Source organism: Pantoea phytostimulans, assembly GCF_046118715.1.
In the GTDB taxonomy this organism is placed as follows: Bacteria; Pseudomonadota; Gammaproteobacteria; order Enterobacterales; family Enterobacteriaceae; genus Pantoea; species Pantoea phytostimulans.
This window is the reverse complement of the sequence record NZ_CP173698.1, coordinates 57348-115018: the sequence shown is the minus strand read 5'-3', so window position 1 is coordinate 115018 and position 57671 is coordinate 57348. Positions and strand designations below refer to the sequence as shown.

The 57671-nt window shown below is 52.2% G+C and carries 56 protein-coding genes and 1 pseudogene (2 of these 57 cut by a window edge); 23 read left to right on the top strand and 34 right to left on the bottom strand.

Annotated elements, in window-relative coordinates; translation table 11 throughout:
* Window positions 1-156 carry the 3' portion of a heme o synthase gene (gene cyoE, locus ACF2G4_RS00560; RefSeq protein WP_215847446.1) on the top strand. Its footprint begins 732 nt before the window's first position, so 156 of the gene's 888 nt are visible here — the last part of the coding sequence; its start codon lies beyond the left edge, outside the window; the stop codon is at window positions 154-156.
* Window positions 157-287: 131 nt separating this feature from the next.
* Window positions 288-1652, top strand: a complete 1365-nt coding sequence (locus tag ACF2G4_RS00555; RefSeq protein WP_409075311.1) for an MFS transporter — start codon at window positions 288-290, stop codon at window positions 1650-1652.
* Between the two features lie 165 nt (window positions 1653-1817).
* On the opposite strand, the gene ACF2G4_RS00550 is transcribed toward ACF2G4_RS00555, so the two are convergent.
* Window positions 1818-2309, bottom strand: coding sequence for a YajQ family cyclic di-GMP-binding protein (locus ACF2G4_RS00550; protein WP_215847448.1), 492 nt, complete (start codon window positions 2307-2309; stop codon window positions 1818-1820).
* Window positions 2310-2444: 135 nt separating this feature from the next.
* Between ACF2G4_RS00550 and panE the strand changes: the two genes are divergently transcribed.
* Together panE and yajL are read left to right on the top strand one after the other, a co-directional pair.
* Entirely contained in the window at window positions 2445-3365 is a 921-nt protein-coding gene (gene panE / locus ACF2G4_RS00545) for a 2-dehydropantoate 2-reductase (RefSeq protein ID WP_243078412.1), read from the top strand.
* A complete protein-coding gene (yajL, locus tag ACF2G4_RS00540; RefSeq protein ID WP_215847449.1) occupies window positions 3319-3921 on the top strand; it encodes a protein deglycase YajL in 603 nt (200 codons plus the stop codon). The genes panE and yajL overlap by 47 nt, the downstream gene beginning before the upstream one ends.
* A gap of 33 nt (window positions 3922-3954) precedes the next feature.
* Here the strand turns inward: yajL and thiI are convergent, their stop codons facing one another.
* Complete coding sequence (gene thiI / locus ACF2G4_RS00535) at window positions 3955-5403, bottom strand: tRNA uracil 4-sulfurtransferase ThiI (RefSeq protein ID WP_243078413.1); 1449 nt, start codon at window positions 5401-5403, stop codon at window positions 3955-3957.
* 236 nt (window positions 5404-5639) lie between these two features.
* Between thiI and xseB the strand changes: the two genes are divergently transcribed.
* From xseB to ACF2G4_RS00515, 4 genes are all read left to right on the top strand, one after another.
* A complete protein-coding gene (xseB, locus tag ACF2G4_RS00530) occupies window positions 5640-5882 on the top strand; it encodes an exodeoxyribonuclease VII small subunit (protein ID WP_215847450.1) in 243 nt (80 codons plus the stop codon).
* Window positions 5882-6781, top strand: coding sequence for a (2E,6E)-farnesyl diphosphate synthase (ispA, locus tag ACF2G4_RS00525; RefSeq protein WP_215847451.1), 900 nt, complete (start codon window positions 5882-5884; stop codon window positions 6779-6781). Before xseB ends, ispA begins: the two co-directional genes overlap by 1 nt.
* Window positions 6782-6800: 19 nt before the next feature.
* On the top strand, window positions 6801-8666 hold the full coding sequence (dxs, locus tag ACF2G4_RS00520; RefSeq protein ID WP_243078415.1) for a 1-deoxy-D-xylulose-5-phosphate synthase: 1866 nt from the start codon (window positions 6801-6803) through the stop codon (window positions 8664-8666).
* Window positions 8667-8759: 93 nt separating this feature from the next.
* Complete coding sequence (locus ACF2G4_RS00515; RefSeq protein WP_409075310.1) at window positions 8760-9734, top strand: aldo/keto reductase; 975 nt, start codon at window positions 8760-8762, stop codon at window positions 9732-9734.
* 77 nt (window positions 9735-9811) lie between these two features.
* Here ACF2G4_RS00515 and pgpA read toward each other — a convergent pair whose 3' ends face one another.
* The 6 genes from pgpA to nrdR all read right to left on the bottom strand — a co-directional run bounded on the left by pgpA (window position 9812) and on the right by nrdR (window position 13889).
* Window positions 9812-10312 (bottom strand): phosphatidylglycerophosphatase A, encoded by a 501-nt coding sequence (gene pgpA, locus ACF2G4_RS00510; RefSeq protein WP_215847453.1) that lies wholly within the window; start codon window positions 10310-10312, stop codon window positions 9812-9814.
* Window positions 10299-11276 carry a thiamine-phosphate kinase gene (gene thiL / locus ACF2G4_RS00505; protein WP_215847454.1) on the bottom strand — a complete coding sequence of 326 codons (978 nt, stop codon included), beginning with the start codon at window positions 11274-11276 and terminating at the stop codon, window positions 10299-10301. The genes pgpA and thiL overlap by 14 nt, the downstream gene beginning before the upstream one ends.
* A 55-nt stretch (window positions 11277-11331) precedes the next feature.
* Window positions 11332-11751, bottom strand: a complete 420-nt coding sequence (nusB, locus tag ACF2G4_RS00500; protein ID WP_215847455.1) for a transcription antitermination factor NusB — start codon at window positions 11749-11751, stop codon at window positions 11332-11334.
* Between the two features lie 19 nt (window positions 11752-11770).
* Window positions 11771-12241, bottom strand: coding sequence for a 6,7-dimethyl-8-ribityllumazine synthase (gene ribE / locus ACF2G4_RS00495; protein WP_215847456.1), 471 nt, complete (start codon window positions 12239-12241; stop codon window positions 11771-11773).
* A 91-nt stretch (window positions 12242-12332) separates the two neighbouring features.
* Entirely contained in the window at window positions 12333-13436 is a 1104-nt protein-coding gene (ribD, locus tag ACF2G4_RS00490; RefSeq protein WP_409075309.1) for a bifunctional diaminohydroxyphosphoribosylaminopyrimidine deaminase/5-amino-6-(5-phosphoribosylamino)uracil reductase RibD, read from the bottom strand.
* Window positions 13437-13439: 3 nt separating this feature from the next.
* On the bottom strand, window positions 13440-13889 hold the full coding sequence (nrdR, locus tag ACF2G4_RS00485) for a transcriptional regulator NrdR (RefSeq protein ID WP_215848327.1): 450 nt from the start codon (window positions 13887-13889) through the stop codon (window positions 13440-13442).
* 186 nt (window positions 13890-14075) lie between these two features.
* On the opposite strand from nrdR, the gene lysM reads away from it, so the two are divergent.
* Window positions 14076-14519 carry a peptidoglycan-binding protein LysM gene (gene lysM, locus ACF2G4_RS00480; RefSeq protein WP_215847458.1) on the top strand — a complete coding sequence of 148 codons (444 nt, stop codon included), beginning with the start codon at window positions 14076-14078 and terminating at the stop codon, window positions 14517-14519.
* Between the two features lie 16 nt (window positions 14520-14535).
* Window positions 14536-15105 carry a DUF3251 domain-containing protein gene (locus ACF2G4_RS00475; protein ID WP_243078418.1) on the top strand — a complete coding sequence of 190 codons (570 nt, stop codon included), beginning with the start codon at window positions 14536-14538 and terminating at the stop codon, window positions 15103-15105.
* A gap of 54 nt (window positions 15106-15159) precedes the next feature.
* Here the strand turns inward: ACF2G4_RS00475 and secF are convergent, their stop codons facing one another.
* The 5 genes from secF to queA form a co-directional block, all read right to left on the bottom strand.
* Window positions 15160-16128, bottom strand: a complete 969-nt coding sequence (gene secF, locus ACF2G4_RS00470) for a protein translocase subunit SecF (protein ID WP_215847459.1) — start codon at window positions 16126-16128, stop codon at window positions 15160-15162.
* Between the two features lie 10 nt (window positions 16129-16138).
* Window positions 16139-17986 carry a protein translocase subunit SecD gene (gene secD, locus ACF2G4_RS00465; protein WP_215847460.1) on the bottom strand — a complete coding sequence of 616 codons (1848 nt, stop codon included), beginning with the start codon at window positions 17984-17986 and terminating at the stop codon, window positions 16139-16141.
* Window positions 17987-18011: 25 nt separating this feature from the next.
* Complete coding sequence (gene yajC, locus ACF2G4_RS00460) at window positions 18012-18344, bottom strand: preprotein translocase subunit YajC (protein WP_215847461.1); 333 nt, start codon at window positions 18342-18344, stop codon at window positions 18012-18014.
* Entirely contained in the window at window positions 18344-19492 is a 1149-nt protein-coding gene (gene tgt, locus ACF2G4_RS00455) for a tRNA guanosine(34) transglycosylase Tgt (protein ID WP_215847462.1), read from the bottom strand. The genes yajC and tgt overlap by 1 nt, the downstream gene beginning before the upstream one ends.
* A 168-nt stretch (window positions 19493-19660) precedes the next feature.
* The gene (gene queA / locus ACF2G4_RS00450; protein WP_215847463.1) at window positions 19661-20731 is read right to left on the bottom strand and encodes a tRNA preQ1(34) S-adenosylmethionine ribosyltransferase-isomerase QueA; all 1071 of its coding nucleotides are present in this window, start codon (window positions 20729-20731) and stop codon (window positions 19661-19663) included.
* Window positions 20732-20835: 104 nt separating this feature from the next.
* Between queA and ACF2G4_RS00445 the strand changes: the two genes are divergently transcribed.
* The 4 genes and pseudogenes from ACF2G4_RS00445 to ACF2G4_RS00430 form a co-directional block, all read left to right on the top strand.
* A complete protein-coding gene (locus ACF2G4_RS00445) occupies window positions 20836-21417 on the top strand; it encodes an ACP phosphodiesterase (RefSeq protein WP_409075308.1) in 582 nt (193 codons plus the stop codon).
* Window positions 21418-21502: 85 nt separating this feature from the next.
* A complete protein-coding gene (locus ACF2G4_RS00440; protein ID WP_409075307.1) occupies window positions 21503-22753 on the top strand; it encodes a mechanosensitive ion channel family protein in 1251 nt (416 codons plus the stop codon).
* A gap of 186 nt (window positions 22754-22939) precedes the next feature.
* Window positions 22940-23752, top strand: coding sequence for an inositol monophosphatase (locus ACF2G4_RS00435; protein ID WP_215847466.1), 813 nt, complete (start codon window positions 22940-22942; stop codon window positions 23750-23752).
* A 28-nt stretch (window positions 23753-23780) separates the two neighbouring features.
* Window positions 23781-24134: pseudogene (locus ACF2G4_RS00430) on the top strand (histidine-type phosphatase); the annotation flags it as partial.
* 754 nt (window positions 24135-24888) lie between these two features.
* Here the strand turns inward: ACF2G4_RS00430 and proY are convergent.
* From proY to phoB, 6 genes are all read right to left on the bottom strand, one after another.
* Window positions 24889-26241, bottom strand: coding sequence for a proline-specific permease ProY (gene proY / locus ACF2G4_RS00425; protein WP_243078421.1), 1353 nt, complete (start codon window positions 26239-26241; stop codon window positions 24889-24891).
* 69 nt (window positions 26242-26310) lie between these two features.
* Window positions 26311-27630 carry a branched-chain amino acid transport system II carrier protein gene (brnQ, locus tag ACF2G4_RS00420; RefSeq protein WP_215847469.1) on the bottom strand — a complete coding sequence of 440 codons (1320 nt, stop codon included), beginning with the start codon at window positions 27628-27630 and terminating at the stop codon, window positions 26311-26313.
* Between the two features lie 391 nt (window positions 27631-28021).
* The gene (locus ACF2G4_RS00415) at window positions 28022-29125 is read right to left on the bottom strand and encodes a cobalamin-independent methionine synthase II family protein (protein WP_215847470.1); all 1104 of its coding nucleotides are present in this window, start codon (window positions 29123-29125) and stop codon (window positions 28022-28024) included.
* 173 nt (window positions 29126-29298) lie between these two features.
* Complete coding sequence (locus ACF2G4_RS00410) at window positions 29299-30225, bottom strand: PstS family phosphate ABC transporter substrate-binding protein (RefSeq protein WP_409075306.1); 927 nt, start codon at window positions 30223-30225, stop codon at window positions 29299-29301.
* An 18-nt stretch (window positions 30226-30243) separates the two neighbouring features.
* On the bottom strand, window positions 30244-31557 hold the full coding sequence (gene phoR, locus ACF2G4_RS00405) for a phosphate regulon sensor histidine kinase PhoR (protein ID WP_215847471.1): 1314 nt from the start codon (window positions 31555-31557) through the stop codon (window positions 30244-30246).
* A 14-nt stretch (window positions 31558-31571) separates the two neighbouring features.
* On the bottom strand, window positions 31572-32261 hold the full coding sequence (phoB, locus tag ACF2G4_RS00400) for a phosphate response regulator transcription factor PhoB (protein WP_215847472.1): 690 nt from the start codon (window positions 32259-32261) through the stop codon (window positions 31572-31574).
* Between the two features lie 335 nt (window positions 32262-32596).
* Between phoB and sbcD the strand changes: the two genes are divergently transcribed.
* The 3 genes from sbcD to ACF2G4_RS00385 are packed head-to-tail and all read left to right on the top strand — an operon-like array spanning window position 32597 to window position 37813.
* Window positions 32597-33790: an exonuclease subunit SbcD gene (gene sbcD, locus ACF2G4_RS00395; RefSeq protein ID WP_409075305.1), complete on the top strand. Its 1194-nt coding sequence runs from the start codon at window positions 32597-32599 to the stop codon at window positions 33788-33790.
* Window positions 33787-37461: an AAA family ATPase gene (locus ACF2G4_RS00390; protein WP_409075304.1), complete on the top strand. Its 3675-nt coding sequence runs from the start codon at window positions 33787-33789 to the stop codon at window positions 37459-37461. The genes sbcD and ACF2G4_RS00390 overlap by 4 nt, the downstream gene beginning before the upstream one ends.
* A gap of 10 nt (window positions 37462-37471) precedes the next feature.
* On the top strand, window positions 37472-37813 hold the full coding sequence (locus ACF2G4_RS00385) for a cell envelope integrity TolA C-terminal domain-containing protein (RefSeq protein ID WP_243078425.1): 342 nt from the start codon (window positions 37472-37474) through the stop codon (window positions 37811-37813).
* On the opposite strand, the gene ACF2G4_RS00380 is transcribed toward ACF2G4_RS00385, so the two are convergent.
* Entirely contained in the window at window positions 37806-38873 is a 1068-nt protein-coding gene (locus ACF2G4_RS00380) for an AraC family transcriptional regulator (protein WP_409075303.1), read from the bottom strand. The genes ACF2G4_RS00385 and ACF2G4_RS00380 overlap by 8 nt on opposite strands.
* 155 nt (window positions 38874-39028) lie before the next feature.
* Window positions 39029-40033 (bottom strand): phosphotransferase enzyme family protein, encoded by a 1005-nt coding sequence (locus ACF2G4_RS00375; protein WP_409075302.1) that lies wholly within the window; start codon window positions 40031-40033, stop codon window positions 39029-39031.
* A 258-nt stretch (window positions 40034-40291) separates the two neighbouring features.
* On the opposite strand from ACF2G4_RS00375, the gene eat reads away from it, so the two are divergent.
* Both eat and ACF2G4_RS00365 read left to right on the top strand, forming a co-directional pair.
* On the top strand, window positions 40292-41656 hold the full coding sequence (gene eat, locus ACF2G4_RS00370) for an ethanolamine permease (RefSeq protein ID WP_215847476.1): 1365 nt from the start codon (window positions 40292-40294) through the stop codon (window positions 41654-41656).
* Window positions 41657-41809: 153 nt separating this feature from the next.
* Complete coding sequence (locus ACF2G4_RS00365; protein WP_409075301.1) at window positions 41810-42526, top strand: GntR family transcriptional regulator; 717 nt, start codon at window positions 41810-41812, stop codon at window positions 42524-42526.
* 2 nt (window positions 42527-42528) lie between these two features.
* Here ACF2G4_RS00365 and ACF2G4_RS00360 read toward each other — a convergent pair whose 3' ends face one another.
* A complete protein-coding gene (locus tag ACF2G4_RS00360; RefSeq protein ID WP_409075300.1) occupies window positions 42529-43728 on the bottom strand; it encodes an enolase C-terminal domain-like protein in 1200 nt (399 codons plus the stop codon).
* Window positions 43729-44011: 283 nt separating this feature from the next.
* Here ACF2G4_RS00360 and ACF2G4_RS00355 point away from each other — a divergent pair, with 283 nt between their 5' ends.
* The gene (locus tag ACF2G4_RS00355) at window positions 44012-45406 is read left to right on the top strand and encodes a PTS transporter subunit EIIC (protein ID WP_409075299.1); all 1395 of its coding nucleotides are present in this window, start codon (window positions 44012-44014) and stop codon (window positions 45404-45406) included.
* A gap of 230 nt (window positions 45407-45636) precedes the next feature.
* Here ACF2G4_RS00355 and mak read toward each other — a convergent pair whose 3' ends face one another.
* Window positions 45637-46548 (bottom strand): fructokinase, encoded by a 912-nt coding sequence (gene mak / locus ACF2G4_RS00350; protein WP_409075298.1) that lies wholly within the window; start codon window positions 46546-46548, stop codon window positions 45637-45639.
* Window positions 46549-46694: 146 nt separating this feature from the next.
* Between mak and rdgC the strand changes: the two genes are divergently transcribed.
* The gene (rdgC, locus tag ACF2G4_RS00345) at window positions 46695-47606 is read left to right on the top strand and encodes a recombination-associated protein RdgC (protein WP_243078432.1); all 912 of its coding nucleotides are present in this window, start codon (window positions 46695-46697) and stop codon (window positions 47604-47606) included.
* A gap of 30 nt (window positions 47607-47636) precedes the next feature.
* Here the strand turns inward: rdgC and ppnP are convergent, their stop codons facing one another.
* The 7 genes from ppnP to aroL form a co-directional block, all read right to left on the bottom strand.
* On the bottom strand, window positions 47637-47927 hold the full coding sequence (gene ppnP, locus ACF2G4_RS00340) for a pyrimidine/purine nucleoside phosphorylase (RefSeq protein WP_009091800.1): 291 nt from the start codon (window positions 47925-47927) through the stop codon (window positions 47637-47639).
* 106 nt (window positions 47928-48033) lie between these two features.
* Window positions 48034-48711: an AroM family protein gene (locus tag ACF2G4_RS00335; protein ID WP_409075297.1), complete on the bottom strand. Its 678-nt coding sequence runs from the start codon at window positions 48709-48711 to the stop codon at window positions 48034-48036.
* A 1-nt stretch (window position 48712) separates the two neighbouring features.
* The gene (locus tag ACF2G4_RS00330) at window positions 48713-49645 is read right to left on the bottom strand and encodes a DUF1177 domain-containing protein (protein WP_409075296.1); all 933 of its coding nucleotides are present in this window, start codon (window positions 49643-49645) and stop codon (window positions 48713-48715) included.
* Between the two features lie 14 nt (window positions 49646-49659).
* Window positions 49660-51219 (bottom strand): OPT/YSL family transporter, encoded by a 1560-nt coding sequence (locus tag ACF2G4_RS00325; protein ID WP_409075295.1) that lies wholly within the window; start codon window positions 51217-51219, stop codon window positions 49660-49662.
* A gap of 197 nt (window positions 51220-51416) precedes the next feature.
* Window positions 51417-52169: an IclR family transcriptional regulator gene (locus tag ACF2G4_RS00320; protein WP_243078434.1), complete on the bottom strand. Its 753-nt coding sequence runs from the start codon at window positions 52167-52169 to the stop codon at window positions 51417-51419.
* Window positions 52170-52444: 275 nt separating this feature from the next.
* Window positions 52445-52636: a YaiA family protein gene (locus ACF2G4_RS00315; RefSeq protein ID WP_215847483.1), complete on the bottom strand. Its 192-nt coding sequence runs from the start codon at window positions 52634-52636 to the stop codon at window positions 52445-52447.
* Window positions 52637-52752: 116 nt separating this feature from the next.
* Window positions 52753-53277 (bottom strand): shikimate kinase AroL, encoded by a 525-nt coding sequence (gene aroL / locus ACF2G4_RS00310; RefSeq protein WP_215847484.1) that lies wholly within the window; start codon window positions 53275-53277, stop codon window positions 52753-52755.
* 285 nt (window positions 53278-53562) lie between these two features.
* Here aroL and ACF2G4_RS00305 point away from each other — a divergent pair, with 285 nt between their 5' ends.
* Window positions 53563-54231, top strand: coding sequence for a DUF2076 domain-containing protein (locus ACF2G4_RS00305; RefSeq protein ID WP_243078435.1), 669 nt, complete (start codon window positions 53563-53565; stop codon window positions 54229-54231).
* Between the two features lie 2 nt (window positions 54232-54233).
* Here the strand turns inward: ACF2G4_RS00305 and ACF2G4_RS00300 are convergent, their stop codons facing one another.
* Genes ACF2G4_RS00300 through ACF2G4_RS00290 form a run of 3 tightly spaced genes read right to left on the bottom strand, consistent with a single transcriptional unit; the run spans window position 54234 to window position 55655 of the window.
* Entirely contained in the window at window positions 54234-54683 is a 450-nt protein-coding gene (locus tag ACF2G4_RS00300) for a YaiI/YqxD family protein (protein ID WP_215847485.1), read from the bottom strand.
* 9 nt (window positions 54684-54692) lie between these two features.
* Window positions 54693-55136 (bottom strand): DUF421 domain-containing protein, encoded by a 444-nt coding sequence (locus ACF2G4_RS00295; RefSeq protein WP_409075294.1) that lies wholly within the window; start codon window positions 55134-55136, stop codon window positions 54693-54695.
* A gap of 9 nt (window positions 55137-55145) precedes the next feature.
* On the bottom strand, window positions 55146-55655 hold the full coding sequence (locus ACF2G4_RS00290) for a hypothetical protein (RefSeq protein WP_215847486.1): 510 nt from the start codon (window positions 55653-55655) through the stop codon (window positions 55146-55148).
* Between the two features lie 91 nt (window positions 55656-55746).
* On the opposite strand from ACF2G4_RS00290, the gene proC reads away from it, so the two are divergent.
* A complete protein-coding gene (proC, locus tag ACF2G4_RS00285; protein WP_215847487.1) occupies window positions 55747-56559 on the top strand; it encodes a pyrroline-5-carboxylate reductase in 813 nt (270 codons plus the stop codon).
* 235 nt (window positions 56560-56794) lie between these two features.
* On the opposite strand, the gene ACF2G4_RS00280 is transcribed toward proC, so the two are convergent.
* Window positions 56795-57671, bottom strand: the 3' portion of a protein-coding gene (locus ACF2G4_RS00280; protein WP_332625434.1) for an FAD-dependent oxidoreductase. 650 nt of this gene lie beyond the right edge of the window; 877 of the gene's 1527 nt are visible here — the last part of the coding sequence; its start codon lies off the right edge, out of view; it ends in the stop codon at window positions 56795-56797.

The following is a 57671-nucleotide window of genomic DNA, read 5'->3' as shown; positions in this document are numbered from 1 at the left end:
GGCATGGCGTTATCAGGTTACAAAACCTCAAACGATCGCGTTTGGGCACGTAAACTGTTCGTCTTCTCTATCGTTGCCATCACCGCGCTGAGCGTGATGATGTCGGTTGATTCAATGGGACCGGCGTCAAAAGACCTGCTGACTTACGTGTGGTAATCAGCACCGCAACAGTATGACAAGGGCGCGATTTCGCGCCCTTTCTTTTTGTTACCCTTACTTAAAAACTATTGTTTTACCCGCCCTGCCCCGCTCCTTAGAATGATTGCAGCACATTAACAGAGGTTGGAATGAACGATAATAAAATGACTCCAGTGGAGCTGCGCGCCACATGGGGCCTTGGCACTGTCTTTTCCTTGCGTATGCTGGGAATGTTTATGGTCCTGCCGGTACTAACAACGTATGGCATGGCATTACAGGGCGCGAGTGAAACGCTAATTGGCTTGGCGATTGGTATCTATGGTCTGGCTCAGGCTATTTTTCAAATTCCCTTCGGTTTGCTTTCTGATCGTATTGGACGTAAGCCGTTAATCGTTGGCGGTCTGTTGCTGTTTGTTTTAGGCAGCGTTATCGCAGCTTGCAGTGATTCCATTTGGGGCATCATTTTAGGTCGCGCTTTACAAGGTTCCGGTGCGATTGCTGCTGCGGTAATGGCGCTGTTGTCCGACCTAACGCGGGAGCAGAATCGCACGAAGGCTATGGCGTTTATCGGCATTAGCTTCGGCGTTACCTTTGCCATTGCGATGGTGCTAGGTCCCATCATTACTCACGCTTTGGGGCTGCACGCCCTGTTCTGGATGATTGCTATCCTCGCGTCACTTGGCATTGCCATTACGTTACTCGTGGTGCCTTCTACTACCCATCATGTGTTGAATCGCGAATCGGGCATGGTGAAAGGCAGCTTCAGCAAAGTCATGGCTAACTCGCGCCTGCTGAAATTGAATTTTGGCATTTTTTGCCTGCATGTTTTGTTGATGTCGAGTTTTGTCGCGTTACCCGGGCAATTTGAGCAAGCAGGTTTCCCGGCGGCAGAGCATTGGAAAGTCTATCTGATCACCATGCTTATTGCCTTTGCAGGCGTTATTCCGTTCATCATTTATGCGGAAGTTAAACGCCGCATGAAGCGCGTTTTTGTGGGTTGCGTCGGTATGATTGTGGTGGCTGAAATCGTGCTATGGGGCGCAGAAGGCCACTTCTGGACCCTGGTCATTGGTGTGCAGCTTTTCTTCTTTGCCTTTAACCTGATGGAAGCGATTTTGCCTTCTTTGGTAAGCAAAGAATCGCCCGCAGGTTACAAAGGCACCGCCATGGGACTTTACTCCACCAGCCAGTTCCTCGGTGTCGCCATTGGCGGCAGCATGGGCGGTTGGGTGTTTGGGCATTTTGATGCGCAGACGGTGTTTTTAGTGACCGCCATGCTGGCTACCGTTTGGCTGTTTGTTAGCATGACGATGCAGGAGCCGCCTTATGTCAGCAGCCTACGAATCGTCTTGAGCGATGCCGTGTTAGCCGCACCGAATCTGGAAAAGCGCCTCAAAGCACAGCCTGGCGTTTCCTCCGTATTTATCGTGCCTGAAGAGAAAAGCGCCTACATCAAGATTGACAGCAAAGTCACCAGTCGAGTTGAGCTTGAAGCGCTCATCGCCAGCAATTAATGCAAAACCCGGCTTTCGCCGGGTTTGTCTTTTACCGCGACAATACCCGCTTAAGTTGTGTATACACTCAAAGAGATACGGATATTGACTCGCGACTCCATTACGATAATTACCTTACCGTTTGCAGCATGTTAAAAAAGTCACGCTGCGCACGCAATCAGATGATTAATCGCGGAAGTTTTTAAACTGGAACGGCTGCCCCAGATTACCACCACGGACTACTGCCATTGCCCCCTGTAAATCATCACGTGACTTACCGGTGACACGCAGCGCTTCACCTTGAATCTGCGTTTGCACCTTCAGCTTGCTGTCTTTGATCAGCTTCACCAATTTTTTCGCTACGTCAGATTCAATGCCTTTTTTCATTTTGGCATCCAGACTCCAGCTTTTTCCGCTGTGCTCAATCTCTTCAGGAACTTCTAACGCTGCTCCCTCAATGCCGCGCTTAAGCATTTTCTCGCGCAAAATGTCTACCAACTGCTTGACCTGAAAATCAGATTCACTGAGCACTTTGATGGTTTCATTCTTTTCGTTGAGCTCATAGCTGGCGCTCACGTTGCGGAAATCGAAGCGAGTAGACAATTCACGGTTGGCATTATCTACCGCATTGCGAACTTCCTGCATGTCGACTTCTGAAACGATATCGAAAGATGGCATCTCTTCTTCTCCTGACACTAAAGTGGCATGCATAATACCCGTCTAAGGGCGCTAAATAAAATCACGCGACACACAAAGCTATACTTATGTGTGTCAGTAAATAATAAAACGATAAGCCCGCCAGCGGGAGGCAGTATGAAAATTACCGTGTTAGGGTGCGGCGCAATAGGTCAGATTTGGCTCTCCGCGCTTGCACGCCAGGGACACGACGTTCAAGGTTGGCTTCGTGTGCCGCAGCCTTATTGCTCGGCAAATGTCGTCGATCCTCAAGGCAACGTTTCCAACAAAACCTTTATCGCCAACGATCCGCTGTTTCTGGCTGAGAGCCAGTTATTGCTGGTCACGCTCAAGGCAACGCAGGTCTCACCGGCCGTAAAAAATCTCGAAAGCGTGCTGCCAGACGATTGCCCTATTCTATTGTTACATAACGGGATGGGCACGCTGGAAGAGCTAAAAGGAATGACGCAACCGCTGTTGCGCGGCATCACGACTCACGCTGCGATGCGTGATGGCACGGTGATTAAACACGTCGCCAACGGCATAACGCATATCGGCCCGGGTAATCGCAAAAGTGCGCTTTACAGCAACATTGCCGATACCCTGCACCACGCATTACCGGATGTGGCCTGGCATGACAACATCCGCGCCGCCTGTTGGCGCAAGCTGGCGGTTAACTGCATCATTAATCCGCTTACCGTGGAATATGATTGCCAAAACGGTGCGCTGCGTGCGCACGCTGCACAGATCGAAATCTTAAGTGAAGAGATCAGTTGGGTGATGGAGCGCGAAGGTCAAAGCATCCCCAGTGATAATTTAAAAGAGATTGTGTTCGATGTGATTGAAAGCACCGCAGCCAACACGTCCTCCATGTTACAGGATGTGCGTGCCCAGCGGCTGACAGAGATCGATTACATCACCGGATTCCTGCTGCGCCGTGCTCGCGCGCATGGTCTGGCGCTGCCGGAAAATACCCGTTTGTTTGAACTGATTAAACGCAAGGAGTTACATTATGACCGCGAACGCATCGGTGCTGGTTTGCCTGGCACATGGCAGTGAAGAGACCGAAGCGGTCACCACCATCGATTTACTGGTGCGCGGCGGCTTGAAAGTCATCACTGCCAGCGTAGAAAGCGATGGCGCGCTTGAGATTGTTTGTTCGCGTGGCGTGCGTCTGTTAGCGGATGCGCCTTTAGTGGAAGTGGCAGACAACGACTATGCGGCAATTGTGTTGCCCGGCGGTCTCAAAGGTGCTGAAACCTTCCGCGACAGCCCGTTGTTAGTGGAAACCGTGCGCCAGTTTCATCTTTCCGAGCGTATTGTTGCAGCGATTTGTGCAGCAGCTGGCACAGTTTTAGTTCCACATGATCTCTTTCCAGTGGGCAATATGACCGGTTTTCCTGGCCTTAAATCCACCATCCCAGAAGAAAAGTGGATGGAGCGCCGCGTAGTATGGGATCCACGCGTTAACCTACTGACGAGCCAAGGGCCAGGCACGGCAATGGATTTTGCGTTGAAGCTGATTGATTTGTTGGTAGGAAAAGAGAAAGCGCGTGAAGTCGCTTCGCAGCTGGTATTAGCGGCTGGAATCTACAACTATCAGGAATTTGAATGATTAAAAAGGCGGCATCGCTGCCGCCTTGTTCGCTTAAGGTCGATAAACCTTTACGTTTTTAAAACCTTGCTCATGCAGATAAAGCGCCTGCAATCGACTCATCACACCGCGATCGCAATACAACAGCCAGGTTTTATTCTGATCAAGATTGCCAAACTGCGTGCTGAGCTTGTAGAACGGCATCGACTTCACTTCCGTTGCCGAAAGCTGTAGCGGTTTGTCTTCCTGTTCATCAATGGCGCGGATATCCAACACGATATCGTTAGTGCCTAATGACGCCACAGTTTCCACTTCCACCACCTCTTCTTCCGTTTGCTCCGCAATCTCGCGGATATCAACGTTAGTGGCTTCTTCAATCACCTGGTTCAGAATGTCGAAATTGAAATTGCGCTCTTCTGCTTCAATTTTCGATTTCACTGCTTTAACCGTTGGACTTTTGGAAATCACGCCGCAATATTCTGGCATGGTGCTGGCGAAATCTTCCGTACCGATTTCACGCGCAATTTTGATGATGTGCTCTTTGTCGTGCGAAATCAGCGGACGCAAAATCAAAGTATCTGAAGCGTTGTCAATCAAACGCAGGTTAGTCAGCGTCTGGCTGGAAACTTGTCCCAGCGCTTCTCCGGTCACCAACGCCTGAACGCCGTAGCGTTCAGCAATCTGCGAGGCGGCGCGAACCATCATGCGCTTCAGCACCACGCCCATTTGGCCGTCATCCACTTTTTCCAGAATTTCGCCGACAACGGGTTCAAAGTTGATTGCGACGAAACGCACGCGGTGCGAGCGACCGAAGCGGCTCCACAAGTAATAAGCCACCTGACGAACGCCAATTTCATGCGCTGCGCCGCCAAGGTTAAAGAAGCAATAATGTACGCGACTGCCGCGACGCATCAGCATGTAGCTGGAAACGCCAGAGTCGAAGCCGCCAGAGATCAGTGACAGCACATCTTCTTGCGTGCCGACCGGGAAACCACCCAAACCTTCGTAACGCGCAGTGACCAATGTCAGGCGATTCTCTTCAACTTCAAGATTTACCGTCACTTCAGGCTTGTTGAGCTGCACTTTTGCAGTCTCAATGTGCTGGTTCAGACCGCCACCAACATAACGCTCGACGTCTTGCGAACTGAAACTGTGCTTGCCGCGACGCTTCACGCGCACGCAGAAAGTTTTGTTTTCCAGGCTATCGCGATACTGCACCAGCGTCTGTTCGAAAATATTGTGGATGTCGGTATATTCACGGTCTTCGACTGCCAACACGTGATGAATACCTGGGATGCGCGTTAACTCATCGGCAATCGATGTCCGCAGCGACTCATCTTTTGAGCGCACTTCAATGTGATCCCAGTGACGTACCACCGCGATCTCTTCACTGACGGTTTTCAGAACGTTGCGAATATTACTGGCTAAAATCTTAATAAAGCGCAAGCGCACCGACTGACTTTTGATGGTGATTTCAGGAAATAACTTGATGATAAACTTCATGATGGCGACACAGCTTCGTTGGGCAAATAAGTGCTAAAACAGGCAGCACTTAGCTGGTAAAATCACAAAAATTGCGGGCTACGAGGCGCATCCGCATCCGAGGCGCGAGAGTATATCACCTTTGTCCGATGACTGCTTCTGCAACCGCCGCCACATTGATTATTTTGCTAATCATTTCGTCTCAGCTACCATGTCGGATTGCGAGATGATTCTTAACCGCGAGTCGACACCTAATTATGCCGAAAAAAGCCGAAAAGCCAGCCAGCTTCGAAACGTCATTGCAGCAGCTGGAACAGATTGTCAGCCGCCTGGAAAGTGGTGAGCTGCCGTTGGAAGAGGCGCTGAATGAGTTTGAGCGTGGCGTGCAGTTGGCACGTACCGGGCAGCAAACGCTGCAGCAAGCAGAACAGCGTGTGCGCATCTTACTGAGCGATGATAAAGACGCCGATCTCACCTCTTTCACGCCGGAAAACGACTAATGGATTTTGCCAACTTGCTCAGCGCTTATCACCAACAGGTGAATGCTGCGCTGACGCGCTTATTAGATCCACTCCCTTTTCAGAGTTCTCCTCTGGTGAATGCCATGCAATATGGGGCATTATTAGGCGGTAAACGTCTGCGCCCTTTTTTGGTCTACGCCACCGGCGAAATGCTTAATGCCGATCCAGTAAGCTTGGATATTCCCGCTGCGGCAGTTGAATGTATTCACGCGTACTCCCTGATTCATGACGATCTTCCTGCGATGGACGATGATGCGTTACGCCGTGGCCAACCCACCTGCCACATAAAATATGGTGAAGACACCGCCATCCTTGCAGGTGATGCATTACAAACACTGGCGTTCTCTATCCTGGCGGACCAGCCGATGCCTGGCGTGAGCGCAGAATATCGCCTCGCCATGATATCTGAACTGGCTAAAGCCAGCGGTGTAGCCGGAATGTGTGGTGGACAGGCGCTGGACTTGGCGGCGGAAGGAAAATCCGTTGATTTACCCCAGCTAGAGCAGATTCATCGCCATAAAACGGGCGCGCTGATCCGTGCTGCTGTTCGTCTGGGCGCGCTGGCTGCCGGGGAAAAAGGTCGTCTGGCGCTGCCGGTACTCGATCGCTACGCGGATGCGATTGGCCTCGCATTTCAGGTACAAGACGATATTCTCGATGTGATTGGGGATACCGCCGTGATTGGTAAACGTCAGGGCGCCGATCAAGATTTAGGTAAAAGCACCTATCCTTCATTGATGGGGCTGGATAATGCCCGCATAAAAGCCTGGGATTTGTATCAGGAAGCGCTTAGTGCGCTGGAAATTCTCGCCGCCCAATCCTATGACACCACAGCTTTGCAAGCGTTGGCGAGCTTCATAATTGAACGCGACAAATAACTTCCATAATGAGTCTCTGATGAGTTTTGATATTGCTAAATACCCGACACTGGCGCTAGCGGACACGGTTCAAGAGCTGCGCGCTCTGCCGAAAGAGAAATTGCCTGCGCTGTGTGATGAACTGCGTCAGTATCTGTTAGACAGCGTCAGCCGCTCCAGTGGCCACTTCGCTTCAGGTTTGGGCGTCGTCGAGCTGACGGTGGCGCTGCATTACGTCTATAACACGCCGTTTGATCATCTGGTGTGGGATGTAGGACATCAAGCCTATCCACACAAAATTCTGACCGGTCGCCGCGATCGTATTGGCACTATTCGTCAGAAAAATGGCGTGCACCCTTTTCCATGGCGCGGCGAGAGCGAATATGACGTGCTGAGCGTGGGCCACTCGTCTACCTCAATCAGCGCCGGTCTTGGCATGGCTGCTGCAGCCGAGCGAGAAGGCAAAGGTCGCCGCACCGCCTGCATTATCGGTGATGGCGCGATCACCGCAGGCATGGCTTTCGAAGCCATGAACCACGCAGGTGATATCAAGCCGGACATGCTGGTGATCCTTAACGACAACGAAATGTCGATCTCTGAAAACGTTGGTGCATTAAATAATCGCCTGGCGCAAATTCTTTCGGGTAAAACCTATGCGCGCCTGCGCGAAGGTGGAAAGCGCGTTTTAACCGGCCTGCCGCCCATCAAAGAGTTGGTAAGACGTACCGAAGAGCATCTGAAAGGCATGGTGGTACCAGGCACGCTGTTTGAAGAGTTGGGCTTTAACTATATTGGCCCGGTTGATGGCCACGATGTGCTAACCCTGGTAAATACGCTATCCAACATGCGCAGCCTGAAAGGGCCGCAGTTTCTGCACATCATGACCAAGAAAGGCAAAGGCTATGCGCCTGCCGAAGAAGATCCGATTACCTGGCATGCGGTACCTAAATTTGATCTGGCAAACGGCGCACTGCCGAAGAGTGCTGAGGGCTTACCGAGCTACTCAAAAATCTTTGGTAACTGGCTGTGTGAAATGGCGGCTGACGATCCAAAACTGATGGCGATCACGCCCGCTATGCGTGAAGGTTCGGGCATGGTGGGCTTCTCACGTGAATACCCAAATCAATACTTTGACGTAGCAATTGCTGAGCAGCATGCCGTGACGTTCGCAGCAGGTATGGCCATCGGCGGCTATAAGCCGATCGTCGCCATTTACTCCACTTTTTTGCAGCGCGCCTATGATCAGGTGATTCACGATGTGGCTATCCAGAAATTACCGGTGCTGTTTGCTATCGATCGCGGCGGCATTGTCGGTGCCGACGGACAAACGCATCAGGGCGCCTTTGACCTCGCCTATCTGCGCTGCGTCCCTGACATGGTGATCATGACGCCAAGCGATGAGAATGAGTGCCGCCAGATGCTCTATACCGGTTATCACTATCAGGATGGCCCGAGCGCGGTGCGCTACCCACGCGGGACGGGTGTAGGCACCGAATTAACACCGCTGAAAAGTTTGCCGCTCGGCAAAGGTGTTATCAAGCGTGAAGGCGAACAACTCGCCATCCTAAACTTTGGTACCTTGCTGCCTGAAGCTGCTGCTACCGCTGAGGCGCTCAACGCAACGTTGGTGGATATGCGCTTCGTGAAGCCGCTGGATGAAGCCTTAATTACAGAGCTGGCAGGTAAATACGAGGCATTGATTACGCTGGAAGAAGGTGCAATCAAAGGCGGCGCGGGCAGCGGCGTCAATGAGTACGTCATGGCTAAACGTCTGCGTGTACCGGTGTTGAATCTTGGCCTGCCTGATGAATTTATCCCGCAGGGTACGCAGGACGAAGTCCGTCACGATTACCAACTGGATGCAGAAGGTATCCAGCAGCAAATTGAGGCTTGGCTCGCACAGTAATCCCCTCACCTTTCGCTCCCCAACCGGGGGGCGAAACGCCTGCTATGCTTTATGATTCCCTCGAATCATCAGCGACTTTGCGCAGGAGCCATCATGAAAACCATCCAACTGGGTACCACCGATCTGCAGGTTTCGCGTCTTTGTCTGGGTTGCATGACCTTTGGTGAGCCGGATCGCGGCAAACACGCCTGGACGTTGCCAGAAGAGAGTAGCCGCCCGTTAATTCAGCAAGCGTTAGAGGCAGGAATTAATTTTTTCGATACTGCCAACAGCTATTCTGACGGCAGCAGTGAAGAGATCGTCGGCCGCGCTTTAAAAGCGTTTGCCCGCCGCGATGAGATCGTGGTCGCGACGAAAGTCTATTTTCCAATGAGTAATTTATCCCAAGGCTTGTCGCGCAAAAATATCCTGCAATCCATTGATGACAGCTTGAATCGTCTCGGCATGGACTATGTGGACCTACTGCAAATTCACCGCTGGGATTATGAAACGCCGCTGGAAGAGACGCTTGAGGCGTTAAATGATGTGGTGAAAGCCGGTAAAGCGCGTTACATCGGCGCATCTTCAATGCATGCCAATCAGTTTGCACTAGCGCTTGAGACGCAGGAACGCCATAGCTGGGCGCGTTTCGTTAGCATGCAGGATCAATATAATTTGATTCAGCGTGAAGAAGAAAATGAAATGCATCCATTATGTCTGGATAAAAACATTGCGGTGTTGCCGTGGAGTCCGCTGGCTCGCGGCAAGCTGACGCGTCCGTGGGGTGAAACCACAGCGCGATCGGTTTCTGATGAAGTGAGTAAAACGCTGTACAGCGCAACGGAAGAGAACGATGCTGAAATCGCGAAGCGGGTTGAAACCATTGCAGCGGATAAAGGCGTGAGTCGTGCGCAAGTTGCGCTGGCGTGGCTGTTGCATAAACCCGCCGTAACGGCACCGATTATTGGTGCATCACGTGCGCAGCAGTTGGACGATTTGGTCAAAGCAGTGGATGTTGAGCTCGATTCAACCGACATTGCTGAGCTTGAAAGTGTTTATCAGCCGCATCCGGCGGTGGGATTTGAGTAACAGCGGCTTCAATCTCAATGATTAACCGGTGTAGCACATCGGAGAATTCCCTCTCCTTTCGGAGAGGGAATGCGTCATTAAACAGCCAGCCAGTAATGGCCGACGCCAAACAATATCGCGGCTGAAATGACCCCAGCGATAATGTCATCGACCATAATGCCCATGCCGCCGTGTACATTGCGATCAAACCAGCGAATCGGCCAGGGTTTCCAAATATCGAAAATGCGGAACACGATAAAACCCGCTAAAACCCATTCCCAGCTGTTTACCGGAATGGCCATCAACGTAATCCACATGCCGATAAACTCATCCCAGACAATGCTGCCATGGTCGTGAACGCCCATATCTTTGGCTGTGCGGTGACAGAGATAAACACCGACACTGATTCCTAATAACACCACCAGTGAATAGATATCCTGTGGCAGATAGGTCATCAGAAACCAGAAAGGAATCGCAGCGACCGATCCCACCGTTCCTGGCATATAAGGGCTTAATCCACTGCCAAAACCCGTGGCTAACAGGTGCCACGGATTGCTCATCCGCAAACGGCTTTTTGCTACGTCTTTATCGAGCGTCAAAATGGTCAAATCCTTTATGACTGAATTTCGCAGGCTTGCCGTTATCCAGCAGCGTTAAACCTTCTGATTCTGGCGCAATCTGACCGATGCAGGTAAAAGGTACGCCAAGATGGCCGAGCGCCACATCCAGCGCCCCGCGATGCACTTCCGGCACGGTAAAGCAAAGTTCATAATCTTCACCACCGCTTAATGCCCAGCGTAAAACTTCTTCCGGCTCGAAATGATCGCGCAGCGCAGGCGACAAAGGCAATGCGTCCAGATTGATGCGTGCACCGCAGCCGCTGGCTTTTAAAACGTGGCCGAGATCGGAGATCAAACCATCAGAGAGATCGATAGCCGATGATGCCAAAGAACGCAGCGCCTGTCCTTGCAGGATGCGCGGCATTGGGCGCAAGTGACGCTTGATGAGCGCTTCATGAACCGCCGGATCGTTGATACGTTTACGATGCTGTAACAACGCCAGTCCCGCCGCGCTGTCGCCCAAGGTGCCGGTAACAAAAATCCAGTCGCCAGGTTTAGCACCGGAACGTTTCAAGGCGCGGCCTTGCGGCACCAGACCATGAATACCCAGCGTCAGGCTAAGTGGTCCGCGCGTAGTGTCGCCGCCCACAAGCTGCATATCGTAATATTCCAGCAGCTCAAACAGGCTTTCACTGAATGCTGCCAGCCAGGTTTCGTCGACTTCAGGCAAGGTCATTGCCAGCGTCAGCCAGGCGGGATCCGCACCCATTGCGGCGAGATCGCTGAGGTTAACGGCCAGCGCTTTGTAGCCTAAATCGGCGGGATGGATATCACGAAGGAAGTGTATGCCAGCCACCAACGTATCGGTGCTGATCGCCAGCGTCTGTTTTTCTGGCACGCTCAGAAGCGCACAATCATCACCAATGCCGGTTTCGACATCACGGCGGCTGCGCGTTCTGCGATTGAAGTAGCGTGCGATGAGTTCAAATTCACCACAAGACATAGTTGCGTTCCGCTTAACCAATAATGAAAAAAGGCCGGCAAGCCGGCCTTTTTATTTACTTACGATTGGGTCGAATCTGTGGACCCGCTTTATCCAGCACGCCGTTGACAAACTTGTGGCTGTCTTCTGCGCCAAACACTTTCGCCAGCTCAATACCTTCATTGATGGCTACTTTATAAGGCACATCAGCACGCTTGCTCAGTTCATACAGCGAGATACGCAGCACAGCTCTTTCTACCTGGCCCAGCTCTTCCAGCTGACGCGACAGGTAAGGTTTCATCAGACCATCCAGATACGCGCTGTTGGTCGCCACACCGGACAGCAGTTCGCGGAAATAAGAAATATCGACGTCTTTGACGTCTTGTTCCGCCAGAAACTGGTATTCCACATCGGCAATGTCGTTGTTAGACAACTGCCAGGAGTAAAGCGCCTGGACAGCGCACTCACGGGCGCGACGACGAGCAGCAGGTTTCACAAAATTCCCCTTACAAAAATCAGGCTTTGATGGCTTTCAATACGTTAATCATTTCGAGCGCGGTCAAGGCTGCTTCTGCACCCTTATTACCGGCTTTGGTACCAGCACGCTCAATGGCCTGCTCGATATTTTCGGTGGTCAGCACGCCGAACGCGACAGGAATCTCGCTGTTCATTGCAACGCTGGCGATACCGGAGCTGGCTTCACCTGCAACATATTCGAAATGTGCAGTGCCACCACGAATGACAGTGCCCAAGGCGATCACGGCATCATATTTGCCTGTTTTCGTCAACGCACGTGCTGCCAGTGGCAGTTCATAAGCGCCGGGAACCCAAACAACGGTGATGTTCTCATCTTTGACCTGACCGATACGCTTCAGAGCGTCGATCGCGCCATCCAGCAGGCTGTCATTAATGAAGTTGTTAAAACGCGCGATAACGATGGCAACATTGGCCTCAGGCGTAGCAACAGCAGCTTCGATAACTTTCATACTTATCCTTTCAGGGGGTTTGTTTGGCCCCGCGCAGGGGGGCGGATTCTATCATACTCTTCGGCGGCTTGCTCTCGCTTTTCCGCCTGCATTATTGCGGTGTCAAGGTCAGACGCAAATCCGTGCCGACCTGACGGACATCGCTGAATGAAAAGCTTGGTGCATCAGCAAGTTGCTGTAAACCGGGCAGCTGACACAAGCCGCGTCCCTCATCACCTAAAAGCTTAGGCGCGACATACACAATCAACTCATCAACCAAGCCAATTTGCAGTAGCGCACCGGCCAGGGACGCGCCGGCTTCAACCCAAACGCTGTTAATCTGTCGCTTGCCAAGCAGCATCATCATGGCGACCAGATCCAACTGCTGTTCACGCAGCGGCACGCCAATTTGCGTGACGCCTTCGGGCCAGGTTTGCTGATCGGCCGTTTGGCGCATCAGCCACGTTTCGCCCGGCTGCGTAATCAACTTGTGGTGCGGTGTAACGCGATTTTGACTATCCACGATCACGCGTATCGGCTGACGTAGTGTACTTTCATCCAGTAATGACTGGGTATCTGCATTCAGTTCTGACCAACGCACCGTCAGTGACGGATCATCCGCTAACACGGTGGCGCTGCTGCTGAGAATAGCGGAGCTTTGCGCTCGCAGTCTTTGCACATCGCGCCTTGCTGCGGCAGAGGTAATCCATTGGCTTTCACCGCTCGCCATCGCGGTGCGGCCATCCAGCGAAGCGCCTAATTTGAGTTGCACCCACGGAAAACCGGTGCGCATGCGTTTCAGGAAACCGCGATTGAGCGCTTCGGCTTCGCTCATCATCAGACCGTGGCTGACGTCAATTCCCGCCTGGCTCAAGCGATGTAAACCGCGCCCTGCCACCTGCGGATTCGGATCTTGCATCGCTGCCACCACGCGGCTGACGCCTGCGGCAATCAGCGCATCGCAACAAGGTGGCGTACGGCCATGATGGCTGCAAGGTTCTAGCGTGACGTAAGCTGTCGCGCCGCGAGCGCGATCACCGGCCATGCGCAACGCATGGACTTCAGCATGGGGTTCACCGGCTCGTTGATGCCAGCCTTCACCCACGATTTCACCATCACGGACAATAACGCACCCTACATTGGGATTCGGTGTCGTGGTAAAACGACCGCGCCGCGCCAGTTCCAGCGCACGCGCCATATAGCGTTCATCGGTCATGGTTTAATCCTGTAAGCGGGCGATCTCTTCGCCAAAATCACGAATATCCTCAAAACTGCGATACACCGAAGCAAAACGAATGTAGGCCACTTTATCGAGCTTTCTCAGCTCATCCATCACTAATGCGCCAATCATTTTGCTGGGGATTTCCCGTTCGCCAGTGGCACGCAGTTGGGTTTTGATATGGTTGACTGCACTCTCGACGGCGTCAGCGCTAACGGGCCGTTTTTCCAGCGCCTTCATCATGCCGCTGCTGAGCTTGTCTTCATTAAAGGGTTCACGCACGTCGTTGCTTTTCACTACACGCGGCATGACCAATTCGGCCACTTCAAATGTGGTGAAACGCTCATGGCACACCAAACACTGACGACGGCGACGCACCGACGATCCTTCACTAACCAGACGAGAATCAATCACTTTGGTGTCCACAGCGGAGCAGAATGGGCAATGCATGACGTTACCTGACGCGAGATAAATGGGCCATACAGTGTAGCGCGAACTGCATTTCAACAAAATCTATTCCCGTGCCTTTCCATCGCCTGGCTCACAGCCAGACAACGCGTGCACCTTAGTTATTGAAAAACCACTACGCTTATAAAGCTGCCTTGCAGCACAAGACTACTAACAATCGGAGGTTTTATGGGTTTGTTTAATTTTGTGAAAGAGGCTGGTGAAAAGTTGTGGGATGCGGTGAGCGGCGGTCACGATGACGACCAAAACAAAAAACTTCAGGACCATATCAACAAATTAGGATTACCGGACAGCGATAAAGTCAATGTGCAGGTCAATGGCGATACCGTTACCGTAACCGGTGATGGCATTACTCAGGAGCTGAAAGAAAAAATCCTGGTAGCAGCCGGAAACGTAGCGGGTATCACCAAAGTTGAAGATAAGGTTACCGTAAGCGACAGCGCACCTGAAGCGGAGCTTTATACCGTGAAGAAAGGTGACACCTTGAGCGCGATTTCCAAACAGGTTTACGGAAATCCTAATGAATACAACAAGATTTTCGAAGCGAACAAGCCAATGCTGTCGCATCCTGATAAGATCTATCCAGGCCAGGTTTTACGAATTCCGAAATAACTGACAAGGATAAATTATGATCAGGACGGTTTGGGCGCCGATGGCGATGTCACTGGTATTTCTCAGCGGCTGTAGCAGCACGCCTTCTACGCCTAAAGTGAATAAGCTGCATCAGGAAGTGAGCCAGCTCAATCAGCAGATGCAGCATTTGACCTCACAGGCCAGCGCGCTGGAAATTCAGGGGCAACTCAATAGCCACTCACAGCAAGGCGCATGGTTAGTTCCGCAAGCGAATACGCCGGTAGAACTCCAGACGCAGCTCGGTACGCTCCGCTTGTCGCTGTCTCGGGTTGAAGGTGAAGCGAATGGTTCACGCGCGAATCTGAACATCCGTGCCACCGGCGATCAGCCGATCCCCGCTCTGCGCGCCACGGTTGTCTGGGGTGAATTGGATCCGGCTAGCGGAAAACCGCTCAACGCTGACAGCCTTAATCAAACCATTGACGTGCCAGCCGCGCTGTTGCCGCAAACGTCGGTTAGCGTGCCATTGCGTTTGAGTGGGATAACGCCTGATCAACTGGGTTATATCCGCGTGCACGATGTGGTGGGAGAAAGCGCCGCCCCAACCGTCTCTGCTGCGCAGTAAGCGCAAAAAAAATGGGCTGCCAGTTGGCAGCCCATTTCATTTTATTTGCCAGAATTACGGCAGAATTGAAGGCTGATCAGCGCCCTCTTTCTCTACTTTCTGTACCAGCATATGTTCGCGTTTCATACCCAGCTTCAGCGCCAGCGCTGAAGAGACATAAATCGACGAAACGGTACCAATCGTCACACCGATCAACATGGTCAGCGAGAAGCCTTTCAGCAACGCACCACCAAAGATGAACAGGATCAGGATCATCGCCAGCGTCGTCAGCGAGGTGATCAAGGTACGGCTCAGCGTTTGGGTCAGCGACACGTTAGTGATGTCGTAAGAAGAGCCGCGACGAATTTTGCGGAAGTTCTCACGGATACGGTCAGAAACCACGATTTTATCGTTGAGTGAGTAACCAATTACCGACATCAGCGACGCGACAATGGTCAGGTCGATTTCGATGTGGAACAGCGCCAGCAGGCCGCAGGTAATGATCACGTCATGCGCCAGCGCTAGCACGGTGCCCAGCGCCAAACGCCACTCAAAGCGAATACCGATATAGATCAGAATCGCGATCAGGGCCGAAAGCAGCGCCATCGCACCCGCTTGCGCTAAATCGCTGCCCACACTTGGGCCAACGAATTCGATACGCTTCACGGTGGCACTTTGCTGCGTGGTTTGGTTAATTACCGAGACCACTTTGTTACCTAACTCAGTGCCCGCCGGACCTGAAACGGGCGCCATGCGCACCATCACGTCACGGCTGCTACCGAAGTTCTGCACCAGCGGCTCATCAAAGCCCGCTTTCACCAAATCGCCACGCAGCACCTCGAGATCGGCGGGTTTCTCAAGGCTGATCTCAATAACCGTACCGCCGGTAAAATCGAGACCCCAGTTGAAACCACGCACGCCGACAATGGCAATCGCGGCAACAATCAGTAGCCCCGAAATGATGAAGGCCAGCGTATCCCAGCGCATAAAGTCAACGACTTTACGGCCGTGGTTCAACTGCTCAATAGAATAATCCTGTGCCACAACGCACTCCTCAAATAGACAGCTTGTTGATGCGTTTGCCACCGTAAACCAGGTTAACAATGGCACGGGTTCCAACAATCGCGGTGAACATGGAGGTGGCAATACCAATTGCTGTGGTAATTGCAAAACCTTTGATCGAACCGGTACCGACCGCGTAAAGAATGATAACTTTGATCAGCGTCGTTACGTTGGCATCGACAATACTTGAGAAGGCGCCTTTATAACCTTCATGAATTGCCTGCTGAACGGAACGCCCATTACGCAGCTCTTCTTTAATACGTTCGTTTATCAGAACGTTGGCATCAACGGCCACCGCCAGCGTCAACACGATACCGGCAATGCCTGGCATGGTTAACGTTGCACCCGGCAACAGCGACATAATGCCGACAATCAACACCAGGTTAACCAACAGTGCGCTGGTCGCAATCAAGCCGAATTTCTTGTAGAACACCACCATAAACAGAATGGAGGCAAGCAGGCCCCACAAGCAGGCTTCCAGACCCTGGGTAATATTTTGCTGACCCATGGTTGGACCGATAGTGCGCTCTTCAACAATCTGAATCGGCGCGATCAACGCACCGGCGCGCAGCAGCAGCGAGAGCTGACGTGCTTCGTTCGGGTTGTTGATACCCGTGATACGGAAGCTATTACCCAGGCGAGACTGGATATTAGCGACGTTAATCACCTCTTCCTGCTTCACCAGAATGGAACGCCCGTTTGCATCTTTTCTGCCGCTGTCTTTGTACTCCACGAACAAGGTCGCCATCGGTTTACCGATGTTGTCCTTGGTGAAGTTGGACATGATGTTACCGCCCGCGCCATCCAGTGAAATATTCACCTGAGGCTGGTTGTATTCATCCATGCTCGACGTCGAATCAGTGATGTGGTCACCCGTAAGAATCACGCGCTTGTACAGCACGACTGGCTGGCCATCACGCATGTCTTTAACTTCTGAATCACCCGGTACACGTCCGCTAGCCGCCGCACTTGGATCCACGCTGGTGTTCACTACGCGGAATTCCAGCGTTGCGGTTGCACCCAAAATTTCTTTGGCACGCGCAGTGTCCTGAATACCTGGCAGCTCAACCACGATGCGATCAGAACCTTGACGCTGTACCAGCGGCTCGGCAACACCCAGTTGGTTCACACGATTACGCAGGATAGTAATGTTCTGCTGAACAGCATATTCACGGGCTTCGCTGAGACGTGCATCGCTCATGGTGGCGCGCAATGAATCCGCCCCGCTGCTGTTGATCACCAGATCCTGATGACGTGAGCTTAACCAAGAGACGGCAGCATCGCGGCTTGCCGCGTCGCGGAAACGAATTTCCACACCGTAATTAGCGATTTTATTGACAGTGGTATAAGGAATGTTTTTTGTGCGCAGGTCGCTACGCAGCGTGTCGGCGTTCTGCTCTTGCAGTTTGCCTAATGCGGTATCCATATCCACTTCCATCAGGAAGTGCACGCCACCGCGCAGATCAAGGCCAAGTTTCATGGGCTCTGCTGAAAGCAGAGAGAGCCAACGTGGCGTAGCAGGGGCAAGGTTTAACGCAACAACATAGTTTTCGCCAAGCGCTTTCAGGATGGTTTCACGGGCGCGTAACTGCACGTCAGTGTTAGCAAAGCGTGCCGTGATAGCGCCATTTTCCAGCGCAACGGATTTGCTCTGAATATTATCTTGTTTTAATGCGGACTGAATCTGATCCAACGTTTGCTCACTGGCGGCGCTTCCGCGCGCACCAGTGATTTGAACGGCCGGATCCTCACCATACAGGTTGGGAAGTGCGTATAGCAGGCCGACAGCAATGACGACGACCAGCATGATGTACTTCCACAAAGGATAACGATTTAACACGGCAGTTCCCTTAGGGAAATAAAAATTACAGCGCCTTCATAGTACCTTTCGGCAGGACGGCAGCCACGAAATCACGTTTAACAACCACTTCATTCGTTTCATTCAACGCGATAGAAACGTAACCGGTTTCTGATACTTTCGTCACGCGGCCCACTAAACCACCGCTAGTCAGTACTTCATCACCCTTAGAGATAGAATCCATCAGCTTCTTGTGCTCTTTTGCACGTTTCTGCTGAGGACGCAGGATCATGAAATAGAAAATCAGGCCAAATACCACCAGCATGATCACCAGAGAATACGGACTTCCCTGAGACGGTGCGCCTGCTGCGGCCACGGCGTCAGAAATGAAAAAGCTCATTAAATTTCCCTCATTGATGAATTGTCAGACGTTAAAGGCGGAACTTCTTTGCCCGTCCGTTGGTAGAACTCGTTAACAAAGCGCTCTAATTTACCCTCTTCGATGGCTTGGCGTAAACCCGCCATCAGGCGCTGGTAATAGCGCAGATTGTGAATAGTATTCAGTCGCGCGCCCAGTATTTCGTTACAACGATCGAGATGATGCAAGTACGCACGGCTGTAATTGCGACAAGTGTAACAATCACACTCTGCATCCAGTGGCGAAACATCATCTTTGTGCTTGGCATTACGAATTTTTACCACGCCGTCGGTCACAAACAGATGACCATTACGCGCATTACGCGTTGGCATGACGCAATCGAACATATCGACACCGCGACGAACGCCTTCCACCAAATCTTCAGGCTTGCCGACGCCCATCAAATAACGCGGCTTATCGTGCGGAATTTGCGGACAAACGTGCTCAAGAATACGGTGCATGTCCTCTTTAGGCTCACCCACCGCCAGGCCGCCCACAGCGTACCCATCAAAGCCAATCTCTACCAGACCTTTCACCGAGACATCTCGTAAATCTTCGTAAACAGATCCCTGAATAATGCCAAACAGCGCATTTTTATTACCCAGGCTGTCGAAGCGGTCGCGGCTGCGTTTTGCCCAGCGCAAAGACATTTCCATTGAACGCTTGGCGTAGTCCCAATCAGCAGGATATGGCGTACATTCATCAAAGATCATCACGACATCAGAACCAAGGTCATGTTGAATCTCCATCGATTTTTCAGGATCGAGGAAAATTGCATCGCCATTGATCGGATTGCGGAAATGAACACCCGCTTCCGTGATTTTACGGATGTCGCCAAGGCTAAAGACCTGGAACCCGCCGGAATCGGTCAGGATTGGGCCTTTCCACTGCATAAAATCGTGCAGATCGCCATGCAGTTTCATGATCTCCTGACCCGGACGCAGCCAGAGATGGAAGGTATTGCCCAGAATGATCTGAGCGCCGGTTTCTTGCACTTCTTCCGGCGTCATTCCTTTTACTGTGCCGTAAGTCCCGACTGGCATAAACGCCGGGGTTTCTACCACACCGCGATCAAAAATCAGACGGCCACGGCGCGCGCGCCCGTCTGTGGTATCAAGTTCAAATTTCACAAAGCCTCCATCGGAGATACAGTCCGATGCTTATAACCGTCATACTTCAAACTGCCTGCGCGTTGGCTGCTCTTGTCCACCCGAATCACTGACCAGAGTAAGCTCATTGGGATGAACGCGTTTGCCGCTTTCAGGCAATTCGAATTATTTAGGTTATCGCTAATATAATCAGGCGCCGACGATCTCTTGCGGTGCCTGCGGGTTTTTGCTGATAAACATCGCATCGCCATAACTGAAGAAACGATATTGCTCAGCCACAGCAGCTTGATACGCTGCCATGGTGTGCTGATAGCCGGCAAAGGCCGAAACCAGCATAATCAGGGTCGATTCGGGCAGATGGAAATTGGTGATCAACGCGTCGATCACCTGATAGTGGTAGCCCGGATAGATAAAAATTTGGGTGTCGTCAAAGAAAGGGGCAATCAATGCCTCCTGGCTGGCTTTCGCCGCACTCTCCAACGAACGCACTGAAGTCGTGCCTACCGCCACAACTCTATTGCCGCGCGCTTTACACGCCAGCACCGCATCGACCACTTCTTGCGGTACTTCGGCGTATTCGGCGTGCATATGATGCTCTTCAATGGTTTCAACGCGCACCGGCTGGAAGGTTCCCGCGCCGACATGTAACGTAACGAAAGCCATTTCAACGCCCTTCTCTTTCAGCGCCTGAAGCAGCGGTTCGTCAAAATGCAAACCGGCGGTTGGCGCTGCTACCGCACCCGGACGTTCGCTGTAAACCGTTTGATAAAGTTCACGGTCTGCCTCTTCATCGGGACGATCAATATAAGGCGGCAGCGGCATATGCCCGACGCTGTTAAGAATGTCCAGCACGGCGCGGTCATCTTCAAAGACGATTTCAAACAGCGCATCATGGCGTGCCACCATAGTGGCTTTTACGCTTTCGTCATCGCCCAGCAGCAACTCTGCGCCCGGTTTAGGCGCTTTTGAGGCGCGTACATGTGCCAGCACGCGCTTGTCGTCGAGCATGCGCTCTACCAGCATTTCGATTTTGCCCCCGCTGGCTTTGCGACCAAAGACACGTGCAGGAATCACGCGGGTATTGTTGAATACCAGCAGATCACCGGGGTTGAGCTTATCCAGCACATCCGTAAATACGCCGTGCGTTAGTGCGCCACTTTGGCCATCCAGCGACAGCAAACGGCAACCGCTGCGCTGCGCCTGCGGGTAATGGGCGATAAGAGATTCGGGCAATTCAAAAGCAAAATCGGCGACACGCATGCAAGACTTCTTTCTCAGGCAAAAACAGGCGGCACAGTTTAGCGGAAAATCGACCAATTCTGAACAACTGGCTGCGCAAAGGCAGTTCAGCCTATAATGCGCCCATGAACTTTCTTGCTCATCTTCACCTCGCCCAGCTCGCCGACAGCTCGTTACTCGGCAATCTGATGGCTGATTTCGTTCGCGGAAACCCGCATCAGCACTGGCCAACGCCGGTCGCTGACGGCATTCTTATGCACCGTCGTCTAGACGTCATGACCGATTCGCTGCCAGAAGTCCGTGAAGCGCGTCAGCTGTTTCGCCCCGAAACCTATCGCGTTGCGCCAATTACTCTGGACGTGATTTGGGATCATTTTCTGGCGCGTCACTGGACCACGTTTCATACCACGCAGTCGCTGGCGCAATTTTCTGCCATCGCAGAAAAAGAGATTATGCCGCAGCTGGCGTCCACGCCTGATGAGTTTAAATCGCTAAACGCCGTGATGTGGCGTGAACGCTGGTTTGAGCATTATGCACAGCCCGCAAGGCTTGAACGCGTGCTGCATGGCATGGCGAGCCGGCGTCCACGCTTAGCTGCCCTGCGCGACTCCTATCAGGATTTTGTCGATCACTATCCGGCGCTAGAGAAACTTTTCTTTCAGTTTTACCCGCGCCTGATGGCGCTGGCACACCAGCGGCAACTTTAGAATTCGAGACCAATCCGTATAACGTTCCTGGGCTGAGCACCGTAATCTCTGCGGCGACTTTATTTGCGCTTCACCAGGGAAAATCATGCAGCAACATATTATCAGCTGGCTCAAAGAAGCTGGCCTCCAGCATTACACCGATACCGTCGCACTGTTAATTGTGCTGGCGACAATTATTCTTATCTCTGTTATTACCCACGTCATCCTTCATCGCACGCTGATGCCGTTGCTACGTAACCATGCTGAAAAAAGCAGCCGCCAGTGGCCAAAAGCCATGATTCATAATCGCCTGTTCAGCCGTTTTGTCTGGCTGATGCAAGGCGTGTTATTCAAACTGCAAACTGAACTCTTCTTGCATAACAGCGAGCAGGTTTACACCGCCATTATTGTGGTGGCACAAGTCTGGATGATGATTTTTGCGCTGCTGATGTTCTTCTCGCTGCTGGATATTTTGCAGCAGTTAAGCAGCAACAGCGCGCTAGCGCAGCAGATTCCCGTACGCGGCATTATTCAAACTCTGAAGCTTATCGCCGCTATTTTGATGATTATCATGGTAATTTCGCTGCTGTTAGGCAAATCGCCGGGCGTGCTAATCACGGGTTTAGGTGCCATGACCGCGGTGCTGATGCTGGTGTTTAAAGATCCGATTCTGGGATTAGTGGCGGGCATCCAGCTCTCTGCGAATAACATGCTGAAGCTGAATGACTGGCTGGAGATGCCGAAATATGGTGCTGACGGTGCCGTTATCGACATTAGCCTGACCACGGTGAAAGTGCGTAACTGGGATAACACCATTGTTACCATTCCAACCTACGCGTTGATTTCTGATTCGTTCAAAAACTGGCGCGGTATGTCAGAATCAGGCGGACGCCGCATCAAGCGCAGCATTCACATTGATACCACCAGCATCCTCTTTCTCGAGCAGGATGATGTGCAATCGCTGAAAAGCGCGCTTCTGTTGTCACCTTATCTGGAGAGTAAAACGCAGGAATTGATTTCCTATAACGCACAGTTAGGTTGCGATCTCACCTCGCCACTGAATGGTCGTCGTCTGACGAATGTTGGCACCTTCCGAGTCTGGCTTGAAAGCTGGTTGAAAACGCATCCGCAAATTCATAAAGGCATGACGCTAATGGTGCGCCAGCTGGCACCAGGCCAGGACGGTTTGCCGGTGGAAATTTATGTTTTTACCAACACCACGATTTGGCAAGAGTATGAAAATATTCAGTCAGATATTTTTGACCATGTTTTCGCTGTGCTGCCGACCTTCGGTCTGCGCGTTCATCAGGCGCCAACCGGCAATGATATGCGTATGATTGGTAAAGCTAACGCTTAATTGCCTTCTCGAAAAAGTCCGTATGCGGTAAAAAGCGTGCGGACGCACTTCTCCCCTTCTTGCCATCGGTGGCTATCTGCGGCTTAATGAAGCCTTTCTTAACTTTTGTTAAGTCGATCACACAGCCAGACCGCCTGCTCAGGCGTTTCTTCCGTTCGATATGTCTCAAAATCATAAGAGGGAAAGATGTCATCCGCTTCGACTTCTGAAACAGACGCGCGCTACCGTTATGCCTGCGAAATTGCCCGTGCGGCTGCCAGCCGTGCTTATTCCTGGTATCAACAGCGCCAAAAATTAGTGGTGGAACACAAGAGGGATCTCCAGGACGTCGTCAGCGAAGCCGACCGCAACGTGGAAGACCTGATCAAAACGCTGATCGCTGAACGTTACCCGGACGACGCGGTGATCGGCGAAGAAAGTGGCGGTAATACGCAAGGTGCCACCTATGTTTGGGTGGTTGATCCCATTGATGGTACCGCCTGTTTCATTAATGGGCTGCATAACTGGTGCGTTTCGCTGGCCGTGTTATGCGAAGGCGAAGCGGTGATCGGTGTGGTGTGCGATCCCAATCATCAGGAGCTGTTTCATGCCCGTCAGGGACAAGGTGCATGGATGAATGAAACCCGGATTCATGCTCATAACGCCCAGCATTTAAATGAAGGTTTACTCGGTTTAAGTAATTCCAGCCGCGTTCCCTCAGAAAGCGTCACCTCGCTGATTACGGGGTTAACCGCTCAGGGTGGAATGTTTATTCGCATCGGCTCTGGCGCTTTAACCAGTGCCTGGGCGGCTGCAGGACGGCTAATCGGCTATTACGAAGCGCACATGAATCCATGGGATAGCTTGCCAGGTATCGTTTTAATGCGTGAAGCAGGCGGTGTGACCAATGATTATTTGCGCAACGACGGGCTGAAAAAGGGTAATCCAGTATTGTTAGCCAATGCGGCTATTTATCAGCAAATCAAAGCATTGGTCGATAATAGCGCCCTGCTCGACTAAATACGCCAGGCAGACACAGGCGCCTAAGATGGCTGCCCCCTTTTTCCGCTGGCGAGCAGGGGTATTTTGCTCGCGGCGGCGGGTGACTCCCCCGCTACACGCAGAGGAACAGTATCAGTTAGAAAAAGAGGTAAAGCTGAGTCGTCATGGCGTTCGCCCTCCTATGCGGGGTAATCGCCAGGACACAGAAGCGGCCACGGCCCGGACGACGTGGAGTTTCGCCGACGGTGAATTATCCGGGCATGACTATAGCGCGGTGGTGAATAAAGGACGCTGGCAAGGCGAACATTATCGTCATTTAGGGCTGCTCAGCACGGGCCGCCCAACGCCTGATGAGACATATGCGCCCGCCAGCCCACTTCAACGCACCCGCGCCATCGCATAAGCATTGGTTGAGGATGCCTTTCCCGGCCACGGCGCAAATCACTCCGTTATTGCGGCTTCTCATAGCCAAAGACGACCTCAGTAATGACGTGTTATACACGGCGCAACGACACGGCATCAGACAAACTGTAGAATAACGCCGGCCAGTACGCTTTAACCTTATCAATTCAGCGCAGAGGCATTCTCTAAGGCGCTGTATTATAAATAAATATACCCCATTAATTACGATACTTCGGTTCTGAATGCTAATAAATAACAGGGTAAAATAAATAAATAGTTCACGTACCATGATTAATTAAAAAATCAGCAAATGGCACAATTCTCATTTCATTACAGAGACTGTTCGGCACTATATTTTTGTATTAGGATAGCGCTGTCAATCATCCCTTTGAATTACTCTCTTTATTTTTTTTGATTTTGTTTCGGCGAATAGTTTCGCCGCTTTTATTTATTCACACAGCAATATAATTAAATTAGTCAACCTATTGAAATTAAAAGATAAATAATATTTAAATATAAAAAAATACATCAATAAATTTTTTAACGCTTTGCTGAATCCGTTTTAATAATAATCCATCTGTTTTCGCGGATGAGTTGGCCGGGTATTATTCGATTTTTTAAAAGCGATTTAACGCCCGCTAAACTTACACTTCACCGGATTTATTCATTGCCAGCCTAATTACTGACACCCACCTGTTAAGCTATTTAACAGATAGAAAGAGAGCCCCTCATGAAGAGAGGCTCTCTCGCGATCAAGCCTGCTTACGCACCAGTTTATAACCGAGCAGCAGTACAACGATCCACACCATACCGACATACAGCGAGATACGCGTATCCGGGAAATAACCAATCAGGCCGATAATAAACACTAAAAACGCCACGCCCACACCGGCTGTCCAGCTACCACCGGGTAGCGCAAAATTCAGTTTGCTGGCCGCTTCTTTACCGATTTTGCGACGGAAAGCGATCTGCGACAGCAGGATCATGATCCATACCCAAACCGTGGCAAACGTTGCCAGTGAAGCAATCACCAGGAAGACTTTTTCGGGCATCAGGTAATTAAGGTACACCGCAATCAGCATGGCAAACATCATGACCACCACCGTGACCCATGGAATACCGCGTGCAGAGACTTTCATAAAGATCTTCGGTGCATGGCCCTGCTGTGCCATGCCATGCAGCATGCGTCCCACGCCAAAGACATCACTATTAATCGCTGACAGCGACGCGGTCAACACCACGAAATTCAAGATTGAAGCCGCTGCAGCAATACCAAGATGCTGGAAGGTTAATACAAATGGGCTCCCGGAAGTGCCGACCTGATTCCAGGGGTAAATCGACATGATGACAAACAGCGTACCGACGTAGAAGACCAGAATACGCATGGGAACAGAGTTAATAGCACGGGGAATGGAAATGGCCGGATCTTTGGCTTCACCCGCTGTAATCCCAATAATTTCAATGCCGCCGTAGGCAAACATCACCATTTGTAGCGACAGCAACATGCCAACAATACCGTGAGCGAAGAAGCCGCCATTGGTCCACAGATTGTGGATGCCGGTGGGCTGTCCGCCGTTGCCAAGCCCCCAGATAATCATGCCAAAACCGGCCAAAATCATCACGATAATGGTGGCGACTTTGAAAAAAGAGAACCAAAACTCGACTTCGCCAAACACCTTAACGCTCATCAGATTCACGGCACCGATAATCAGCACCACACTCAATACCCAAATCCAGTGTGGGACATCGGGAAACCAGACGCCCATGTAAATACCGAAAGCGGTGACATCGGCAATAGCGACGATCAGGATCTCAAAACAGTAGGTCCAGCCGGTGATATACCCGGCTAAAGGGCCAAGGTAATCTTGGGCATAGCGAGAAAAAGAGCTGGCCTGTGGATTGTTCACCGACATCTCACCCAGCGCACGCATGATGATGTAAGCCACTGCGCCACCGATAATGTAAGCGAGCAAAACGCTCGGTCCCGCCATTTTGATAGCATCAGCAGAACCGTAAAACAGCCCGGTTCCAATCGCCGATCCCAGCGCCATAAAACGGATATGGCGCGTGCTCAGTCCGCGTTTGAGCTTATTGGTTTCTTGCATAACAACCTGTACCTGTGAAAATGAAAAAACCACGGGCAAGCCCGTGGTTAGAGAAAAAACTGTTTACCGTTACGAGTGAACGCTAACCTGTTCGCGCCCTTTCACCCGATCGACCACCGCAGCAATCAGCAGCATCACTAACGACGGTGGCAACCAGGAAAGTCCCTGATCTGCCAGCGGCAAGTGTTGGCTGAAGGCAGGCAGCAGCGCTTTGAACTCGGTGGTTTTGATAGCATCAACAATACCGAACAGCAGGCTAACCAACATGGTCGGCGCGATGATACGGCTGTTTTTGTTCCACCAGTTCAGGGTGAAGCTCAGCACGACCAGCACGATGCATGGCGGATAAATAGCTGTCAGCACCGGAATCGAAATCTGAATCAAATGGCTAAGACCAAGATTCGACACCACCATTGAGAACAGGCCCAGCACAAACACCAGCGTTTTATACGACAGCGGCAAGTGTTGTGCAAAAAATTCTGCACACGCACAAGTCAGGCCAACGGCTGTCACCATACAGGCAACGAAAATCAGTACAGCCAGGAAGAGGCTACCCATACCGCCGAAAGTCTGCTGGACATAAGCATGCAGAATAGCCGCACCGTTGGCATTTTGATCAACCAGCGCACCGCTTCCTGAACCCAGTTTGAACAGGCTGAGGTAAACCAGCGTCAGGCCAACACCGGCAATCAGGCCAGCCAGGATGGTGTAACGCGTCAGTAAGGCAGCGCTTTCTACGCCACGTGAACGCGCCGCATTGACGATAACAATACCGAACACCAGCGCACCCAGCGTATCCATCGTCAAGTAACCATTAACGAAGCCGCTTGAGAAAGCCGCACGTTGATAATCTACCGTTGCGGGAATGATATCGCCTGCAGGCCACAGCAGCGCAGCCAGGCCCAGCAAGGTCAGCGCTATAATTTTCAGCGGTGCGAGGAAATGGCCAACGGTATCCAGCAATTTACCCGGATAGAGCGAAACGCCGATCACTAAGGCAAAATAGATCAGGCTATAGATAAACAGCGGCAGCGGGCCGTCACCTGTCAGCGGCGCAATGCCGATTTCAAAGGAGACGGTTGCGGTGCGCGGAGTGGCAAACAGCGGGCCAACGGCCAGATAGCACACGGTCGCCAGCACCAGACCCGCCACTTTGCCGATCGGCGAGCTGAGCGCATCAATGCCGCCGCCGACGCGCGCGAGCGCAACAACGGTGATCACCGGCAAACCTACAGCGGTAATAAGGAAACCAAGCGCGGCAATCCAGACATGTTCACCAGACTGAATACCAACCATCGGCGGAAATATAATATTGCCCGCGCCAACAAACAGGGCAAACGTCATGAAGCCCAGCGCGAGAATGTCTTTCGGAGTTAAACGATGTGTCATACGGCCTGTCACTGATGTTGCGGTGGAAGTTGAGTTTGCGTTGTCCCCTCGCTGCGTCAAAACAACGACTTGCTAGCCAATGTCAGCGCATTATGCTCGTCGTGAGGTAAAGCGCAGGTGATTTAAGCGGCTTTTATTCTGTTCACGGAGGGATGGATCGACAACGGCGCTAAGTAAAACGTTTATAGCGGAGAAAGGCAATACGGGATCGGGAAACCAGACGTTAATCATGCAATTTAAGGCAAAGCTAGAGAATAGCTTCGATATTTAGCCTAAGCACATAAGATGATGTGCTTATTTTTTCCTCAAGCCGTGGGAAGTTTCAGCATTAACCGATTCTTAGATGCACAAAAGGCGCGTTTTACGCGCCTGTCTGCACAACTTTACAGCCTTACCACACTTGATTAGCGATTTCGACCACCAGGCGAATCTTCTGCCACTGCTGCTCTTCGCTCAGGCTGTTGCCTTCTTCAGTCGAGGCAAAACCACATTGCGGGCTGAGGCAGATCTGATCAAGGCTGACAAACTTTGCCGCCTCCGACAGACGCGCTTTCACCTGTTCTGGATCTTCCAGCTCGCCGTTTTTAGTGGTGACTAAGCCAAGCACCACTTGTTGATGGCCAGGCTTGATAAAACGCAGCGGCTCGAAACCACCAGAACGCTCGTTATCATATTCCAGGAAAAATTCATCTACATTCACGGAGCCAAATAAGATTTCAGCCACTGGCTCATAGCCGCCTTCTGAGATCCAGGTTGAACGGAAGTTGCCGCGACAGACATGCAGTCCGATCGTTAAATCGTCAGGTTTACCTTCCAACGCTTTGTTCAGGACGCGTGCATAAATACGCGCCAACTCTTCAGGATCATCACCGCGCTCACGGATTTGGCTTTTCTGATCTTCTGAACAGAGATATGCCCAAACGGTATCATCCAACTGCAGAAAACGGCAGCCCGCGTCGTAAAAGGCTTTGATGGCGTCTTTATAAGTCTGTGCAAGATCGTCAAAGTATTCCGCTAAATCGGGATAGACGTTGGCATCAATCATTTTACGGCCACCGCGGAAGTGCAGCACGCTCGGGCTTGGAATGGTCATTTTCGGCACTGCGTCACCGGCTACGCTTTGCAGGAAGCGGAAATGTTCCAGCATCGGATGATGAGCAAAACCCAGTTTGCCGACCACTTTCACACCATGCGCTTTGGTCTGTACGCCGTTGAACTGGATGCCTTGATCCGCTTCATAGCGCTCGACACCTTCCAAACCGTAGAAAAAGTCGAAGTGCCACCATGCACGACGAAACTCGCCGTCAGTGACCACTTTCAGGCCATTTTCGCGCTGCTTAGCCACAACATCGCGAATCGCTTCATCTTCTACACGGCGCAGTTCAACTGCATCAATTTCGCCTGCAGCAAACTGCTCACGCGCCTGTTTAATGGCTGCAGGACGCAGGAAACTACCCACGGTATCGGCACGGAACGGGGCTGTATGTTGTTGCATGATCACCTCTGACTCACCTGACACATAATTGCGGCAGGGAATAATTTCGCTTGGTTATTTTTGGCCATCTGGATGGCTATATGTCTAACCAAAGAGTGACATGCGAACCCTTCATCTGCAATAGAAGAAATTTCAGGTAACGTGAAAGAAATTCATGTTGAGCGATAATCAGGTTAATTATTTTCAAGCGCAGCGCGCGCCTGCGCGATTTGCTTATCTGAAAGGGGAAGATAACCAGCCTCGCTTACACGACGCTGGCCTTGTGGCGACAGCGCCTGTTGTAAAAAAGCCGCGACAAGTGGAGGCAAAGGTTTACCCGGCGCTTTGTTCACATAAAGATAAAGCGGGCGCGCCCACGGATATTGACCGCTGCGAATGGTGTTCGCATCCGGCGCTACCGCGGCACCCTCTGCGTTGACGACCGACAACATTTTTACACCGCTGAGATGAAAGCCGAAGCTGGCATAGCCAATGCTTCGCGGGTTGCCTGCAACGGCTTGCACCACCGCAGCTGAACCGGGAAACTCTGCCACGTCGCTACGGAAATCGCCATTGCACAGCGCCTGCTGTTTAAAGAATCCCCATGTACCGGAAGCGGAATTTCTGCCGTAACGCTGCAAATTTCGCTTTATCCAATCCGCTTGTTGCAGTCCGAGATCGCCCCAGCGAGCGGGAGTGGCGGTTGCGCCGCACAGTCGGGTGATAGAGAAAATCGCGTCGAGCTGACGCGGCTCAATCTGCTGCAACGGATTGCGCTGATTCACCACCACCACCAAAGCATCCATGGCTACCGGTACCGCCAGTGGCGGATAACCGTAGTGCGCTTCAAATGCCTGACGTTCATCTACCTGCATTGGGCGGCTCATTGCGCCCAGTTGAGCAGCACCCGCGGCTAATGCGGTGGGTGCAGTGGAAGAACCGGACGCCTGCACCTGCACATTGACTCCCGGTGCCTGACGGCTAAAGTCCTCGCCCCACAATGTCATCAGGTAGCCCAGCGTGTCCGATCCTACGCTGCTTAAATTGCCGGAAAGCGTAATCGATTGTGCCTGCGTTATGGCAGGCAGCAACAAAAGAAGAGAGTAAAGAAGCGCACGCATGAGGACGTCCATTAACCGTTAATGAACTGCATTCTCCTGCATCCCGATGCTGACAATCAACCTCGGTGCCAGCGTAAAGGTAAAGCAGGTTTCCTGATGAGGAATACTGGTGATCTCCAGCCGCGCGTTTTGGTGGCTCAGCGCATGCTTAACGATAGCTAAGCCCAAGCCGCTGCCGCCTGTTGCTCGCGAGCGGGCTTTATCGACCCGATAAAAACGCTCGGTCAGACGCGGCAAATGTTCTGGCGCGATACCTGGCCCGTTATCGCAGACTTTAAAGATTGCGCCCTGCCGGCTGCGCAGCCAGCTGATATCAATGCGTGTGCCTTCCGGCGTATGATTAACGGCGTTGTAAACCAGATTGGAAATGGCGCTGCGCAGTTGTTCATCGTTGCCAAAGACTTTCAAGTGGGGATCGGTATGGAAATGAATTTCATGCCGCCCGCCGCTCAGCGTTTCAGCCTCATGTTGCAGCAGCTTTAACATCATTGGCACATCGACTTTCTCTTTTAGATCAATAGCGGGTGCGGCTTCAATGCGTGACAAAGTCAGAAGCTGTTTCACTAAACTGTCCATGCGGCGCGTTTGCTCCGACATCGTGTGCAGCGCTTTGCTCCGCGACTTTTCGTTCATCACCGCATCGTTCATCATCTCCAGATACCCTTGCAGCACCGTTAACGGCGTGCGCAGTTCATGGCTGACATTGGCAAAGAAGTTGCGCCTTGCCCCTTCCAACTGGTGCATTTGCGTGACATCACGCGCCACTAGCAGCCATTGCCCTTCGCTGTAGGGCATGACGCGGAATTCCATGTGATGCTGATTATTCAGCACTTGGGTCAGCGGCTTATCAAAATCGCGCTGGCGAATATAGCGGGAGAATTCAGGATAACGCAGCAGGTTCAGGATGTTCTGACCATTATCTTCTGGCCAGCGTAAGCCAAGATGCTGCTGCGCCAGGCCGTTACACCAGAAAATGGTGCCCTCTTCGGTGGTGAGAATAACGGCGTCCGGTAGCGACTCTGCCCCACTGCGGAAACGCTTGATCAGATTGCCTAGCTCTCGCCGCCGCCGCCGGTTACGCAGCTGCATTTGATACAAACCGTAGAACAACGGTTCCCAGCTGGCGCGCCCGGTCGGTGGCGTCATGGTGCGATCCAGCCATAACCAATGCGATAAACGCATCAGGTTATGGAAATGCCACAGCAATACGCCCAACACGCTGAGCAGCAGTAGCCACGGCAAGTAGCCGAACAGCAGGCCAAGAATCAGCGCGGGCAAAGACGCCAGCACCAGTTCCGACAATAATCTCTTCCAGGAGAGGCGTTCCAGCACGGGTAAGGCTCCGTTTAGTAGCGGGCAGAGAAACGATAACCTGTTCCGCGAACGGTTTGAACCATGCGATCGTGGCCAGAGAGTTCCAGCGCTTTGCGCAAACGGCGAATATGCACATCAACGGTACGATCTTCGACATACACATTGGTGCCCCAAACGTGGTTCAACAGCTGTTCACGGCTGTACACGCGTTCCGGGTGCGTCATAAAGAAGTGCAATAATTTATATTCGGTCGGGCCCATTTCCAACGGCGTGCTTTCCGACATTACGCGATGTGAGGAAGGATCCAGACTCAAGCCCTGAATCTCAATCACCTCTTCCACCGCCATCGGTGAAATACGGCGCATCACCGCTTTAATACGTGCCATTAACTCTTTCGGTGAAAACGGCTTGGTGATGTAGTCATCCGCGCCCACTTCCAGACCGCGCACGCGGTCTTCTTCTTCGCCTCGAGCGGTCAGCATCATCACCGGAATATCACGCGTCATCGCTTCGCGTTTAAGGTGCTTGATAAACTGAATACCGCTGCCGCCGGGTAACATCCAGTCCAACAGAATCAAATCGGGCCAGGGTTCAATCAGTTTACCGACCGCGCTGTCATAATCTTCCGCCTCGATTGGCTGATAATCGTTCTGCTCCAGAACAAAACACAACATTTCACGGATTGGGGCTTCGTCTTCCACAACCAAAATGCGCTTAGCCATTATTACTCCTGCTGATATGACGGCTGTCACTGATGTTCGCGGCGCCATTATGCGTCAGTTTTGTGACACTTTTATGAAAAACATACCCTGTTAAATCAGGCTTTAATACCGAACGTTGACAGCGACATAACATTTTATGATTTGCGTTAAGCGCTGAGGCCAGACGTGAAAATTTATTTAAGCAGGCAGCATTTATAAATTGATAGCCGAAATAATTCGAGCTGCAGGGAGGCGGCAAGCGGATAAGAGCCCGGAGCACGCACGCGCAGCCAACGCATCTGCAGCTTGAAGTATGAGGTATAATCGCCGGGCATTTGGTTTTAGCAGGGAGTTCTATGCGCATCATTCATACCGCGGACTGGCATTTGGGGCAGTTCTTTTACAATAAAAGCCGGGCAGCTGAGCATCAGGCTTTCCTTGAATGGCTACTGGCACAGATTGAGCAACATCAGGTCGATGCCTTGATCGTCGCCGGTGACTTGTTTGATACCGGTACACCGCCAAGCTATGCACGTGAAATGTTTAACCGCTTTGTGGTGGCGCTACAGCCCAGCGGCTGCCAGTTAGTGATATTGGCAGGTAATCACGATTCGGTGGCCACACTGAATGAGTCACGCGAGCTGCTTGCCTGCCTGAATACCCGCGTTATTGCGACACCGGTTGACGAAGTGCTGGTGCTGAACAACCGTAAGGGCGAACCGGGCGCGCTGCTGTGCGCCATTCCCTATCTGCGTCCGCGTGACATCATGCGCAGCCGTGCAGGTCAATCAGGCCGCGAAAAACAGGTTAACCTGCTGGACGCTATTTCCGCCCACTATCAGCGCAGTTTTGTCGCCGCCCAGGCGCATGCATTGTCCTTGCCGATTATCGCCACAGGCCATCTCACCACGATTGGCGTGAGCAAAAGCGAGTCAGTGCGCGATATCTATATCGGGACGTTAGATGCATTCCCGGCTTCCGCTTTCCCTGCCGCCGATTACATCGCACTGGGCCACATTCATCGTGCGCAGCGCGTGGCCAACAGTGAACATATTCGCTACAGCGGCTCCCCCATTCCGCTGAGTTTTGATGAATTAGGCACGGAAAAAAGCGTTTTCCTGCTTGAATTTGCCCCCCATGGTCTGCAAAGCGTCACGCCGCTTACGGTGCCGCAGTTTCAGCCGATGCAGATGCTCAAAGGCTCGCTGGCGCAAATTGAGCAGCAGCTTGCCGAATATCAAACCTATCAGGATGAGAAACCGGTGTGGCTGGATATTGAAGTCACGACGCAGGAATATCTCAGTGATTTGCAGCGTCGGGTTGAAGCGCTGACCGCTGAATTGCCGGTTGAGGTGCTGCTGTTGCGCCGCAGCCGTGAACTGCGCCAGCACAGCCTTGCGCGGCTTGAGAACGAAACGCTGAGCGAACTGAAAGTAGAAGAGGTATTTGCTCGCCGCTTAGCCCTGGACAGCGACATGGATGAAGCACAACTCCAGCAGCTCAATACGCTGTTCCGCAGCACGCTGGCTGACATTGAGGAGAACACATGAAGATCCTCACGCTACGTTTTAAAAACCTCAACGCGTTACGCGGTGAGTGGTTTATCGACTTCCGTGCAGAACCTTTTGCCAGCAATGGATTATTTGCCATTACCGGCGCAACCGGCGCGGGTAAAACCACCTTGCTGGATGCCATTTGCCTGGCGCTGTATCACCAAACGCCGCGTCTTGGTGCCATCTCACAAACACAAAATGCGTTGATGACGCGCGACTGCGCTGAATGTCTGGCGGAAGTTGAATTTGAAATCAAAGGCGAAGCCTGGCGCGCCTTCTGGAGCCAGAACCGCGCACGCGGCACGGCGGATGGCAAGTTGCAGGCACCACGCGTGGAACTGGCACGCTGTGCCGACGATCAGATTGTCGCAGACAAAGTCAGCGACAAGCTAAAGCTGATCGAAACGCTTTCCGGCCTCGATTTCGAACGCTTCACGCGTTCAATGATGCTATCACAAGGCCAGTTTGCTGCTTTTCTTAACGCCAAATCAGGCGAACGGGCTGAACTGCTGGAAGAACTCACCGGCACAGAAATTTATGGCCTGATTTCCATGGCAATCTTTGAACGTCATAAAGAATCAAAAAATGCCTTAGCGCTGCTGCGCAGCCGAGCGGGCGGTATGGCGCTGCTTGATACCGAAACGCGAGCGGCGTTACAGCAGCAAATCGCTTCACTTACCGAAGCGGAGCAGACGCTAACCGCGCAATATGATAATGCCCATCAACAGCAGCAATGGCAGCAGCAGGCGCAGCAGTTCAGTACTGATGTGCGGCAGATCGCTGACGCCTTGCAACAGGCAGAACAGGCGTGGCAAGCCGCCGAGGTCGATCGTCAGCGGCTGGCTCGCAGCGAACCGGCAGAGAAGCTGCGCGGCAAGCTGCAACAGCGTGACGAATTACAGCGCGAACAGCGTGAGGTGCTGCAGGCTCAACAGCAGCTTTCACAGCAGTATCAGGCGTCTCTTGCGACTCAACAACGTGAACAACTGGCCTACACCGACGCGCAGCAGGTGCGCGAACAGACGTTGAACGTGCAGCAACAGCAGGAAACGCTGTTAACGGAACAGGTGATTCCACTCGATCAGCAGATCGCCACGCTGCATCAACAAGCACAGCAGCAGCAAGGTGAAAAGGATCGGCAACAACGCGTCTGCGAGCAGGCACAGCAAGCGCTGTCGCGTGAAAATGCGCAATTTGAGACGTTGCAAAAAGAGCAAGCCGCTCAGCAGGTGATTTGCGCGCAGTTGGCGGATGTGGCGCAATGGGGCGCATCGCTGTCGCTGTGGCAGGAACGGTTTGCCCAGTTAACCCAGCGTGAAATCGTGCTGGCTGAATTAACCCAGCAGCATCAACAGTTGCAGCAGCAGTTAGCCCAGCAGCAGCAGCAGTTTAGCCAACAAGCGCAACAGGCAGCACCGCTGCAACAAGCCGAACAGCAGGCTTTACAAGTAGTGGTACAGGCGGAGCAAGTACTAACTTCGCTACAGCAAAACGATCCGCCTGAAACGGTGCGTCATTCCCTTACGCAACTGCAAAACAGCCGTGATAAGCGACAGAACTTGACGCTTATCGCCTCGCAGTGGCAACCGCTGCAACAGCAGCTTAATGTACGTCAGCAGCGCCTTGTTGCGCTGGAAAAAGCGCACCAGCAGGGCGAAGCTGAACTGCAAAAGCTGCGTGATGACTGGAAGCGTGAAAATCAGCAGCTAACAGATGTCGAGAAGATTTGCGCGCTGGAACAGCATATTGCCGATCTCGCTGATTACCGCGCACGCCTTGAGGCCGATCAGCCCTGCCCGCTGTGCGGTTCTTGCACCCATCCGGCAGTTGAGGCTTACACCCAACTGGAAATCAGCGAAAACCAGCAGCGGCTGGCGGCGCTTAAAGTTCAGGTCGAGGCATTACGAGAAGCGGGAACCAGCAAAAAAGAGCAGCTAAATCAGTTCACCCTTCAGCAGCAAACGCTGCGCGAAGAGATCGCTGATTTTACCCGTCAGAATGAAACCCTTACTCAGCAGTGGCAAGCGCTGAGCAGTGAGCTGGCACTTACCTTCACGCTTAACGATCAGGCTGATTTAACGCGCTGGCAGCAGCAGCAAAGCGAGCAGGAAACCCGGCTATATCAACTGCTTCAGGCGCAGGACGCCGCTGAGCGCGCACGCCAGACCGCGAAAGAGCGCTACGTTCAGCAACAGCAGGCTTTACAGCAACATCAGCAGGCGCAGCAACTGGCTGAGCAAACCTTAAAAAATCAGCAGCAAACGCTGGAAGGCGTGCAGCAGCGTCAACGGCAGGAACACGCTAACTGGCAGCAGCTTAACGATGCGCTACAACAGCAACTGACCGATGCCGCGCTAACGTCGCCGTCGCCGGAAGAACGTGAAAATTGGTTAGCGGCTCAGCAGCAGCGTTGGCAGCAGTGGCAAAAGAGCGAGCAGCGGCTCGCCACACTGCAACCGCAGTTGACGCGCGCTGAAAGCCAGGTCAACGCTCTTCAGCAGCAGCTTGAAAGCGAGCAGCAACGCCTTAACACTCAGCAACAACAGCTCACGCTGATCATCACGCAGCTTGACGCACAGCGCCAACGGCGCACTTCACTTTTTGGCGATCGTGATGTGTTGTCTGCGCGCCAGCAGATGCAGGCGACGCTGCAACAAAAAGAGACACAGCTGGCGCAAAGCTTAAGCCGCTGGCAGCAAGCGCAAACCCAAGTCAGCAGCCTGGGCGGACAGCTGACAGTGATGGATACCCAGTTAACCTCGCTGGCAACGCGCCTGGCCGATGCCGAGCAGGCGTTCAACAGCGCCTTGAGCGCCGCCGCCTTTAGCGATGAAGCCAGCCTGCGCGCGGCTTTGCTGGAGGAACAGGTTGCGCAGCAGTTGCGTCATCACCTGCAACAGTTGGATCAGCAACAGCAACAACAACGGGCGCGACTGGCGGAAGTACAGCAGCGTTTTGCCGCGCATCAGCAGGCGAAGCCAGAGAATATGCCGACATCTGCTGAGGCATTAAGTGAGCAGCTAGAAAGTCTGCGGCTGGCACTCCGCGATAACGCCAGTCAGCAAGGACAGGCGCAGCAGCAGTTACTTAGCGATGCAACGTTGCGCGCTCAGCAGCAAGAATTAATGCAGCAGATTGAACAAGACGACGTCGCGCTGGCGCAGTGGAGCTTGCTCAATGATTTGATTGGCTCGGCCAGCGGCGACAAATTCCGCCGGTTCGCCCAAGGGCTGACGCTTGATCATCTGGTGGCGCTGGCCAATCGTCAGTTGGATCGCTTACACGGGCGTTATCTGCTGCAACGCCGCGCGCTGGATCTCCTGGAACTGGACGTTGTCGATACCTGGCAAGCCGACACCGCCCGTGACACGCGCACGCTTTCTGGCGGCGAAAGCTTCCTGGTAAGCCTGGCGCTGGCGCTGGCGCTGTCCGATTTGGTGAGTCATAAAACGCGTATCGAATCTTTGTTTCTTGATGAAGGCTTCGGTACGCTGGACGCCGAAACGCTGGATACCGCGCTGGATGCGCTGGATGCGCTCAACGCCAGCGGCAAAACCATTGGTGTGATCAGTCACGTCGAGGCGATGAAAGAGCGTATTCCGGTGCAGATCAAAGTGCAGAAAATGAATGGTCTGGGCTACAGCAAACTCGATTTGCCCAGCCCGTGAGGAGATGAGAATGACGAAATGGATCATTTGCAGCGCCTGTGTTGCGCTGCTGGCGGGATGCAGTCAAAAAGCGGCCACGGGAACGGATCCAGAGGTTAATGCGTATCTGCAACAGGTGAATAGCGCATTGATTCAGAACTTCGGCGATAGCACGAAATATGCGGGCAAAACCTGCAAAGTGACGGCACAACGTCGTCCAGATGGCCGATACAATGTGTTGCGCACTGAAGGCGATGAAGCGCTGTGCCTGAAATCCTGGCAAACCGTCAGCAGCATGCGCAATTTACCTTTACCGCCTAAAAACGCGCCTGAAGGTTTGGAGATTATCTTTCCTCAAACCGACGCTAACTAACCTGCAGATCCTGCCGCCACTGGCGTGGGCTGATGCCAAACCAGCGGCGGAAAGCGCGTGAAAAAGCGCTGACTTCTGAATATCCCAGCAGCAGCGCCATCTCTGAGATGGGCAGCTGCTTCTGCTGTAAATAGTGCGTCGCCATTTCGCAACGCACTTTATCCACCAGCGCAGTAAAACTTATCCCCTCTTCGCGTAAGCGCCGCTGTAACGATGCGCCTGATAATCCCAGTTTATCCGCTATCTCTTCCAGCACCGGTTCGCCCTGCATCAGCGAAAGATTAACCTGCGAACGCGTTTGCTCAACAATACTCTGCTGTGAGGCCGCGCTGTTTAAACGTCGAATCGCATCCTGCATCACCATCAATAACATCGGATCGCTTTCTGGCATGTTGCGCATCAAATCGCGCTTGGCGATCACCAGCGAATTAAACGGTTGATCGAACCACACCGGCGCATCAAACACTTTGCAGTGCTCATGCCACTGTTCTGGACGTGGATGTTCGAAATGCACTTCGCGCGGCGCCCAGTTTTTACCGGCAACGTGACGAATCAGGTTCATGAACATGCCCAAGGTTAATTCGGCGTCCTGACGTCGCGTCAGGATCGCACCGTGGCGCACCTGATAATCGAGCCGCCAGCTGTCGCCTTTGTCCACCAGCCGGGTCAAGGTATCGTGTTGATGCCAGGGAAAAGCATTCACTACATTGTGTAGCGCCTGCTCCAGCGTGGCCGAGCACAACCCGATGTAACCAATCAAGCCTAATGACTGCGGTTTAAACTGCTTGCCGTAGTGCAAACCGAAGTTATCAAACGCAGAGTGACGCGCCGCCTCTTCCATCACGCGGCAATAGTTGACCAGCCCCAGACTCAGCGTCGGACTGGCGAGCCGTTCAGGATCGATGCCGCTAATGCCAAATATGCGATCTACATCGCCGCCGCGAGTATGAATAAAGTCGCTGAGGCCGGTAGCTGCCGCCGCCAGCACGCCATGATTGCCCGACCCCGCCGCCGAGAGTGCGGCAAACGCGTCGGGCTGTCTCATCATCGTCGGGTTCATGGTCGCCTCAGAAAGTAGATTAGTGATCTCTCTTTCTGTGCAGCAATTTTCATACCAGCTCAGGATGGCGCGATATCACACCTTTAACGTAAAGCACGCGTAAAAGAAACGAAGCGAGGCACCGCGGCAGCGCATATGCGCTCACCGCTGGTGCATTACGCGCCGACCGGCAGCTGTTCAGTTTCCAGATAGCGGCGGCAAAGACGGACAGAATGCGCAGCCCATTGTGGCCCCAAACTCTGCGCCATTTCAGTTTCAGCATGCGATCCTACCCAGGCGGTAAGCTGGATACGGCGCTGGATCAGCAAGGTCGGTACCATCGCCATCTCTTTATCGCTGATGTGCGCCACCTGCTCATAGCCGCGGATCCAATTCTCGACCCACTCTCCGGCACGAGGATGGTGCTCAACAAAGCTGATCGCGGCGGCCAGATCATGCAGATACCAGCCGAGGCCGCAATCATCAAAATCGATCACCCGCGTTTCGCCTTTGTGCAGCAGCAGGTTAGTCAGGCGAAGATCCGCATGGATCAAACCGTAACGATCCGCGCCTTTACCGAAAGCGTCTAACTGCTGGCCCACACGATCTATCGCCTCTTCAACCACGCCATGATCCGCAGGATCGAGCGCTGGCGCGTCTTGCCAGCGTCCCCAATGACTTTGCGCACTGGTCATGGTGTGGTGATCCCAAATGATGCGTTGGAATCCGGCGGGTTTCTGCCAGCTTTTACTGTGCTGATGCAGTCGTGCGGTGATATTGCCCAACTGCTGAAAGGCTTTGGGATCGACATCGGTGGTGGGCATCTCGCCTTCGATCCAGTGAAACAACACCACGTGACGCGCGCCGCCTTCGGGCAGCAACAGCGTCAACACTTTTTCCCCTTCATTATCCGCTACCGCTTCCGGCACCACGATGCCGGTTTCCCGCAGCGCATCCAGCCACAGCAATTCACTGACGATGTCAGCTTTCTGATGATAATTGCCACGATGCAGGCGCAGCGCGTAGCGCTTTCCCGCCGCTTTTAACAGAAAAGTGGCGTTTTCGGAGCGACACAGCAAGCTCAGCTCGCCCTGAAGCGCAGCGGGATAGCGGCTTAGCGCCTGCTGCGCCAGCGCGGTCAGTTGGAAATCAGTCAGACTGTCATATTGTTTAGCACTCATCAGTTCGGCTCCAGTAGCTTGCGTGTTATCAGCATGGGACGCCAGCTCCGCAACTGCTTGACCGCAGGCCACCTAAAGTTGACCGCAGCGTGCATCTGGCACCGTTTTTGCCTCTAAGTTGACCGTGGAGGACAAAACTCACCGCGCCCGCGTCAAGTCTTTATCACCCAGGCAGCGGCATTATCCCTTCACTGTAGCGCAAACGATTAAATCGCGGTGTCCATGCCGCTTAGCACCAACAACGACGGGGATAACATTATGACGAGCAAGCTCAAACCCACATTAGGTGCCCTGCATCTTTGGGGAATCGCAGTTGGCCTGGTCATTTCAGGCGAATATTTTGGCTGGAGTTACGGTTGGGGCGTGGCGGGCACCTTGGGCTTTTTAATCACTACCGCGCTGATTGCCACCCTCTACACCTGCTTTATTTTCAGCTTTACCGAACTGACCACCGCCATTCCCCACGCCGGTGGCCCGTTTGCTTATAGCCGCCGCGCCTTTGGTGAAACGGGCGGAATGATTGCTGGCCTGGCGACCTTGATTGAATTTGTGTTTGCACCCCCGGCGATTGCGATGGCAATTGGCGCTTATCTCAACGTGCAATATCCCGATCTTAATCCTAAAACAGCGGCGGTCGGTGCCTATATTGTTTTCATGACGCTGAATATTCTCGGCGTGAAGTTGGCCGCGATGTTCGAATTGGTGGTCACGATACTGGCGGTGATGGAACTGCTGGTGTTTATGGGCGTGGTCTCACCGGGCTTTAGCCTGACCAATTTTACGTCTCACGGCTGGGCGGGCAGCGACAGCTTTGGCATGCCTGCGCTTTCCGGTATTTTCGCGGCAATTCCTTTTGCCATCTGGTTTTTCCTCGCCATTGAAGGCGCGGCGATGGCGGCAGAAGAAGCCAAAGATCCTAAGCGCACCATCCCGAAAGCCTACATTACTGGCATCCTGACCTTGGTGGTGCTGGCGATTGGTGTGATGGTGTTAGCCGGCGGCGCGGGCGACTGGCGCACGTTATCAGGTATCAACGATCCGCTGCCGCAAGCCATGAAAATGATTGTGGGTGAAAACTCTAACTGGATGCACATGCTGGTGTGGATTGGCCTGTTTGGTCTGATTGCCAGCTTCCACGGTATTATTCTTGGCTATTCTCGCCAGTTCTTTGCTTTGGCCCGCGCCGGTTATTTACCGCCAGGTCTGGCGAAACTCTCACGCTTTCAGACGCCACATCGCGCCATTATCGCGGGCGGTTTAATTGGTATCGCTGCAATTTACAGTGATGGCTTTATTAATCTGCAAGGCATGACGCTGACCGCCGCGATGATCACGATGGCGGTGTTTGGTGCCATCGTAATGTACATCATGAGCATGCTTAGCCTGTTCAAGCTGCGCCGAACGGCACCGGAAATGGAACGCAGTTTCCGTGCGCCGGGTTATCCGATTGTCCCTGGCATTGCGTTGGTGCTTTCAGTGGTATGTCTGTTGGCGATGTTGTGGTTTAACCCAGTGATCGGCGCGCTGTTCGTGGCATTTATGGCAGTGGGATATCTTTATTTCCTGGCGACTAAATCACAACGCGACAGCGCACCACAAGACAGCATGCTAGTGGGAGAATAAGTTAACGCGTTACCTGGGTTAAAGAGGTACTCGAGGCCGGTTTATTCAGTCGTGACCAGACGATTTGGCTAAATCGGCCTTTGCTATTAACGCTTTGCTTGCGAGTGATATGATTCCTGCCAAGCCAACACGTGACGCGCAGCAGGAATGTAGATGAAGAAAAAAGAGTTCGTGACCCAGGATCTGCTTAGCAAGATTTATCAGTCCGACGCTGACGGGCCGCGTAAACTCCCACCCGAACGCCAGTTGGCCGAAGAGTATAGCGTGTCACGCTTCACTATCCGTCAGGCACTGGAAAAACTGGTTAGCATTGGCGCCGTACGCATTGTTCAGGGTTCGGGCATCTGGATTAATGCGTCAGTGCGCAGCAATCCACTGGTCTACAACTCGATCACCGAAAAACGCTTTGACCAAATTCACTTCCGCCTCATCAGTTTGCACAAGCGCCGACCCGACAGCGATGAACAGAAGATATTCGACATTGATGACGAGACATTTATTTGGGCCTTCTGCCGCTTGCGCTATGTTGATGATCTCGCTGTACAGATTGAGCATTCTCGTCTGCCGGTGTCACTGTTTCCCGATCTCACCCGCGAGGTCACTGAACGCTCAATGCAAAAATATGTGCTGAGCAAGGGCTATACCATTTCACATATGCTCACCAGCTATCGCGCAATCTGTATCAGTCGTGAACAGGCCGCGTTGCTAGGCTGTAAAAAAGGCAGCCCGGCGATGCACATCATCAACCGGGGCATGTTGCAGGGCGGGCGCGTTTATGAAATTAGCGACATTACCGATATCAATTACACCTGCACTTACCTCACCCCTTTTAATCACAATAATCTTGAGTATCGTCAGGAAAATCGCTGAGTTTAAGGTGTGTGAATTGTGCCGTCAGGCAAGCGGCTTTGCGTCCATTCATGGGGACGATAAACCAGCGGATGCTGTGCCGCCTGTTCAGCATTGAAGGTGACGCCAATCCCCGCTTGTTGTGGCGGATAAACATAACCCTGCTTCACCTCTGGCGCGCCGGGGAATACGGCGTCAGTTAACGCTGAGCGTGGAATAAACTCCTGAATTGCCGCGTTATGAAAATGAATATTGAGATGGGTATTCACCGCCACGCCGATCGGCGTCATATCGCCCGGTCCGTGCCATGCCAGACGAACCCCAAAAGCCTGACATAATATCGCCAGTTTTATTGCCGGTGTGATGCCGCCAATTTGCGAAATATGACAGCGAATAAAATCGATGCGGCGATTAATAATCAGATCATGCCATTCTGCCGGATTATTAAATAACTCCCCTAACGCCAAGGGAATGCTGCTTTGCTGACGCACCTGTTCCAGCCAGGCGCACTGCTGCGGCGGCAAAATATCTTCAATAAAATAGGGCTGGAAAGGCTCCAGCTGTTTAGCCAGCTGCACCGCCTGCTGCGGAAACAGTCGCTCATGCACATCATGCAAAATTTCCAGCTTGTTACCATATTTCTCGCGCAGCGCACGGAACATCTCAACGGTGTTGGTCATGTACTCTTGCTGAGAATAGTAAGCGCCCTGTGTCGCATCTTGTGGCGAATGCAACGCTTCTGGCGTGCCGCCATAGAAGCCCAACTGACAACGAATATGGCGATAACCTTGCGCCAGTAATTCATCTACTGAGTGAAACAAGGCTTCCAGCGTTTCCCCGCTGGCGTGGGAATAGGCGGCAATCGCATCGCGTGATTTTCCGCCCAGTAACTGATAAAGCGGCATATCTGCCAGCTGACCTTTGATGTCCCACAACGCCATATCGACACCGGAAATCGCATTATTCATGATCGGACCGTTACGCCAGTAGGCATTAACGTTCATCATTTGCCAGAGGTCTTCAATATTATTAGCGTCACGCCCGATTAGCAGCGGATTTAAATACTCATCAACTAACGTTTTTACGGCCAACGGACGCTGTTGAAACGTAGCACAGCCATGACCTGTTACGCCTTTATTGGTTGTAACGCGCACAGTCACCAGATTATGGCGATCCGGACGAGTAATGAAACACTCGATATTTTCAATAATCGTTGGGGTCACAGCATGAGCTCCTACTTTTTTATCAAAGGAAATAAAATATTCAGGCAAATATCTTCACCTCGAAATTGCTCTGAAGCAAAACGTTTTTTTAACTTTATTTTGGTCAGTTTTCTTTTATTTTTTTGTTAAAAAAACGAACCAATTTAGTCAAACAGCCTTGTTAAGCCCTTTCATTGCTGCAAAGTGTGAACTTACTCATGTTTTATTGGTTTGTTTTGTTATCACCCATTCATTACCATTCCCTCGCTAATTAAAACAATAACCTCTGTCCGCAGGAGTTTTTATGGGTACGCAAGAAATTGTGAATACGATTATTCAGCTAGTCGGTGGGCAGGATAATATTAATAAGGTTTGGCATTGCATGACGCGTTTACGCTTCGATCTGCTTGATGAGAATAAAGTCGATCATGCAGCGATTAAAAAATTGCCGGGCGTATTAGGCGCGCAGATGCAAAGCGATCAATTTCAAATTATTGTTGGCCCAAAGGTGAATAGCTGGCATGAGCAATTAATTGCCGTACTGAAACCAGAAGCGGTTAATAAAAAACCGCAGGATAAAGCACGCAAAAGTCTCGTCTCTCTGTTCATGGATACCGTCTCGGGTGTGTTTGGCCCGATTGTTCCGGCCATTGCGGGTGCAGGCATGATCAAAGGCTTATTAGCCGGACTGGTTGCGCTTAACGTGGTTTCAGCGAAAAGCGATACGGTTATCGTAATCGATCTCATCGCCAGCGGCGTCTTTTATTTCCTGCCCTTTTTCCTGGCGGTTTCTGCGGCAAAAATATTTAAAACCAATGAATACCTTGCAGCTGCGGTAGCGGCCTGTTTGATGTATCCCTCTTTAACAGACGCGGCAAAAGCGCTGGCAACTCATCAGGAAGGTGCCGTCACCGCATTTTGGTTTTTGAATGCTGTGCCGGTCTCAATATTTAATTACGCATCGAGCGTCATTCCCGTGATTTTTTCCATTCTGGCGTTGAGTTATATTCATCGCGGCGTGGACAGAATCATGCCGGATGTGTTGAAAACGGTATTCACGCCAACGCTTACGCTATTTCTTGCCGCACTCGCCGCGTTAGTGATTATCGGCCCGACCGGCATTTGGCTGGGCAAAGGTCTGGCATGGTTTATTGAGGGATTATTTGGTGTTTCATCCAGTTTTGCCGGAATTATTGTTGGGGCTATTCGCCCGCTGGCGGTGTTAACCGGTATGCATCACGCTATGACGCCCATTGCCCTGCAAAATTTCAGCGACCGCGGCTATGACATGCTGATGCCCATGATGTTTATGGCCAATATGTCGATTGCAGGTGCTACCTTCGCCATTTGGACCCTTAATAAAGATCGCCAGGATAAAACCGTCACGCTTTCAGCGGCTATTTCCGCCTTGCTGGGCATAACTGAACCCGCGCTGTTTGGCGTGCTTACGCGCTACAAAAAAGCGTTTATTGCCGCCACCATAGCCAGCTCCGTTGCCTCTGCCTTCGTCGGTTTTTTCGGTGTGCGTTTATATGGTTATATCCTGTCGAGCATTTTCAGTTTGCCCGCTTATATTGGCCCCTACTTCATATTCGCTTTATCTGGCGTGGGAATAGCGCTGGTACTTTCCTACTCATTAACCCTCTTGTTAGTCGGAAAGAGCGAGTCATTACACATCGCTTCGCAAAAGTTACAGTAAGATGTGTAGGGCGTTCGTTGCTTTAAGATTGCATGGAAGCCAGGGCTGATCCGAGCGTAGATGTTGCTGTTTTGACAACGGCACAATGGATAAATGGGTGCTGGCGAGTTGTGGCCGTAAAGCGTCCGCCACAAGGAAGTGGCGGACGAGGCTGCAGGGAACGGGTTACGCCGTCTTTAGGAAACAACCGCCCGTGCCGCCTGAAACACCCTTGGCACTTAACGCCAATATCAGCCCTTCAGCGGCCATAACCAAGCGGCTCCCCGCACACCACTCGAATCACCATGCATGGCTTTCAGCACCGGCGTTTCACACTCTCCGCCAAATACCCACTTCTTCATCAACGCGGGCAACGTGTGATATAGGCGATCAACATTGCTCATGCCGCCGCCTAACACAATGACATCGGGATCAAGCAGATTCACCACCTGCGCCAGCGACTTCGCCAGGCGCATCTCGTAGCGACTCATCGCCAGCTCAGCAACCGGATCCTGCTGCTCCAGTAACTGAATAATGTCAGCCCCTTTACGCGACACACCACTCAGGCGCTGATAATCAATGGCAAAACCGGTGCCTGACACAAAGGTTTCAATACACCCTTGCAACCCGCAATAACACGGTACTTCTTCGCGATAACGTAATTCATCGGCATCCATCCACGGCAGCGGATTATGTCCCCACTCGCCCGCATTCCCATTGCCGCCAATGCGTGATTCACCCTTGATGGCGACACCGGCACCCGAACCGGTACCAATGATCACTGCAAACACCAGCGATTTGCCTGCGCCCGCGCCATCCACGGCTTCAGAAACGGCCAGACAATTCGCGTCGTTAGCGATGCGCACTTCACGATTCAGCGCCTCGGCTAAATCTTTATCCAGCGGTTGCCCATTAAGCCAGGTGGAATTGGCATTTTTTACGCGCTGGCTATACGGCGAAATCGTGCCGGGAATACCTAATCCTACGGTGCCGGTTTGACCGGTTTTCTCTTCTGCCAATAGCACTAAGTCAACAATTGCCTGTACCGTGGCTTGGTAGTCGTCACGCGGGGTATTAATGCGATGGCGAAACAACTCCTGGCCTTCATTAGACAAGGCGATAACTTCAATTTTTGTTCCACCCAAATCAATGCCTATACGCACGGTTTATTCCTCATTATTCGTTCAGGTGAGAGATACAGTAGAGGGCGCTTACCGGAAAGGCAATGAAACCAATCCTATGTTTCGCTATCATGCGCGCTGACTCTGTTAGACTTGTGCGCCCGATCGCGCCACGGTAAGGAATCCTGATGTTGTGGTTTAAAAATATGATGGTTTATCGTCTGAATCGTGACATTCCGTTGTCCGCAGACGAGATGGAAAAACAGCTCGACGCCTTTACTTTTTCGCCGTGTGGCAGCCAGGATATGAGCAAAACCGGCTGGGTGCCGCCGATGGGCAATCGCAGTGACGCACTGACTCATGAGAATAACGGGCAGATTGTGATCTGCGCCCGTAAAGAAGAGAAAATGCTGCCTTCGCCCGTCGTTAAACAGGCGCTGGAAGCCAAAATCGACAAGCTGGAAGCAGAACAGAGCCGCAAGCTGAAAAAGACCGAAAAAGATTCGCTGAAAGATGAAGTGCTGCACAGTTTGCTCCCCCGTGCTTTCAGCCGTTTCAGCCAGACCTATATGTGGATCGACACCGTAAACAACCTGATCATGGTTGACTGCGCCAGCGCCAAAAAAGCGGAAGATATGCTCGCTTTGCTGCGCAAAAGCCTCGGTTCATTGCCGGTAGTGCCGCTGACGTTAGAAAGTCCGATTGAGCTGACACTGACTGAATGGGTACGCTCAGGCGATCTGCCCGCCGGTTTTGCGCTAATGGATGAAGCGGAGTTAAAAGCGATTCTGGAAGATGGCGGCGTAATCCGCTGCAAGAAACAAGATCTGGTGTGTGATGAAATCGCTAACCACATTGAAGCCGGAAAGCTGGTGACTAAACTGGCGCTGGATTGGCAGGAACGCATCCAGTTTGTGCTGTCGGACGATGGTTCGGTAAAACGCCTGAAGTTCAGCGACACGCTACGCGATCAAAACGACGATATCGATCGTGAAGATTTTGCTCAGCGCTTCGACGCTGACTTTATCCTGATGACCAGCGAACTCGCCGCGCTTACCAGTAATCTGGTGGAAGCGCTGGGCGGAGAATCGCAGCGCTAAAAAAAATGGCCGCATCGTGCGGCCATTTATTTAGTCTTTCAGATAGCGACAGAGATAAGAACTCGGCTCACCCACCTGTAGATGAAACTCGCTGTGGCCCGGTACGTTAAACACCGAACCCGCTTCAAACCATTTCCACTCAGTCTCGCCAGGCAGCAACACTTTCAATGATCCGCTGACCACAGTCATCTCTTCGGGTTGGCCGGTGCCAAATGTATATTCGCCTTCGGCCATTACACCAACGCTGGCACGACCTGTGCTCGCACTGTCAAAACCGATGGATTTAACTTTTCCGTCAAAATACTCACTTACGTTGAGCATAATACTTCCTCACAGCACATTTAGGTGTCTGGCAGTGTAGAAGGGAACTCGCTGATCTGTCACGTGAAAAAACCAGCGATGTAGCAGAGTGTGATCTCACTAAACCTCAGACGATCAGCTCTGCCGCCAACTTCGCCACCAGCACGTTTGAAAGCAACACCGGAATACTCAACTTCTTCTGCAAGAAGTCGCGATGGTGCTGGTGATAACCAATACAATCCAGTACCACCACTTCTGCTCCCTGCGCCAGCAACGCCTCCGCTGCGGCTTGCAGTGTAGATTCATCGGCTAAATAGGGGCTGGCGACAGCGAAACAAGGTGGCTTATTAAGATGACGCCACTTGTTGGCCTGCTCACGAATTTGCTCTTTAACCGGCACCACAATGCCTACCTGATGCTGATGAACAATCGATTTTATCAGCGGCGGAATGATGCGATCTGGCTCCAGCAGTAATGCGCGTTGCGCCTTTAGCGTGCCGAATTCACCGGTGCACAACAGCAGAATAGTGTCGTAACCCGCTTCTTCCAGTGCGTCTATCTTTTGCTGTAATCCCTGCTCAACCTTCGGCGCAGCGAGTCGCACCTGTTGACCATTCCGCAAGCGCGACACCAAAATGCTGTCGCCAGGTTCAGCCGCGAACTGCGCTTCAATCTCCGCAACGCTCATACCATCCAGTAAGCCTACATGATCAATGTGATCGGCAGGCAGATGCTCCAGCAGCAGCGGCAGAATATCAATGCGCGGTGACTGACCAATGGTCAGCGTGACCAGGGATTTATTCATATTATGGATTCCGGTTACGTAGATGGCTTAGGCTGCCGTATAACGCGAGCAAACGGGCGTACTCGTCTGCGTCATAGAAGTGACAGGTTTCGCGCCCGAACTCTTTCGCTACTTCAACGGCAAATTTCGCCGCCGCCGCGATATCCACTTCATGGCTCGCGCCCGTTCCGCAACCCGGCACCACCGATTCAGCGGTAATCGCTACACCGACTACCGGAACATCGGTCGCGGTGGAGGGCTGCAAAATGCTGTTCAAATGGTAAATACCGTTGCCGTAAGGCGTGATGTCTTGCGTGGTGATCGGAAACGTCACTGCAGGACGGCCACTGGTCATTTCCATAATGCGCAGCAGATCGTCGGAAACGCGCAAAATGTAGCCCTCTTTCACCGTTGGCGATAACGCATAACCTTTGTGATTGATGATGCGGTTACCTTTGGTGGTATCGATCGACAGAATCGCATCCACGCCCTCAACCACTTCATTGTCATTCATGGTGACGTCGTCAATCGGTGAATCCATGAAATCGACGGGCTCATGCGGACGCGTTGGCGCATCCGGGCAAATATGCGTAGTGATGATCACATCGCCCGCCAGCACGTCGCCTTTGGTTTGCATTTGTGCCAGCTTCAGGGCGCTGGTGATGGCCGCTACAGCGCCGTCGGCATCAGACACCAAGCCGATACGCGTTGGACGCGCACCGATCCCCCCCAGACGTCCAATGATGCCCAGCGTCGGCGCATTACCGCCGGTGGCTTTGCCGTTGCTACCAGGAATATCGACTCTTACGAAGTCGGTGCGCCCTTTCGGACCGCTAACGCGTTTGAATGTAGCGCGAACACCCGGATAATCAGCAAACAGATCCACGACCTGCTGCCCATCCACAAACGCGCTGTCGAATAATTCAAATACCTGCAAAGTCTGCTGCAAACTCATCGTCGATCCCTTAGTTATTTTTTACTGCTACTGGCAAACAGCGAATGAAAGAAGCTGTACAGAGCGTCACCGGCGATAAAGCCCGCCGCCATGACTTCCATCGGCGAACGCCCGCGCTCGCCCCAGACGCGAATAATGACAATACGCAAAGCAATACCCACCACTACCGCCCAACCCGCCATCGCGTTATTAATTAATAAACCAGTGGCAAGCAGAACGCCGAGCTGGCGCTTCGGTCCACCAATGAATTGAATAATCGCGCCGGGAATGGCCCACATCAGCAAATTACCGGCAATGCCAGGTTCGGCTCCGGCCTGAATAGTTTTTGCGTAAACGCGTGCGACCGGCGGTAGCAGGTTCTCAGCAAAGAAAATTGTGTGCGCATACCACACCAGTGGAATCGAGACGACAAAGGCGATCATTGCGGCGATCAACTGAATGCGACGTCCCCATAATTCTTGCTGCATATCCGCGCCGTTACCGCGCAGGATAAAGCCCGCTTTCAGGTCGTAACCCATGTCTGCAAAAGCCGGGCCGGTAGCCGCCGTAAAGCCGCACAGCAGGCAGAGCGCCAGCGGCGGGAAGCCAAGCAAAATACCGACAATCAGGGTAATCAACGCCACGGCAAAGGCCGGGAACCAACCTGAATGCATCGCGGCAATGCCGACAATCAATTCATGAACAAAAGCGGCAAACGCGGCGTAGAGAATAAACAGCAGCAGCATGCCGATACTCATTTCGCTCCACAATCCGCCTGCCAGCGCCAGCAGGGCTGAAATTAAAAGATAGCCGACGCCGCCGAGACCCAGCGCGCGTTTCACTTCGCTGCCGTTACGACTGACCACCAGCGAATCCTGTTTACGGCTGCGAATCACCATCGCTACCTGAATCAACGCCACTAAACCGGCCCCCACCATGACACCGTGGGGAATATAAAGCGCATTGATATCAATGCCGGCAATCGGTTGCGCATAGGCCCGAAACAGGAAACCTATTCCTAACATGCTCAGCGCCCATATATTGCCGATAAACGCGGTGCCAAAAGCAGACATAGGAATCTTCAACATGGAGCCGACGATGCCACCTACAATGCCAACCACCAATAACCACGCTTGACGTCCACCGCGATCGCCGGCTTTGATCGCTTCAGCTGCGGCAACACCCGGTGGCCATGCATTACTGGCTGGAAATACGCGCGTATCAAATAAGCGATAGAGTAAATAGGCATCCAGTAACATCGCAGCGCTGACGCCACAAAATAATGGAAAGACTAATTGAGGTTCACCTAACGCCCACGGAACAGCAATGGGCATTAATAAACTGTTTGCCGCACCAAAGGTGGCAGAGGAAATAGCCGTTTGCGCCAGGTTTTGTATTTCAATCGAACGATAACGCCGGAAAGCTTGCAGAGGAATACGCGCTAATAACATCGCAAAGAGCGCGCCAATAATAGAAGTGTTAGGTGTTACGCCGATGGTGGTAATTAGCTGAATGCCAATTATCGCCCCCGCTATTGAAAGTAAAATTAAAACCAGAGCAACGCCAACCTGTTTTACAGGATTTACCCTTTCCATATTGTCCCCGCCAATGAATACCCAGACGAAATGAAATAACGCTTCACGAGCCAAAAGGCTCGCTTACGTCATTTTTTAAATTTCATCCTTGATTTACCTGCAGCGCAAAATACGCTGGGTAAAGTGAAGTAAACAGGCCCGAAGGCCTGAGTTTTCCCGGTGTGGCGAAATATTACGCCGATAAAATCATTTAGAGGTTACGCGCCATATTTATCGGCCATCTCTGCAGCCGTTGCGCGTAACGCGTCTAATAGTGCTGGCGGGTATCCCGGCTCAGCATCCTGCGACAGAAACGACAGGCAGAGCGCCACCGATTCGCCATGATGTTTATTGTTAACAATGACTGATAACGAACTGATTCCAGACAACGTTTCATTACGTGCCAGCGACCAGCCCTGCTGGCGGATCTCAGCCAGGGTTTCGCACAGCGCCTCAACATTCTGCGGAGAATTGGGCGAAACGTTTTGCCAGTTATCCTGATAATACGCCTTCACATCTTCATCGCTTAATAGCGATAACAACGCCCGACCAGTCGACGTGGCGACGGCAGGCATGCGGCTGCCCGGCGGAGTGACTAATTGCGTAAAGTGGCGGCCGTGGAACATGCGCATTACCAGCACTTCTTGTCTGTCCAGTTTAGAGACATATCCCATGCAGCCCGTATTGGCGGCAAGGCGCACCATCGCTGGCGAAACGCTATCAACCAGCGGTGCAGAGAGATAATGTCCTGCTGCCGCCAGCAATACGCGCCCAATGTGAAAACTGCGCGTTTCGGGATCACGTTCCAGCAAACCCTGACTTTCCATGGTTGCCAGCAAACGCGATACGGTGCTTTTCGGCAGCGTTAGCGCATCGACCACGTCTGTAAACGTCAGCCCGGCATGTCCCTGCGTAATACCTTTACGCTGAAACAATTTAAGTACGGCGGATGCGTTTTCGAGTGTGGTCATTTAGCAGTTTCACTATATGGAACAGAGTTCCTGTTTCGATGCAGCGAAAGTAAAACGTGACGCTTAATCGGTCAAGCTTAAATTAACCTCAGGGCAAATTTTAGGCAGTTTAATAACGTGTCTGACGTTTAATTCCAGGCGTTTTATAGGGTATTGAAGATAAAAAGCAGGACAGGATGCAGTAATAAATGAGAAACACGAGAAATTAAAGTAAATACGCAGAGGGCAATGATGAGAGGAAACAGTTGACTGGCGTCCTTGCCAGTGGAATTGCCTTACTCTTTTTCCACATCTTCATAACGGTCTTTAGCGTCTTGCGCTTCAGCTTCCGATTTATGTTCGCTAATGAGCGTATTGGGTGTGGGATGGTCGGCACGCAATTCATACCAGGTTACCTTGCTGTCTTCTGCGCCTTTATCGACGGGCACAATACGCGCTTCGCGTGGATACGGTGGTCTTGTTGGCATAATCAGTCCCTCTTGGCTAAATAGCATTCCACAAGACAGGCAATTGCCTGTCAGAAAGCAAGTATAGTCAAATGAGAGCAAAGGTAACTAAAACAGGGAAAAATCTGAGGGTTAGATCAGCTCGCGCGTGCCAGTGAAAGTGATTGCAAAATCTCCTCAACAACAGATTCGGGCAGTTGCATGGCGTTCACTTCATGATGTGCGGCGGCACGATAAAGATGCGCGCGTTCACGTAATACATCGCTCATCTCTTCCGCAATTGGGCGGCCCGTTAGCGTTGGACGCTGCCCCGCTTCTGGCTGGTTTTCCAGGCGTTCAGCCAACACTTCGGGCGGTGCGCTTAACCAGATAACCCGGCCATTTTCGCGCATAAAGCGGCGATTCGCTTCCGCTAACACCATGCCGCCGCCAGTGGCGATAATCGTGCCGGGTGCGGTAACCGCTTTGAGTGATTCACTTTCGCGTGCACGGAAACCTTCCCAACCCTCTTCCGCCACCATTTCCGTTACGCTGCGCTGTGTAACAAGCTGCAAGTGATGATCGGTGTCGCAGAAAGCGTAGCCCAGCGCCTGCGACAGTGCTTCGCCAACGGTGGTCTTGCCGCAACCGCGTGCGCCAATCAGAAAGATGGGTAGTGACATCAGGGCAGTTCCTCCGCCGTGGCAGCCCAGAGCGGCTGTGCGTTCAGCTCAATAATGCGACGCATAATAACCGTATTTTATTATCACCTCCACCTATCAAGCATCAATTGCGTGGTAGATGCAGGAGATTGAGAATAATCTTTTGAAATCGTTAGAATAGTTGATGCACGTTTTGTGCATGAGCACTCAACCCTTACCTTCGCAACATTTACTTACTGACCGTCATTTTACTTTAACCATGCTGGCCCTCATATACTCTATAAGAGTCGCAACAGGAGAGTCATCATGCAACGCGAAGAGCAACAACTTATTGATGGGCTGTTTAGCCGTTTAAAACAGGCTGAAAGTCAAACCACAGCGCGCGATGCCGCCGCTGAACAACTGATTAAGCAACATCTACAGGAACAGCCAGGCGCACCTTATTACATGGCGCAGGCGATTTTGATTCAGGAAGCGGCGCTGAAAAAGCTGAATGAGCGCGTCACTGAATTGGAAAATCGTGTTGCTCAACAGCAACAGCAGCCCCAGCAGAGCAGCGGTGGGTTCCTTTCAGGATTATTTGGCGGGCATTCACGCCAGGAACCCCCTGCACAACAGCAGCCGCCAGTCTGGAACAACGCGCCACAACAGCAGCCACCGCAATATGCCAATGCACCGGCAGCACGCGGCACCGGTTTTCTCGGCGGCGCGTTACAAACCGCTGTGGGCGTGGCGGGGGGTGTGGTAATGGCAGACATGTTGACCAGCATGTTCCACCATTCTCAGCCAGAGGAGATTGTGAACATCATCAACGAGCCGCCATTGCCGGACGTGAACAACAATCTCGATACCTTTAACGGAGGCGATCAGCAATCATTCCTTGATCAAAACAGTGGCTGGGATAACAACTTCGCCGACAACAATGATTTTAATGACGTTGGCGGCGATGATTTCGACGACGACAGCTTCGTCTAATCTCAGCGTTTTTGCTGCCTGAGCCAGCTATCCAGCTCATTCGCAAACTGTTGGCGGTCACGCGGACTCATCGCCGCTGGGCCGCCGGTTTGCACACCGCTGGCGCGCATCGTATCCATGAAATCACGCATAGTCAGCCGTTCACGAATCGTTGCCTCTGAATAACGCTCACCGCGTGGATTCAGCGCCGCAGCACCTTTTTCAATAATCTCTGCGGCCAGCGGAATATCAGCCGTGATCACCAAATCGCCTGGCTCTGCGCGTCTCACGATTTCATTATCCGCCACGTCAAAACCGGCGGGCACTTGAAGTGTGCGCAAATAGGGCGACGGTGGTACGCGCAAAAACTGATTTGCAACAAACGTCACGGTGGTTTGGGTTCTGTCCGCCGCGCGGTACAGCACTTCTTTTATGACATTCGGACAAGCGTCGGCATCGACCCAAATAGACATCGCAGTTCCTTATTCTCGGGGAATGATGGAGATCTTGCCGTTCTTCTCCAGAATGGCAAATTTTATTTGATCCAGCCGCTCCAGTCCTTGCGAACTGCGTGCGCTTTGCAGAATGTCGTCTTCACTGATTCCCGCTTTTCGGGCACGCTGTGAAAGTAATTTTCCCTCCTCAACCAGAATCAATGACGTTCCGTCGATCAACATTTCGACGCGGGGAAACCTTGTTTTCAATATTCCAAACATAATATCAATCACAATCAGCGTGATGATGGTAATTGACGCACCGGTGATCGAGAAATCATCCCCTAATAACGCCTGCTGGGTAGCTTCACTGATGATCAACAGCAAAATCAGATCGAAGGAGGTCATTTCCATCAAGGTGCGTCGTCCGGCCACTTTTAGCACCACCATCAGCAGCAAATACATACTCGCCGCGCGCAATACTGTTTCCATGTCGCTCTCCTAGGGATAAACCAGTGAAGTCACTTTTACCTGGCTGTGATCGTCGAATTGTACCGTGAGCGGCAGTCGCCCATAACTTTGTGGCTGAACAGTTAACCAAACCGTAGCGTCTTGCTGACCAGCACGTCTTTGCCAGCGCAAAATCAATGTATTGGCGCTGCTCCACGCTTCATCAGGTTGAGGTTGAAGCGTCTGAATCGGCAGATCGCCGAGTTGCTCACCGCTCAGGGTGATTTGATAGTGATCGCCCTCCAGTTGATGCAGGTGAAAGGAAATATCCATGTTGCTGTCGCGGCGACCAAATCGCTCATATTCGACCTGCAAACGTTTATCACTGCTGCTTACCTGCTGCTCACTGAGGAATCCCTTTGAAAAAGCGCCGCAGGCTCCTGCAATAACAATCAACACCAACACGGCATACCCGAAACGCTGGATGTGCCATTCAAGGCGTTGCCACAGCATGTCCTCTTTTACTGGATAGTCTCTACTGCGTTGTTCATCGTTCGACATCGTCTCTTCTCTCTGCGGCTGACTTGTTATTAATCCTGGCTGAAGTAAGCTAACACGCTAAGAAAATCGAATATTTCCTAAGGAGACGGCGATGTTAGAGAAGAAAATCGGGTTTATTGGCGGTGGCAACATGGCGAAAGCTATTATTGGCGGGCTGGTGAACAGCGGGAAAATTGCGCCGTCTAATATCTGGATATTTGACCGTAAACCGGAAACCAACCAGGCGCTGGCCGAACAACAGGGCATTAACGCGGCTGAGAGCGCTGAAGCACTGGCACGCGAAGTCGACATTTTGTTTGGTGCCGTGAAGCCCAACGTGATTCTTAAAGTGCTAAAAGACCTGGCAGGACAATTGAAAAAGGATGCGCTGGTGGTTTCCATTGCCGCGGGTGTGACGCTGGATTCGCTGGCATCTGTGCTCGGTTATGACCGTAAAATCATTCGCGCCATGCCTAATACGCCCTCTTTGGTCAGTGAAGGCATGACGTCTGTAACGCCAAATGTTCTGGTTGAACAATCAGAGACAGATGAAGTGGTCGCGATCTTTGAAAGCTTCGGCAAAGCCGAGGTCGTTAACGAATATTTGATCCATTCTGTGGTGGGCGTGAGCGGCTCGGCGCCTGCTTATGTGTTTATGTTTATTGAAGCGATGGCAGATGCTGCCGTGCTCGGCGGAATGCCGCGCGCGCAGGCGTATCAGTTTGCGGCACAAGCTGTGAAAGGTTCTGCACAGATGGTATTAGAAACCGGTAAACATCCAGGCGAGCTAAAAGATATGGTCTGCTCACCCGGCGGTACCACCATAGAAGCGGTAAAAGTGCTGGAAGAGAAAGGTTTCCGCGCTGCCGTTATCGAAGCGATGCAGCAATGCATGGCGAAGTCTGAAAAGTTGAGTCGCGGATAGCGTTTTAAACCGCCGTAAACCTTTTGATATGTGGTGTCAGCAGGGCGCGCAGCCCAGTGAAGTTGCATCACCCAGTCGCGCCGTCTCCATATAAAGTTGGAGACGGCACGCTGTGGGAAAAAGCATCCACCTGGATGCGAAAGCCAAGGCTCCATAGACGAATTTATGCCGTCTTTACGCAATAGCGTGTCATCACCCTCTGAAACGCACGTTTTGGACGTTAACCCATTTCACGCTACGAGTGACTCTCTTCCAGCAACGCCAACCCTTCCTGCATCGTCATCGGTTGCTGCATAAGCGCAACGAATTTCGCCGATAACGTATACATGCCACATGAACTCACCGCCGCTAATTGCCCCTGCTTCCCGTAAAAGGCCATGAAGTTTTTGTCTTCAAGCGAGCCAACCAATTTATATTCATCCCACTCTTCAGCATGACCCACGTAATCATAGCGGGTGGCAAATTGCGTGGTCCAAAAGAACGGAACACGGTCGTATACGATGGCGTAATCCAGCATATTTTTGGCCGCAATACGGCCTTGCTGATGCGCCACGCGATAGTGCTCAATACGCAGCGGGCCTTGTGCCGAAGGATAGGTTGCGATGTCACCCGCCACCCAAATATTTTCTGCCACCCGTAATTGGTCATCGGTTTGCAGGCTGCCATCTTCCTGTAGCGGTAAATCATGAATAAATGAGGTGGCAGGTTTGATACCGGTGGCAAATAACACCACATCAGCGGCAATAATTTTACCGTCTTTTAAACGCAGACCGGTGACGTGATGCTCACCTTCCAGCGACGCTATTTCGCCTTCAATAAATTTCACGCCGTTGGATTTATGCAGGTTATAGAAATAGTTACCGATCTCTTCACCAAACGTTTTGGCAAAAGGAACAGAATGACGAGCCAACACCGTTACATCGATGTCGCGGTTGCGTAACGCCGAAGCCAACTCCATACCGATAAAATTATTGCCGATAATCACAATTTGCTGGCTTTCATCCACCTCTTTCAGCAGCGTGTCTGTCTGGCGCCGACTACGGAGCAGATGCACACCGGCTAAATCATTGCCGGGCAAATCGGGTTTAACCGGAACGCCACCGCTGGCAATC

Coding starts and splice junctions, on each gene's coding strand:
- yajC (WP_215847461.1), bottom strand. CDS start 18,344: ATGAGCTTTTTCATTTCTGACGCCGTGGCCGCAGCAGGCGCACCGTCT.
- ACF2G4_RS00330 (WP_409075296.1), bottom strand. CDS start 49,645: ATGAGTTTGCAGCAGACTTTGCAGGTATTTGAATTATTCGACAGCGCG.
- ACF2G4_RS00550 (WP_215847448.1), bottom strand. CDS start 2,309: ATGCCATCTTTCGATATCGTTTCAGAAGTCGACATGCAGGAAGTTCGC.
- ACF2G4_RS00335 (WP_409075297.1), bottom strand. CDS start 48,711: ATGAATAAATCCCTGGTCACGCTGACCATTGGTCAGTCACCGCGCATT.
- xseB (WP_215847450.1), top strand. CDS start 5,640: ATGCCGAAAAAAGCCGAAAAGCCAGCCAGCTTCGAAACGTCATTGCAG.
- lysM (WP_215847458.1), top strand. CDS start 14,076: ATGGGTTTGTTTAATTTTGTGAAAGAGGCTGGTGAAAAGTTGTGGGAT.
- yajL (WP_215847449.1), top strand. CDS start 3,319: ATGACCGCGAACGCATCGGTGCTGGTTTGCCTGGCACATGGCAGTGAA.
- ribE (WP_215847456.1), bottom strand. CDS start 12,241: ATGAAAGTTATCGAAGCTGCTGTTGCTACGCCTGAGGCCAATGTTGCC.
- brnQ (WP_215847469.1), bottom strand. CDS start 27,630: ATGACACATCGTTTAACTCCGAAAGACATTCTCGCGCTGGGCTTCATG.
- ACF2G4_RS00440 (WP_409075307.1), top strand. CDS start 21,503: ATGCAGCAACATATTATCAGCTGGCTCAAAGAAGCTGGCCTCCAGCAT.
- ACF2G4_RS00380 (WP_409075303.1), bottom strand. CDS start 38,873: ATGAACCCGACGATGATGAGACAGCCCGACGCGTTTGCCGCACTCTCG.
- thiI (WP_243078413.1), bottom strand. CDS start 5,403: ATGAAGTTTATCATCAAGTTATTTCCTGAAATCACCATCAAAAGTCAG.
- ACF2G4_RS00555 (WP_409075311.1), top strand. CDS start 288: ATGAACGATAATAAAATGACTCCAGTGGAGCTGCGCGCCACATGGGGC.
- ACF2G4_RS00410 (WP_409075306.1), bottom strand. CDS start 30,225: ATGCGTGCGCTTCTTTACTCTCTTCTTTTGTTGCTGCCTGCCATAACG.
- ACF2G4_RS00365 (WP_409075301.1), top strand. CDS start 41,810: ATGAAGAAAAAAGAGTTCGTGACCCAGGATCTGCTTAGCAAGATTTAT.
- ppnP (WP_009091800.1), bottom strand. CDS start 47,927: ATGCTCAACGTAAGTGAGTATTTTGACGGAAAAGTTAAATCCATCGGT.
- ACF2G4_RS00390 (WP_409075304.1), top strand. CDS start 33,787: ATGAAGATCCTCACGCTACGTTTTAAAAACCTCAACGCGTTACGCGGT.
- phoB (WP_215847472.1), bottom strand. CDS start 32,261: ATGGCTAAGCGCATTTTGGTTGTGGAAGACGAAGCCCCAATCCGTGAA.
- aroL (WP_215847484.1), bottom strand. CDS start 53,277: ATGTCACTACCCATCTTTCTGATTGGCGCACGCGGTTGCGGCAAGACC.
- dxs (WP_243078415.1), top strand. CDS start 6,801: ATGAGTTTTGATATTGCTAAATACCCGACACTGGCGCTAGCGGACACG.
- rdgC (WP_243078432.1), top strand. CDS start 46,695: ATGTTGTGGTTTAAAAATATGATGGTTTATCGTCTGAATCGTGACATT.
- eat (WP_215847476.1), top strand. CDS start 40,292: ATGACGAGCAAGCTCAAACCCACATTAGGTGCCCTGCATCTTTGGGGA.
- ACF2G4_RS00475 (WP_243078418.1), top strand. CDS start 14,536: ATGATCAGGACGGTTTGGGCGCCGATGGCGATGTCACTGGTATTTCTC.
- ACF2G4_RS00355 (WP_409075299.1), top strand. CDS start 44,012: ATGGGTACGCAAGAAATTGTGAATACGATTATTCAGCTAGTCGGTGGG.
- ACF2G4_RS00300 (WP_215847485.1), bottom strand. CDS start 54,683: ATGTCTATTTGGGTCGATGCCGACGCTTGTCCGAATGTCATAAAAGAA.
- ACF2G4_RS00320 (WP_243078434.1), bottom strand. CDS start 52,169: ATGACCACACTCGAAAACGCATCCGCCGTACTTAAATTGTTTCAGCGT.
- proY (WP_243078421.1), bottom strand. CDS start 26,241: ATGCAAGAAACCAATAAGCTCAAACGCGGACTGAGCACGCGCCATATC.
- queA (WP_215847463.1), bottom strand. CDS start 20,731: ATGCGTGTCGCCGATTTTGCTTTTGAATTGCCCGAATCTCTTATCGCC.
- thiL (WP_215847454.1), bottom strand. CDS start 11,276: ATGTCTTGTGGTGAATTTGAACTCATCGCACGCTACTTCAATCGCAGA.
- ACF2G4_RS00315 (WP_215847483.1), bottom strand. CDS start 52,636: ATGCCAACAAGACCACCGTATCCACGCGAAGCGCGTATTGTGCCCGTC.
- ACF2G4_RS00445 (WP_409075308.1), top strand. CDS start 20,836: ATGAACTTTCTTGCTCATCTTCACCTCGCCCAGCTCGCCGACAGCTCG.
- ACF2G4_RS00385 (WP_243078425.1), top strand. CDS start 37,472: ATGACGAAATGGATCATTTGCAGCGCCTGTGTTGCGCTGCTGGCGGGA.
- ACF2G4_RS00515 (WP_409075310.1), top strand. CDS start 8,760: ATGAAAACCATCCAACTGGGTACCACCGATCTGCAGGTTTCGCGTCTT.
- ACF2G4_RS00415 (WP_215847470.1), bottom strand. CDS start 29,125: ATGCAACAACATACAGCCCCGTTCCGTGCCGATACCGTGGGTAGTTTC.
- nrdR (WP_215848327.1), bottom strand. CDS start 13,889: ATGCATTGCCCATTCTGCTCCGCTGTGGACACCAAAGTGATTGATTCT.
- proC (WP_215847487.1), top strand. CDS start 55,747: ATGTTAGAGAAGAAAATCGGGTTTATTGGCGGTGGCAACATGGCGAAA.
- ACF2G4_RS00290 (WP_215847486.1), bottom strand. CDS start 55,655: ATGTCGAACGATGAACAACGCAGTAGAGACTATCCAGTAAAAGAGGAC.
- sbcD (WP_409075305.1), top strand. CDS start 32,597: ATGCGCATCATTCATACCGCGGACTGGCATTTGGGGCAGTTCTTTTAC.
- ACF2G4_RS00435 (WP_215847466.1), top strand. CDS start 22,940: ATGTCATCCGCTTCGACTTCTGAAACAGACGCGCGCTACCGTTATGCC.
- ribD (WP_409075309.1), bottom strand. CDS start 13,436: ATGACCGATGAACGCTATATGGCGCGTGCGCTGGAACTGGCGCGGCGC.
- ACF2G4_RS00325 (WP_409075295.1), bottom strand. CDS start 51,219: ATGGAAAGGGTAAATCCTGTAAAACAGGTTGGCGTTGCTCTGGTTTTA.
- panE (WP_243078412.1), top strand. CDS start 2,445: ATGAAAATTACCGTGTTAGGGTGCGGCGCAATAGGTCAGATTTGGCTC.
- ACF2G4_RS00295 (WP_409075294.1), bottom strand. CDS start 55,136: ATGGAAACAGTATTGCGCGCGGCGAGTATGTATTTGCTGCTGATGGTG.
- ACF2G4_RS00305 (WP_243078435.1), top strand. CDS start 53,563: ATGCAACGCGAAGAGCAACAACTTATTGATGGGCTGTTTAGCCGTTTA.
- ACF2G4_RS00375 (WP_409075302.1), bottom strand. CDS start 40,033: ATGAGTGCTAAACAATATGACAGTCTGACTGATTTCCAACTGACCGCG.
- ispA (WP_215847451.1), top strand. CDS start 5,882: ATGGATTTTGCCAACTTGCTCAGCGCTTATCACCAACAGGTGAATGCT.